This window comes from Pseudomonas sp. FSL R10-0399 (genome assembly GCF_009600165.1).
Classification (GTDB): domain Bacteria; phylum Pseudomonadota; class Gammaproteobacteria; order Pseudomonadales; family Pseudomonadaceae; genus Aquipseudomonas; species Aquipseudomonas helleri.
Window position 1 is genome coordinate 1 of record NZ_WIWK01000018.1, and the last position, 57,671, is coordinate 57,671.

Sequence of the window (57,671 nt, forward strand, 5' to 3'; positions counted from 1 at the left end):
CTGCGTTCGGCCAGCGTGGTTTAACGGGGCCTCTAAGATCAAGATCAAAAGCCAGATCAAGATCAAAAGATCGCGAGACAAGCTCGCTCCTACAGGGTCTTTAGAATCAATAACTTATTTTGTGTTTGATAAGAGGGGCCGCTGGCTGCGATCTTTTGATGTTAAAGGTCAAAAGATCGCAGCCTGCGGCAGCTCCTACAGATCGTATGAAATCGAATTCAGGAGGCGTAGCGCGGCTCAACGCCTAGATACGAATCATGGCCTTGCCCTTTTTGACGTGTTTGTCGCTTTTGGCAAAGGCGGCTTCCAGCGCTTCGTTGATGGTGCGCAACACTTTGACCCGTGCACAGCGTTTGTCATTGGCCGCGACCAGTGTCCATGGCGAAATTTCCGTGCTGGTGCGGTCAACCATGTCGCACACAGCGGTGCGGTACAGGTCCCACTTCTCGCGATTACGCCAGTCTTCTTCAGTAATTTTGAAACGCTTGAACGGGATAGCTTCCCGCTCCTGAAAACGCTCCAGTTGCGTGTCTTTATCGATCGCCAGCCAGAACTTGACGACGATCACCCCCGAATTTTTCAGTTGTTCTTCGAAATCATTGATTTCGCCGTAGGCGCGCATCCAGTCGGCCTGGGTGCAAAAATCCTCGACCCGCTCTACCAGCACCCGCCCATACCACGAGCGGTCAAAGATGGTGAATTTTCCGCGCCCCGGAATCTGTCGCCAAAAGCGCCAGAGGTAAGGTTGTGCGCGCTCGTCCTGCGACGGCGCAGCAATCGGCACGATGTTGTATTGACGCGGGTCGAGTGCCGCCGCAACGCGGCGAATGGCACCGCCCTTGCCCGCTGCATCGTTGCCCTCGAACACCGTAATCAAGGCATGACGGCGCATGCGCTTGTCACGCATCAGGCCCGATAACCGCGCCTGTTCGGTGACCAGTTGCTCTTTATAGTCATCCTTCTCCAGCACCTGGGTCATGTCCAGGCAATCGAGCAGGCTCAACCCATCTCGGCTTTCAGGCAGCAACGGCACGTTGATCGAACGCGGGCGTGCTTTGGGCGCGCTTAACGCGGCTTGCAGCCCTTCAAGTAAAATCTTGCCCACGGTCAGGCCGCGGTAGTGCGGATCGGCACCTTCAACGATGTGCCACGGCGCGTAATCACGACTGGTGCGACGCAGTACACGTTCTCCGTAGCGCACAAACTTGTCGTAGGTTTTGGATTGCTGCCAGTCCAGCGGGCTGATTCGCCAGCTGTGCAGCGGGTCATCCTTCAACGCCTTGAGCCGTGCTTTCATTTGTTTTTTGGACAAGTGAAACCAGAATTTGAAAATGACCGCGCCTTCGTCACAGAGCATGCGCTCCAGGCGCTCGGCCCCGGTGATCGCTTGATCCAGCACCGCGTCCTTGATCACCCCGTGCACCCGGGCCTGGAGCATCTGGCTGTACCAATTGCCGAAAAACACGCCCATGCGCCCCTTGGCCGGCAAATGACGCCAGTACCGCCACGCGGGCGGGCGCGCCAGTTCTTCGTCCGATTGCTGATCAAAGGTGCGCACCTCAATCAGCCGCGGGTCCATCCATTCACTCAGCAGCTTGACTGTTTCACCCTTGCCGGCGCCCTCGATGCCGTTGATCAGCACAATCACCGCTGCGCGCTTTTGCTGGTGCAAGTCGTACTGCGCCTCAAGCAAAGCCTCGCGTAGGGCAGGAACTTCTCTGTCGTAGGTTTCTTTGTCGACGCAATGACCGATTTCTGCAGATTCGAACATGGAAAGCTCCCTGGCAAGATGTCACAAGCCTAGACGATTGATGCCTGTGCGTAACAACAAAACGCATAAAACTGTCATCAATCCGTCGTGCTGTGGCCGATCGGCTAGAATGGCCGCCTTGCCGATGCAGAGCCTCACATGACCATTGAAATGCCCAATGCCCAGCTCGACTGGGATGACCAGGGTCGCCCCCATTCGCGACTGTTTGACGACGTGTATTTTTCAGACAAGTCCGGCCTTGAAGAAACCCGTTACGTCTTTATTGAACAGAATGCCTTGCGCGAGCGCTTCAGCGCCTTGCCTGCCAACGCGCATTTTGTGATTGGTGAAACCGGCTTCGGTACCGGCCTCAACTTTCTCTGTGCGTGGCAACTGTTCGACGAAACGGCGCACCCTGAGGCCCGGCTGCATTTCATCAGTGCCGAAAAATACCCCCTGACCCGCGATGACCTGCACCGCGCCCTCGCCCTCTGGCCGGAGCTGGCGCACTACAGCGAGCAACTGCTGGCCAGCTATTGGGCCATTCATCCGGGGTTTCAAACCCTCAGCCTGGCCAATGGCCGGGTCACGCTCACGCTGCTGATCGGCGATGCGCTGGAGCAACTGCCACAGCTCGATGCACAAGTCGACGCGTGGTTTCTCGACGGCTTCGCGCCCGCGAAAAATCCGGACATGTGGACCCCGGAACTGTTCGCACAATTGGCCCGTTTGGCGGCTCCCGAGTCCACCCTCAGCACCTTTACCAGCACCGGCTGGGTACGCCGCGCGCTGAATGAGGCCGGCTTTAAAATGCGCCGCACGCCGGGTATCGGCCATAAGTGGGAGATCCTGCGCGGGGTCTTTCTCGGCTTGCCGGAAACCGCCTTGCCCGGCGCCACGGTCAAACCCTGGTTCGCTCGCCCACCACAGATCAGCCGCCCGCGCACCGCGCTGGTGATCGGCGGTGGTTTGTCGGGTTGCGCCAGCGCCAACAGCCTGGCCAAGCGCGGCTGGAAGGTGCTGCTGCTGGAGCGTCACGAACGCTTGGCCAAAGAAGCCTCCGGCAACCCGCAAGGGGTGTTGTACCTCAAGCTGTCCGCCCACGGCACGGCACTGTCGCAAATGATCGTCTGTGGCTTTGGCTACACCCGCCGCGTGCTCGAGCACTTGCAGCGCGGACGCGACTGGGATGATTGCGGCGTGTTGCAACTGGGCTTCAATGCCAAAGAGGCCGAGCGTCAGGAGCAACTGGCCGCTGCCTTCCCACCCGCGCTGGTGCACGTGCTGGATCAACCCCAGGCGCAAGCCTTGGCAGGCATAGACCTGGCCCATGGCGGGCTTTTTTACCCGGAAGGCGGCTGGGTGCATCCGCCCGCTTTGTGCCAGTTTCAGACGCTGCACCCCAACGTCAGCGTCTTGACCCACCATGATGTGCTGCAACTCAATAAAGTGCAGGGCCAATGGCAGGCCTGCCAGGGCGAACAGGTACTGGCCAGCGCACCTGTGGTGATTCTGGCCGGGGCAGCCGAGGTCAAACGCTTCCCGGCCAGCAGCGGTTTGCCGCTCAAGCGCATTCGCGGGCAAATCACCCAACTGCTTGAAACCCCGCAAAGCGCGGCGCTTAAAACTGTGGTCTGCGCCGAAGGTTATGTGGCGCCGGGGCGATTGGGCGAGCACACGGTGGGCGCCAGCTTCGATTTTCATAACGAAGACCTGACCACCACACCTGAAGGCCATCAGGGCAATCTGGATTTGCTGGAAGAAATTTCGCCTGACCTGGTACAGCGTCTCGGCGAAGAAAACCTCAACCCGCTGACCTTGCAAGGCTGGGCCGCGTTTCGTTGCACCAGCCCCGACTACCTGCCGATTGTCGGGCCGCTGGCCGATGCCGAAGCATTCAGCCAAGCCTATGCCGTGCTCAGCAAGGACGCCCGGCAGGTGCCCGATACCGAATGCCCGTGGCTTGACGGTTTGTACGTCAACAGCGGCCATGGCTCACGCGGTTTGATCACCGCACCGCTGTCCGGCGAACTGCTTGCCGCCTGGATCAACGACGAACCCCTGCCACTGCCCCGCCCGGTCGCAGAAGCTTGCCACCCCAACCGTTTTGCTGTGCGCGCCTTGGTGCGCAGGCTTTAAAACCGGCCTGCTACCCGGCAGCGCATCCCCCGCGCTGCCGGGGCCAACCGCCCCCTGCGTAGACCCGATCCGCGCCGCGAACAAGCACCGTTGGTAAATTTTATTGAACGATCCAGACCACGATCACTCGATAAAACACGGTCATTCATCGCGGCGCGCGGCATTTTTAACGTCTGTGCGTCGTTTGGGCTGAAGGCATGGCTACCCGCCAAGTCTTCTCTAAACCGTGCCCGCGCTGCCCGCATCCCCTAGGGATGGCGACTGAAGCGGTAGTGACACACATGCCGAAATACCAAGGATTTACACACCATGTGCGGATTAGCTGGCGAGTTACGTTTTGATCATCAACCTGCCGACCTGGCAGCCATCGAACGCATCACCCACCACCTTGCTCCACGTGGCCCCGATGCCTGGGGTTTTCATAGCCAAGGGCCGATAGCCCTGGGCCATCGCCGTCTGAAAATCATGGATTTGTCGGACGGCTCGGCGCAACCCATGATCGACAACCAGTTGGGCCTGTCGCTGGCGTTCAACGGGGCGATCTATAACTTCCCGGAGCTGCGCGCCGAACTCGAAGCGCTCGGCTACGCCTTTTACTCCGGCGGCGACACCGAGGTCTTGCTCAAGGGCTACCACGCCTGGGGCGAAGCCTTACTGCCCAAGCTCAATGGCATGTTCGCTTTTGCCATATGGGAGCGAGATGCAAAACGCTTGTTCATTGCCCGCGACCGCTTGGGCGTGAAACCGCTGTACCTGTCGCGCACCGGCGAACGCCTGCGCTTTGCCTCAACCCTGCCCGCCCTGCTCAAAGGCGGCGATATCAACCCGATGCTCGACCCGGTCGCGCTGAACCACTACCTGAACTTCCACGCCGTGGTCCCGGCCCCGCGCACGTTGATTGCAGGCATTGAAAAACTGCCGCCTGCTACGTGGCTGCGCATTGACGCCGACGGCACCACCGAGAAAAAAACCTGGTGGACACTGCCTTACGGCCCACATGCAGATGAGACCAATCTGACGTTTGAAGACTGGCGCGAACGCGTGCTGGACAGCACCCGTGAAGCCGTCGCCATTCGCCAGCGCGCTGCGGTAGATGTCGGCGTGCTGCTGTCAGGCGGTGTCGACTCCAGCCTGCTGGTCGGTTTGCTGCGGGAAGTCGGCGTACAAGATCTGTCGACTTTTTCCATTGGCTTTGCAGACGCAGGCGGCGAGCGCGGGAATGAATTCGAGTATTCGGATCTGATTGCCGAGCATTACGGCACCCGTCATCACCAGTTACGCATTGGCGAAAACGAAATCATCGAGCAATTGCCGGCGGCCTTCCGGGCCATGAGCGAGCCGATGGTCAGTCACGACTGCATCGCCTTTTACCTGCTGTCGCGCGAAGTCGCCAAACATTGCAAGGTGGTGCAAAGCGGCCAGGGCGCTGATGAATTGTTTGCCGGTTACCACTGGTACCCGCAAGTTGATGGCGCCAGCGATCCTTACGCGGCCTACCGCGAGGCCTTTTTTGATCGCAGCTATGCCGAGTACCAGGCCACGGTGCAGCCACAATGGCTGACCGCCAACGATGCTGCCGGTGACTTTGTGCGCGAGCACTTTGCCCAGCCCGGCGCCGATGCGGGCGTCGACAAGGCGCTGCGTCTGGACAGCACGGTAATGCTGGTGGATGACCCGGTGAAGCGTGTCGATAACATGACCATGGCCTGGGGCCTTGAAGCGCGTACACCGTTTCTGGATTACCGCCTGGCGGAACTGTCGGCGCGCATCCCGGCGCGTTTCAAGCTGCCCAACGGCGGCAAGCATGTGCTCAAGGAAGCCGCGCGCCTGGTGATCCCCAGCGAAGTCATCGACCGCAAAAAAGGCTACTTCCCGGTACCCGGTCTCAAGCATCTGGAAGGCAACACGCGCAATTGGGTACGCGATCTATTGCTGGACCCAAGCCAGGATCGCGGGCTGTTTCAGCCGGCCATGCTGGATAGCTTGCTGAGCCATCCGCAAAGCCAACTGACGCCACTGAACGGTTCCAAACTGTGGCAATTGGCAGCCCTGAATCTGTGGCTGAGCGAACAAGGAATTTGATCAATGAAACCCCTTGCCACCGCCTATAGCCAACGTTTACTACGCGGGCAAACGCCCTCCTACGAGCGACTCCAGGCGCGCTTTGCCGAAGATGGCAGCGCGCTGGATACGCAGCCGGTCGCCGTGCACTGCGGCTGGGGCCGCTTGCTGATCGGGCACACCTTCCCCGACCCGGCACGCCTGGCCAACGAACTGCTGAACGAACAAGCCGGGGAACGCGATATCGCCCTATATGTGGCCGCGCCGCAACAGGTCTTGGCGCAGTCACCGCAACAACTGTTTCTCGACCCTTCGGACACCTTGCGCCTGTGGTTCACCGATTACCGTCCGGCAACCCGGGTGTTTCGTGGTTTCCGCATTCGTCGAGTGCGCAGCGAGGCCGACTGGAGCGCGGTCAATGCCTTGTATCAGGCGCGCAACATGCTGCCGGTCGACCCGGACTTGCTCACCGCACGTCATAACGGTGGCCCGGTGTACTGGCTGGCCGAAGACGAGGACAGCGGCGCGGTAATTGGCAGCGTCATGGGCCTGAACCACCACACGGCATTCCATGACCCGGAAAATGGCAGCAGCCTGTGGTGCCTGGCGGTTGACCCACATTGCTCGCGCCCCGGTGTTGGCGAAGTGCTGGTGCGGCATCTGGTCGAACACTTTATGAGCCGCGGTTTGAGTTATCTCGACCTGTCGGTGCTGCACAACAACCAGCAAGCCAAGAACCTCTACCGCAAACTGGGCTTTCGCACCCTGTCGACATTTGCCATCAAACGTAAAAACGGTATCAACCAACCGTTGTTTCTCGGCCCTGGCCCGGAGGCAGGGCTTAACCCGTATGCGCAGATTTTGGTTGAGGAAGCCTACAAACGCGGCATCGATGTGCACATCGATGACGCCAACGCCGGGCTGTTCACCCTCAGCCATGGCGGACGGCGTATTCGCTGTCGCGAGTCGCTGACCGATCTGACCAGCTCCATCAGCATGAGCCTGTGTCAGGACAAGAGCCTGACCCACAAAGTGCTCAGCGCCGCAGGTTTGAACGTGCCAACCCAACAACGCGCAGGCAATGCCGATGACAACCTCGCGTTTCTCGAAGAACACCTGCGGGTGGTGGTCAAACCGCTGGATGGCGAGCAAGGCAATGGGGTAGCGGTTGATTTGCAAACCATTGAACACGTGCAGGATGCGATCAAGGCGGCGCAGGCCTTTGACAGCCGGGTGTTGCTCGAAAGCTTCCACGAAGGCCATGACCTGCGCATCGTAGTGATTGGTTATGAAGTGGTCGCGGCCGCCATTCGGCGCCCGGCCCAGGTCATCGGCGATGGCCAGCACAACGTCCGTCAACTGATCGAAGCCCAAAGCCGTCGCCGTCAGGCCGCCACCCAAGGCGAAAGCCGCATCCCGCTGGACGCCGAAACCCTGCGTGCCGTGCAAGCGGCTGGTTACGACTACGACAGCATCCTGCCTGCTGGCCAGTTGCTGGCGGTGCGCCGCACGGCCAACTTGCATACCGGCGGCTGCCTGGAAGACGTCACGGCCATCCTTCACCCGGTTCTCGCCGATGCGGCCGTGCGGGCCGCCCGGGCACTGGATATCCCGGTGGTTGGGCTCGACATGATGGTGCCCGGCGCCGACCAGCCCGAGTACGTGTTTATCGAAGCGAACGAGCGCGCCGGGCTGGCCAACCATGAACCGCAGCCCACCGCTGAGCGCTTTATCGACTTGCTGTTTCCGCACAGCCAGCCCGGCCCCTGAACGGTGGGGTCTGTTGACGTTTCTTCGCGCCTGCATTGAAACGTCAACAATCCCTATGTACTGCCTCTCCCGCAAAAGGAGCTTTTATGAGTCATGCCCTGCCAGAACCTGACCTTGAGTACCTGCAACGGGTTCTCCTGGAAATGCTTGCCATCCCCAGCCCGACCGGGTTTACCGACACCATCGTGCGTTACGTCGCTGAGCGGCTTGAAGAATTGGGCATCCCCTTTGAACTGACCCGGCGCGGCACCTTGCGCGCCACGATTAAAGGCCAGCAGAGCGGCCCGGACCGCGCCGTGTCAGCTCACCTGGACACCATTGGCGCCAGCGTTAGGGCCATCAAAGACAACGGCCGTCTGGTGCTGGCCCCGGTTGGTTGCTGGTCCAGCCGCTTTGCCGAAGGCAGCCGGGTCAGCCTGTTTACTGACAACGGCGTGATTCGCGGCAGCGTGTTGCCATTAATGGCGTCCGGCCATGCGTTTAATACCGCCGTGGATGAATTGCCGGTGAGCTGGGACCACATTGAGTTGCGCCTGGACGCCTACTGCGTGACGCGTGCCGACTGCGATTCATTGGGGGTCAATGTTGGGGATTTTGTCGCCTTTGACCCGCTGCCCGAGTTCACCGAAAGCGGCCATATCAGCGCCCGGCACCTGGACGACAAAGCCGGTGTTGCTGCCTTGCTGGCCGCACTCAAGGCCATCGTCGAGAGTGGTGAGCAACCACTGATCGACTGCCATCCGCTGTTCACCATCACCGAAGAAACCGGCAGTGGCGCGGCGGCAGCCTTGCCGTGGGACGTGAGTGAGTTTGTCGGCATTGATATTGCGCCCGTCGCCGAGGGCCAGCACTCCAGTGAACATGCAGTCAGCGTGGCCATGCAGGATTCGGGTGGCCCGTATGACTACCATTTGTCACGGCACCTGTTGGGTTTGGCGACCCACAACGACATACCGGTACGCCGCGATATGTTCCGTTACTACTTCAGTGATGCGCATTCAGCCGTCACGGCGGGGCACGACATTCGCTGTGCCTTGCTGGCATTTGGTTGCGACGCGACCCACGGTTATGAGCGCACGCACATTGATAGTCTGGCGGGGTTGAGCCGCTTATTGAGTGCTTACCTGCTGAGCCCGCCGGTTTTTGCCAGCGACGCCCAACCGGCGCAAGGCTCACTGGACCGTTTTAGTCACCAGTTGGAGCACGATGCCCAGATGGAAAGCGATACCCGCGTGCCGTCGGTCGACAGCCTGGTGGGGGAAAACAGGAGCTGAAAATAATTTGCAGGAGCTAACTTGCCTCGTGATCTTTTAAAGGATCAAAAGATCGCGAGACGAGCTCGCTCCTACAGTGTTTTGCACCGCAGTTAAACCTGCGACTGGGCGCCTTCGAACCACGCCAGCTTCTCACGCAGCAACACCACTTCGCCGACGATCACCAGGGTCGGGGCATGCACTTCGTGCTCTGCGACCAAGGTCGGCAGGTCTTTCAACGTGCCGGTAAACACTCGCTGGTTAGAGGTGGTGCCTTGCTGGATCAATGCAGCCGGGGTGTCCGCCGAGCGACCATGGGCAATCAGTTGCTCGCAGATAATCGGCAAGCCAATCAGGCCCATGTAGAACACCAAGGTTTGCGCCGGAGCGACAAGATCGTTCCATGGCAAGTTGCTGGTGCCGTCCTTTAGGTGGCCTGTCACGAAACGCACGGATTGCGCGTAGTCACGATGGGTCAACGGAATACCGGCATAGGCCGCGCAACCGCTGGCGGCGGTAATGCCCGGCACCACCTGGAAGGGAATCCCGTGGGCTGCCAGCTCTTCGATTTCTTCGCCACCACGGCCAAAGATGAACGGATCACCGCCTTTGAGCCGCACCACGCGCTTGCCTTGCTTGGCCAAGTCCACCAGTTGCTGGTTGATCTGGTCTTGCGGCACTGCGTGATCAGCACGTCGCTTGCCTACGTAGATACGCTCGGCATCGCGGCGGCACAGTTCCAGAATCGCCGGTGCCACCAGACGGTCGTAGAGCACCACGTCCGCCTGTTGCATAAGGCGCAAGGCGCGGAAGGTCAGCAGATCCGGGTCACCCGGCCCGGCGCCCACGAGGTAAACCTCACCCGTGGTCACCGTCGCTTCGCCATTGATCTTGGCCTCTAGCAGACGTTCTGCCTCAGCACCCTGCCCGGCCAACTGACGGTCGGCAATCGGGCCCTGAAACACGTCTTCCCAGAAGCCGCGACGCTGTTGCACATCCGGGAACAGGTTTTTTACCTGACTGCGAAAACGCGCAGCCAAGCCCGCCAGTTGCCCATAGGTCGAGGGGATCCAGGTTTCAATCTTGGCCCGAATCAATCGCGCCAGCACCGGCGCATCGCCGCCACTGGAGATGGCAACGATCAACGGCGAGCGATCAACGATGGCAGGGAAAATCACGCTGCACAGCGCAGGCGCGTCGACCACGTTGACCGGCACGCAACGTCGATGGGCATCAGCGGACACTTGAGCGTTGAGCGGCTCATCGTCGGTGGCGGCGATGACCAGCCCGCACCCGTCAAGGTCGGCCTCGACATAACCGCGCAACACCTGCTCACCGCCGCTACTGTTTACCAACTCGCACAACTGTGGCTCTATCGCGGGCGCAACGACCCGCAACACCGCACCGGCATCGGCCAGCAGGCGAGATTTGCGCAAGGCAATCTCGCCACCGCCGACCACCAGCACACGGCGGCCACGCAGGTTATGAAACAGCGGCAGAAACTCCATTTAGCCGATGACCTCAATACCGCCCATGTAAGGCTTAAGCACTTCTGGCACACGGATCGAGCCGTCGGCCTGCTGGTAGTTTTCCAGCACGGCCACCAGCGTACGACCGACCGCCAGGCCGGAACCGTTGAGGGTGTGAACCAGCTCAGGCTTGCCGGTTTCGGTGTTACGGAAACGCGCCTGCATACGACGGGCCTGGAAATCGCCGCAGTTGGAGCACGACGAGATCTCGCGGTACTTGTCCTGGCTCGGGATCCACACTTCCAGATCGTAGGTCTTGCTTGCGCTGAAGCCCATGTCGCCGGTGCACAGCGCCAAGGTGCGGTATGGCAGTTCGAGCAGTTGCAGAACTTTTTCGGCGTTGCCGACCAGGCCTTCCAGCGCGTCCATCGACGTCGAAGGCTCGACGATCTGCACCATTTCAACCTTGTCGAACTGGTGCTGGCGAATCATGCCGCGCGTGTCGCGGCCCGAAGCACCGGCCTCACTGCGGAAGCATGGCGTGTGCGCCACAAACTTGATCGGCAGCGATTTGTGATCGACGATCTCGCCCGCAACGATGTTGGTCAGCGACACTTCAGCGGTCGGGATCAAGTACAGATCGGCTTCGCCTTCGCGGCTGATCTTGAACAGGTCTTCTTCGAACTTGGGCAACTGGCCAGTGCCCTGCAGCGCAGGTGCCTGAACCAGGTAAGGCGTGTATGCCTCTTCGTAGCCGTGTTCGTTGATGTGCAGGTTGATCATGAACTGCGCCAGGGCGCGGTGCAGGCGAGCGATCGGCCCACGCAGCAAGGCAAAACGGGCGCCGGACAATTTGGCGGCAGTTTCAAAATCCAGCCAGCCGTGTTGCTCGCCCAGGGCGACGTGGTCCTTGATCTCGAAATCAAAGGCTTTTGGCGTGCCCCAGCGGCGAACTTCGACGTTGTCGTCTTCGTCCGCACCCACCGGTACCGATTCATCCGGCAGGTTCGGCAGGCTCAACAGAATCGAGTCCAGTTCGGTCTGGATGGCATCCAGCTCAACCTTGCCGTTGGCCAGATCGCTGCCCATGGTTTCTACACTGGCCATCAGTGGCGCGATGTCTTCGCCGCGCGCCTTGGCCTGGCCAATGCTCTTGGAGATGGCATTGCGCTCAGCCTGCAGACGCTCGGTCAGGGTTTGAACTTCTTTACGCTTGGCTTCCAGCGCGTCGATGCGCGCCACGTCCAGCTTAAAGCCACGGGATGCCAGGCGATCCGCTACGTCCTGCAGGTTCGTACGTAACAGTTTGGAATCGAGCATGTCGGTTTCTCGTTTATCAAAGTTTGGTCAGGGACAGGCCAGCCCAGGTTGCAAGCAGCCCGCCGAATACGCTGATGGCTGCATAGCCCAGTGCCAAAGGCACTTGCCCGCTTTCGAGCAGGCGCACCGTATCCAGTGAAAAGGATGAAAAAGTGGTCAAACCACCCAGGAAACCGACCATTAATCCGGCGCGGACTTCAATCGGTACTTCCGGGCGGATTAAAAAAAGTCCGTAAAGGATGCCAATCAGCAGGCAGCCCACGATATTAACGGCCAATGTCGCGGTATAGAAGTGCTTTGGCCAATTGGCGTTCACCCAATTGCCCGTGGCGAAACGCAACAATGTACCTGCAATACCGCCCACCGTTACCGCAGCGATCAAAGGAATCAAGGTTTTCTCCGCTGTAGAGGGCTGGCCCGATCAAGTGCAGCCAGGTGTTTAAGCTTCTCGCCAATCTTCAATTCGAGCCCGCGCGGGACGGGCTGATACAACGGTAACGGCTCCAGCTCATCCGGGAAGTAGTCTTCACCGGCAGCATAGGCATCAGGCTCATCGTGGGCGTAACGGTATTCGTCGCCATAACCCAATTGCTTCATGAGCTTGGTCGGGGCATTGCGCAAATGCAGCGGGACTTCGAGCGAACCGTATTCGGCGGCGCTGCGCAGCGCGGCCTTGAAGCCCATGTACACCGCGTTGCTTTTCGGCGCACAGGCCAGGTAAGTAATGGCCTGGGCCACGGCCAGCTCGCCTTCGGGGCTGCCGAGACGCTCTTGCACGTCCCAGGCTGACAGGCACAGGCTCAAGGCCCGCGGGTCAGCGTTGCCGATATCTTCACTGGCCATGCGCACCACCCGGCGCGCGATGTACAGCGGGTCACAACCGCCGTCGATCATGCGCGCAAACCAGTACAACGCACCGTCCGGATTGGAGCCACGCACCGATTTGTGCAAGGCCGAGATCTGGTCGTAAAACGCTTCACCGCCTTTGTCGAAGCGCCGCTGGGTATCGCCCAGCAAGTCATGCAACAGGTCGACGCCGATTTCACTGTGGTCTTCGGCCAGGTCAGAGGCGTTTTCCAGCAGGTTGAGCAAACGTCGGCCATCGCCATCAGCGGCCCTGAGCAACGTCTGGAAACCCTCATCGCCCAAGGTCAAGCCGCGTTTGCCCAGGCCTTTGTCTTCGGTCAACGCCCGGTGTACCAACTTGCGCAACGCCGCCTCGTCGAGGCTTTTGAGCACGTAGACCCGCGCCCGTGACAACAGGGCGTTGTTGAGCTCAAAGGAGGGGTTTTCGGTGGTCGCACCGATAAAAATCAGGGTGCCGTCTTCAACGTAGGGCAAGAACGCATCTTGCTGCGACTTGTTGAAGCGGTGCACTTCGTCGACAAACAGAATGGTCCGCCGCCCGTACTGGCCGGCTTGCTGCTTGGCGATTTCCACCGCCTGGCGGATCTCTTTGACCCCGGCCAGGACGGCCGAGACCGTTTCAAAATGAGCATCCGAGACTTCAGCCAGCAGCCGCGCCAGTGTGGTTTTACCCACACCGGGCGGCCCCCAGAAGATCATCGAGTGCAGCGCGCCCTGCTCCAGCGCTTCACGCAGGGGCTTGCCCCGGGCGAGCAGGTGTTGTTGACCGACATACTCATCCAGATTGGTCGCCCGTAGACGGGCGGCCAAGGGCTGGGCAATCGGTGCACTTCGAAACAGATCCATAGCAGCGTTTGAAACCTCGTCCAGGGCTTATTCCTGGATGACATCAGCCCCTTTCGGGATATCGAACTTGAATTTGGACGCCGGGATCGGCTCGTTGGCCTTGACCCCGGTGAACAGCAGATCAGTGCGCTGACCCACGCTATCAACCAGACGCATGTTATTGATCAGGCCACTGCGAAAAGACAGGTTCAGCGAGTCAAACAGGGTGTCTTTGGTTTTGGGCTTGAGCGTGAAGTCGATCACCTCACCCGACTGCCTGGAGGTGATATCAAAGCTTTCGCTGATTTTTGAGACATCACCCGAGAGCAGCAAGGCCGGGGTCTGGGTCAGACGCTGATCAAGCTTCTTGATGGTGACCTGCTCCAGGTCCGGATCCCACAAGGTGACTTTCTGGCCATCAGAAACCATGGTCTGCTCGTTAGGCGCATCGGTGTGCCAGTAGAACAACCCCGGACGCTGCAAGGCCATTTGCCCTTTGGTGTCTTGCAACTGGGTGCCGCTGCCATCGAGGGTCAACTGAGAAAAATTGGCCGTCAACGTTTTCGACCGTTCCAGAAGGTTGGTCAGGCTCTGTACATCCGCCGGAGCGGCACTGGCGGAAAAGGCAGTCAACGCCAAAACCGGTAGCAACAACATGCTGACAAAACGCATGGAAATCCTCATTGATTAGTTAAACCCTGCTTGCAGCTTACCTGCGAGCAGATCAGTCGCGCATTGGAGCCGGCGCTATCACTTCGCGCGAGCCGTTGGTATTCATTGCGGTCACGACCCCGGCCATTTCCATGGACTCGATCATGCGTGCCGCGCGGTTGTAGCCGATCTTCAGTTTGCGTTGAACCGCAGAGATCGAAGCGCGACGGCTTTCGAGCACGAACTGCACAGCCTCGTCGTACAGCGCATCGGTTTCAGCGTCATCGCCGCCTTCACTGCTACCGCCATCAAAGCCGCTACCCGGCTCTTCGACGCCCGCCAGAATGTCATCGTTATAGTCCGGTGTACCACGCTGTTTCCAGGCTTCAACCACACGGTGCACTTCTTCGTCAGACACGAACGCACCGTGTACCCGAATCGGCAAACTTGTGCCTGGCGGCATGTAGAGCATGTCACCGTGGCCCAGCAGTTGTTCGGCGCCACCCTGGTCGATGATGGTACGCGAGTCAATTTTGCTCGATACCTGGAACGCCATACGGGTCGGGATGTTGGCCTTAATCAGACCGGTGATCACGTCTACCGATGGGCGCTGGGTCGCGAGGATCAAGTGAATCCCGGCAGCCCGCGCTTTCTGGGCAATACGGGCAATCAGTTCTTCGACCTTTTTGCCGACGATCATCATCATGTCGGCAAATTCGTCGACCACCACCACGATGGTCGGCAGCTTGGTCAGCAGCGGCGCTTCGTCATGGATGCTTTCGCGCTTGTACAGCGGGTCGCTGATCGGCTCACCCGCCGCTTCGGCATCTTTGATCTTCTGGTTGAAACCGGCCAGGTTACGCACGCCCATCTTGGCCATCAGCTTGTAGCGGCGCTCCATCTCGGCAACGCTCCAGCGCAGGGCGTTGGCCGCGTCTTTCATGTCGGTCACAACCGGGCAGAGCAAGTGCGGAATGCCTTCGTAGATCGACAGCTCAAGCATTTTCGGGTCGATCATGATCAGCTTGGCGTCTTCCGGGCCCGACTTGAACAGGATCGACAGGATCATCGCGTTCACGCCCACCGACTTACCAGAACCGGTGGTACCGGCCACCAACAGGTGCGGCATTTTTGCCAGGTCGGTAATCACCGCCTTGCCGCCAATGTCATGACCCAAGGCCAAGGTAACTGGCGATTTGGCGTCATCGAACTCTGGGGTCGACAGCACTTCGGAGAAGCGCACGATCTGGCGATCTTCGTTGGGGATCTCGATGCCCACCGTGGTTTTACCCGGAATCACCTCAACCACCCGCACGCTGGTCACGGCCAGCGAACGTGCCAGGTCTTTGGCCAGGTTGGCGATACGGCTGACCTTGACCCCGGCCGCTGGCTGGATTTCATAACGGGTAATGACCGGACCCGGATGAATCGAGTCCACCGCCACCTCGACCCCGAATTCCTTGAGCTTGATCTCAAGCAAATGGCCAACAGCCGCGAGGGATTCAGGGGAATAGTTGAGCTGTTTCTTCTCGGCCGGGTCCAGAATCGAGATCGGAGGCAAGGTGCCTTCAACCGCGCTGTCGACAAACAACGGCACTTGTTTCTCTTTTTGCACACGCTTGCTCGGCTCCGGCGCTTTGGCCGGTGCCGGGGTAATTACAGCCGGCACGTGTTTTTCACGCTCGGTCATGTGCTTGGTCAGCGCCTGTTCACGTTCGATCAGGCGTTCTTTGGCCTTGGCCTGCTCACGCTTGTCGGGAACGCTTGGGGCGACCACTTCGTTAACCCGTGTGTCGACTTCACGCAATTGTGCAACCAGTTGCTTGCGCTCATTACGGTCAGACCACCAGCGATTCGCGGCGCCCTGGATCAACTCGAACAGATCAAGGGTGATTTTGCCGGTCACGTCCATGACCTTGAACCACGACAAATCGGTAAAAACAGTCAAACCGAACAGGAACAAGGCAATCAGCAGCAAGGTACTGCCTTGAATGTTAAGCGCGTTCTTCGCCAGATCACCCAGGCTTTCGCCCAGCGCACCACCAGCACCGGCGGGCAAGCCGCTGGCAGAATGGAAGTGAATGTGCGCCAGCGCGGCACCTGAAAGCACCAGAAAAATCAGGCCGACCAGCCGCCACGAAAACAGCAGGCCGCTCCACTGCCACGGCTGATGCCGCTCGCGGAAAATCTGATACGCCTTGATCGCCAGCAGCAGCGGGAAGATGTAGGCAAAATAGCCGAGCACCATGAACAGGATGTCCGCACTGTAGGCGCCCGCAGGCCCGCCAAAGTTCTGCACATCCACCACGCGGCTATTGTGGCTCCAGCCGGGGTCGTCCTTACCGTAGGTCAGCAAGGCCATCATCATGAACAGGCATAGAGCGCCAATAGCGAGCAATGCACCTTCCTTGAGCCGGTAGTGCAATTGCTGACGCCAGAGTGGAACTGTTTTAGGTGCTGCTGTGGATTTCTTCAAAACGCGTCTTTTCCTGCGCCTGTGGCGCGCCCAACAATTGATTGACTGCAAAATACTGCTCAATTCGAGCAGGTGACAAGTTCAGACATGAAACTGGACTAGCCTTGCACACAGCCTTGTAATATGACTCGTCACCCCAAGACCAGCCCGCCAGGGAGTGAGGCGAATGTTGTGCAGTTTAGAACAGCTCAAACAGGCGGGCCATTGTACGGGTTTAAGCCGTGGATGCCACGCTGACGCCAGCGCCGGGCGCGATCATCATGTGCCCGCCCGAGAGCCGCCAATTTGAGCATGCATTGCCTTGTGTGACAAAGACTTATAGCGCTGTCGCGACAGCCACGGATCCGCTCGACTCAGACCGCGGCAACGCGACAGAGTTGCAGCCCCCCTCCCCTCTTCTGTAAGACCGATTGCCATGCTGACCTGGTTAAAACGCGACACCCTGACATTCCCGCCACTGACAACGGCCATGCGCGAACCCAATGGCTTGCTCGCCGCCGGCGGCGATCTGTCCCCTGACCGGCTGATCCAGGCCTATCGCCATGGCTGCTTCCCGTGGTTTTCCGAAGGCCAGCCGATACTCTGGTGGTCGCCAGACCCGCGCACGGTGCTATTCCCGCATGAGCTGCATGTCTCGCGCAGCCTGGCAAAACTATTGCGCCAGCAACGTTACCACGTGACGTTCGACCGCGACTTCGAAGGGGTTATTCGAGCCTGCGCCGAACCGCGAAGCTATGCCGACGGCACGTGGATTACCGAAAAAATGCAAGATGCCTACATCGAGCTTCACGCACGCGGCCACGCGCACTCGGTAGAAGTCTGGGACAACGGCGAACTGGTTGGCGGCTTGTACGGCCTGGCGATGGGCCAATTGTTTTTTGGCGAGTCCATGTTCAGCCGCGCAGACAACGCCTCAAAAGTGGGGTTTGCGACGCTGGTCAGTCACTTGAAGGCCTGGGGCTTTGTGCTGATTGACTGCCAGATGCCGACCAATCACCTCGAAAGCCTGGGCGCCCGCTCAATCCCACGACAACAATTCGCCGATTACCTACACAAACATCTCGATCTACCTACAAACGCAGAGTGGGTTTGATAGGCGAGTTTTGCTGGCTGGCTTACACTTAATTCAAAGATTTCCCTGAGGGCCCATCATGACCGAGCTGGCGCGCTTGAAGTTTTATGCCACTCAACCTCACGTTTGCAGCTACCTGCCCGATGAACAGGCGACCACGCTGTTCCTCGATCCCAGCCAGCCGATGGATGTGCAGGTCTATGCCGACTTGTCCGAAATGGGCTTTCGTCGCAGTGGCGACCACCTTTATCGACCCCATTGCGTGAATTGCGATGCGTGTACACCTGCCCGCATCCCGGTACAGACGTTTATCCCCAATCGCCAGCAAAAGCGTATTTTCAAACGCAATACCGACCTCCAGGTCAAGGCCGCCAAGCCCAGTTTTAGCGATGAGTACTTCGCCCTCTACAAGCGCTACATCGAACTACGGCATGCAGACGGCGACATGTACCCGCCAAGCCGTGAGCAATTTTCGACGTTTTTGGTGCGCGACTTGCCGTTCTCGACGTTTTACGAGTTTCGTCTCGACGGACGGTTACTGGCCGTGGCGGTCACTGACGTGCTGCCCAATGGTTTGTCGGCGGTGTATACCTTCTACGAGCCTGACGAAGAGCGCCGCAGCCTGGGCCGTTACGGGATTCTCTGGCAAATTGCCGAAACCCGCCGCCTAGGGCTGAATGCGCTGTACCTCGGGTACTGGATCAAGAACTGCAAAAAGATGAATTACAAGACTGAATATCGGCCCATTGAGCTGCTGATTAATCAGAGATGGAGCACTCTTTACTGAACCCCTTGGCTTAAACCCTACTTTTCGGGCACAATGCACGCCGCTTTTGCCTGGCGCAGTTGCACCGGGCCATTCACTGGACACCGAGGGCTTTACTGCATGTCGAAAGAAGACAGCTTCGAAATGGAAGGCACTGTCGTCGACACCCTGCCCAACACCATGTTTCGTGTGGAGTTGGAAAATGGGCACGTCGTAACCGCGCATATTTCCGGCAAGATGCGCAAGAACTACATTCGTATTCTTACCGGTGACAAAGTGCGCGTCGAACTGACGCCCTATGACTTGAGCAAAGGGCGCATCACTTACCGCGCTCGTTAATCAAGTCAATACAAGACGCCCGGCTCTGCCGGGCGTTTTTGTTTGCCTGCGATATGACGAACGCCTGGCCTGACTGTAGGAGCGAGCTTGCCTCGCGATCTCTTGATCTAAGCCCCCCTCACCCTAGCCCTCTCCCGCAGGAGAGGGAACCGATTGGGGGATGCTGAAGATACTCGCCGGCCTGCTTGCTACGCGACAGCGCGGCGTCGAAGACGAGGCGGCAGCTCCTACAGGGTTTACCTATAAAAAAAGCGCCTTTCGGCGCTTTTTTTATTTCACGGTCACATCAAGCCATTTCAAGGTCTGTTTCAAACTCGAAGACCAACTCGCCGTCTTTGAGGTCGATGTTAACCACACCGCCGTGATCAGCCAGCTCACCAAAGAGAATCTCTTCAGCCAGTGGGCGCTTGATTTTGTCCTGAATCAGACGCGCCATCGGGCGGGCGCCCATGGTCACGTCGTAGCCGCCAGCCGCCAACCAGCCGCGCGCGGCATCGGTCACCACCAACTGCACGTGCTTGTCTTCCAACTGCACTTGCAACTCGGTGAGGAACTTGTCCACCACGTGTTTGATCACTTCATGGCTGAGGCGACCAAATTGAATGATGGTGTCCAGGCGGTTACGGAACTCAGGGGTGAAGCTCTTCTTGATCACTTCCATTGCATCGGTGGCGTGATCCTGCAAGGTAAAGCCGATCGAGGCCCGTGAAGCCGTCTCTGCACCCGCGTTCGTGGTCATGATGATGATCACGTTACGGAAGTCAGCCTTGCGCCCGTTGTTATCGGTCAGCGTGCCGTGGTCCATGACCTGCAGCAGCAGGTTGAAAACCTCAGGGTGCGCCTTCTCGATTTCATCCAGCAGCAGTACGCAGTGCGGTTGCTTGGTGATGGCTTCGGTGAGCAGGCCGCCCTGATCAAACCCGACATAGCCTGGAGGCGCACCGATCAGACGCGATACGGTGTGGCGCTCCATGTACTCGGACATGTCAAAGCGAATCAGCTCAACACCCAGCGCCTTGGACAACTGGCGCGCAGCTTCGGTTTTACCCACACCGGTCGGGCCTGCGAACAGGAACGAACCGACAGGCTTGTCTGGCGACTTGAGCCCGGCACGCGACAGCTTGATGGCCGTCGACAAGGAATCAATCGCCGCATCCTGACCAAACACCGTCAGCTTGAGGTCGCGCTCAAGGTTACGCAGCAGCTCTTTATCGGAGCTGGAGACGCTCTTAGGCGGAATACGGGCGATTTTCGCCACGATGTCTTCGACCTGTTGCACATCGATACGCAGAGCGCGTTTTTCAACCGGCTGCAGGCGCTGATACGCCCCCGCCTCGTCGATCACGTCAATGGCTTTGTCCGGCATGTGCCGGTCATTGATGTAGCGTGACGCCAGCTCGGCCGCCGCACGCAGGGCCTCATCAGTGTATTCAATACCGTGATGCTGCTCGAAACGCCCTTTAAGGCCACGCAGAATACCGATGGTGTCTTCAACCGAAGGTTCGGACACGTCGACTTTCTGGAAGCGCCGCGCCAGGGCACGGTCTTTTTCAAAGATCCCGCGAAATTCCTGGAACGTAGTCGAACCAATGCAACGGATCTCACCCGAGGACAGCAGGGGCTTGAGCAGGTTGGAAGCGTCCATTACGCCACCGGACGCCGCGCCCGCACCAATAATGGTGTGGATCTCGTCGATGAACAAAATGGCCTGCGGACGCTTTTTCAGCTCGCCGAGCAACGCTTTGAAGCGCTTCTCGAAATCGCCGCGGTACTTGGTGCCGGCCAGCAAGGCACCCAGATCCAGCGAATAGACGATGCTGTTGGCCAGCAGGTCCGGCACCTGGTTATCAACGATGCGCTTGGCCAGGCCTTCGGCAATCGCGGTTTTACCCACGCCTGCCTCGCCCACCAGCAGCGGGTTGTTTTTACGGCGACGCGCCAGAATCTGCGCAACGCGCTCAACTTCGTTTTCACGCCCCACCAGCGGATCAATCCGGCCCTGGCGAGCCAGCTCGTTCAGGTTGCTGGCGTAAGCATCCAGAGGATTGCTTGAAGACGACGACTCACCGCCCTCTTCATCCTGCATTTCGTTCTCGTTTTCAGCGTGATCGCCATGGCCCGGCACTTTGGAAATACCATGCGCGATAAAGTTGACCACATCGATGCGGGCAACGCTCTGCTGCTTGAGAAAGAACACCGCCTGGCTTTCTTGCTCACTGAAAATCGCCACCAGCACATTCGCGCCGGTGACTTCACGTTTGCCGGAGCTTTGTACGTGGAACACAGCGCGCTGCAAGACGCGTTGAAAACCCAGGGTTGGCTGAGTTTCACGGTCTTCGTCGTGGACAGGGATCAGGGGGGTGGTGGAATCAATAAACTCTTGCAGGTCATGCTTGAGTTTGTCGAGGTTTGCGCCACAGGCGCGTAGAACGGTTGCGGCCGCCTCATTATCCAGAAGCGCTAGAAGGAGGTGCTCGACCGTCATGAACTCATGACGCTTTGAGCGTGCTTCCTTGAAGGCCAGATTGAGGGTGACTTCGAGCTCGCGATTTAACATGGCTTCACCTCATACCCAAGTGGTCGGCGTTAACCGTCCTTCTCGATTTCACAGAGTAGCGGATGCTGGCTTTCGCGTGCGTACTGGTTTACCTGCGCCGCCTTGGTCTCGGCGATGTCGCGGGTAAAGATGCCGCACACTGCCCGTCCTTCTGTATGAACGGCCAGCATGACCTTGGTCGCCAATTCGCGATTCAAGTTAAAAAACACCTCAAGCACTTCGACAACGAAATCCATGGGTGTGTAGTCATCGTTGAACAAAACCACCTTGTACATCGGCGGCGCCTGAAGCGCAGGCTTAGCCTCTTGCACAGCCAAGCCAGCGGAATCTTCGTCATCATAATCGGGCTGATCATGATTGGATGTTAGTCGAATCTGGCTGATTGCATGCATGGAAAGAAAGGTTCGTCTTTGATCGATTACAGTGATGGAGGCAGACGTAGCAAATTTCAACTGCGCCGCCGCGTGACCTTGACTATCGGTAAAACGGTGTTACAACCAATAGAACCCACAGTGGGTAATAAAGGTCCGTGCAGTCAACCATATTTCGTGGTTTCTGCGCGAGTGAACTGGATGATACTCCAGTGATGGAGTTGTTTGCAGCAGAGGGAGATGAGTATGCAAGGCAAGGTCAAGTGGTTTAACAACGCCAAAGGCTTCGGCTTTATCAATACGGAAGCCAAGGAAGGCATCGACGAGCATGGACATCCAATCGACTTCTTCGCCCATTTTTCCGCCATTCAGATGGACGGCTACAAAACGCTGAAAGCAGGCCAGCCTGTCAGCTTTGAAATCATTCAAGGGCCCAAAGGCCTGCACGCTGTGGCAATCACCGACGCCAAGGTGCTGACGCCGCAACCCGTGACTGCATCAGGGGCCACCCGCCTGTCGGTCTGAGCCCGCGAGCACAGCCCGTCATGAAGAACGGTCGATTCTCACACACGAATCGGCCGTTTTTTATTGCACTTGCCGCCATGCACGTGCACACCCCACCTTCAAACCCCCAGAAAAACCCCGTAAACACGGGGGTATCAAGTCAAAACCAAGGGCATTTTGCCGCAGGTTCTTAGACCAATTGATGATTTGTGTTAGGCCACCCCCCTCGCAGCAACCTTAGTGACCTATGTATACTGCGCCGGTGACCACGGAGTCACTCAGCAACACCTACTGGAATGAGTCTTTCAGGCCTAGAAAGGCTGAGCCGTTACCCCGGCTCGACCGCTTGACGCTCTACTGATGCATTCACATCACAGCGAAGAACCTCGACTTTCGGCTCATTGTTCACTGTGTACGAAAGCGCCTACCCTGCGCATCTCGAGTATCTGAGCACGCTCAGCAAAGAAGAGAGTTAATCCGAAATGCCCAACCGTTCGAAGATCATCTACACCTTCACCGACGAAGCTCCGGCGCTCGCCACCTATTCACTGCTGCCTATCATCGAGGCTTTCACCGCCAGCGCTGATATTGCCGTTGAGACGCGCGACATCTCTTTGGCAGGCCGCATCCTCGCCAGCTTCCCCGAGCAATTGGGTGACAAGGCCGTAGCAGACCACCTCGCCGAACTGGGCGCCCTGGCTGTTACCCCTGAAGCCAACATCATAAAGCTGCCTAACATCAGCGCCTCGGTTCCTCAGCTGCAAGCTGCCATCAAGGAACTGCAAGCACAGGGCTTCAACATCCCTGACTACCCGGACACCGCGACGACTGACGCCGAGAAAGACATCAAGGCGCGTTACAGCAAAGTCATGGGCAGCGCCGTAAACCCGGTACTGCGCGAAGGCAACTCGGACCGCCGCGCACCACTGTCGGTTAAAAACTACGCTCGCAAGCACCCGCACAAAATGGGCGCCTGGGCTGCAGACTCCAAGTCCCACGTGGCTCACATGAGCGAAGGCGACTTCTACGGCAGCGAAAAAGCGGCCCTGATCGAAGCCCCGGACAGCGTTAAAATCGAACTGATCGCTCAAGACGGCACCACTACCGTCCTGAAGGAAAAAACCGCCGTACAAGCCGGCGAGATCATCGATTGCTCCGTCATGAGCAAAAATGCCCTGCGCAAGTTCGTAGCGGCCGAAATCGAAGACGCCAAGAAACAAGGCGTGCTGTTCTCGGTTCACTTGAAAGCCACCATGATGAAGGTTTCCGACCCGATCATGTTTGGTCAGATCGTGGCTGAGTTCTACAAGGACGCGCTGGCCAAACACGCCGACGTCCTGAAAGAAATCGGTTTCAACCTGAACAACGGTATCGGCGACCTGTACGCCCGTATCAAGGCACTGCCAGCCGAGAAGCAAGCTGAAATCGAAGCTGACATCCAGGCTGTCTACGCCAACCGCCCTGCTCTGGCGATGGTCAACTCTGACAAAGGCATCACCAACCTGCACGTACCAAGCGACGTGATTGTTGACGCCTCGATGCCAGCGATGATTCGTGATTCCGGCAAAATGTGGAACACCGAAGGCCAACTGCAAGACACCAAGGCCATCATCCCGGATCGTTGCTACGCAACTATCTACCAGGCCACGATCGAAGACTGCAAAAAGCACGGTGCTTTCGATCCGACCACCATGGGCAGCGTGCCAAACGTTGGCCTGATGGCGCAAAAAGCCGAAGAGTACGGCTCGCACGACAAAACCTTCCAGATCAAAACCCCTGGCGTTGTTCGGGTAACCGACAGCAACGGCAACGTGCTGATGGAACAAAAGGTTGAGGAAGGCGACATCTGGCGCATGTGCCAGGCCAAAGACGCGCCGATCCGCGACTGGGTCAAACTGGCCGTTAACCGCTCCCGCGCCAGCAACACCCCGGCTGTATTCTGGCTGGACCCTAAGCGTGCTCACGACGCAGAAATGATCAAGAAGGTTGAAACCTACCTGAAAGATCACGACACCAGCGGTCTGGACATTCGCATCATGTCGCCTGTAGACGCCATGAAGTTCACCCTGGAACGCACCCGCGCCGGCCTGGACACCATCTCGGTAACCGGCAACGTACTGCGCGACTACCTGACTGACCTGTTCCCGATCATGGAACTGGGCACCAGCGCCAAAATGCTCTCGATCGTCCCGCTGATGAATGGCGGCGGCCTGTTCGAAACTGGCGCAGGTGGCTCGGCACCCAAGCACGTGCAACAACTGCTGGAAGAAAACTTCCTGCGTTGGGACTCGCTGGGTGAGTTCCTTGCACTGGCTGCTTCCCTGGAGCACCTGGGCACCACCTACAACAACGCAAAAGCGTTGGTGCTGGCCAAAACCCTGGACCAGGCTACCGGTCAGTTCCTGGACAACAACAAATCGCCATCGCGCAAAGTCGGCAACATCGACAACCGCGGTAGCCACTTCTACCTGGCGCTGTACTGGGCACAAGCCCTGGCCGCTCAGACTGAAGACAAAGAGCTGCAAGCCCAATTTGCCCCTGTGGCAAAAGCCATGGCCGAGAATGAGGCAAAAATTGTTGCCGAACTCAACGCCGTGCAGGGCAAGCCTGTCGACATCGGTGGTTACTACCACGCCGACGCCGATAAGGTGAGCACCGTAATGCGCCCTAGCGCCACGCTGAACGAGATCATCGCTTCTCTGGTGTAAGAGCAACAGGCAACAGCACAGACCCCGGCCCACGACGCCGGGGTTTGTGTTTTTACGGGCCATACAAACCCTGTGGGAGCGGGCTTGCTCGCGATAGCATCAGCGCGTAAAAAGCACAGACTGAAGCGCCTGCATCGCGAGCAAGCCCGCTCCCACAGGGGATATGCATCCACCAATAAACCGAGACCCTCACATGGAATGGAAACCCCACATCACCGTCGCGACGGTCGTTGAAGACAATGGCCGTTTTTTGATGGTTGAGGAATACAGCGGAGAGCGCGCCGTGCTTAACCAGCCCGCCGGGCACCTGGACCCGAACGAAACCCTGATTGAAGCAGCGATCCGCGAAACCCTCGAAGAAACCGGTTACGACGTCGAACTGACCGGGGTCATCGGCATTTACTTGTACACCGCCCCAAGCAACGGCGTGACGTATCAGCGCGTATGCTTTGCCGGCAAAGTCGTCAAACATCACCTCGAATACACCCTGGACACCGGCATCATCGGCCCGCAATGGCTGACCCGCGACGAGCTGATAGCGCAACGCCAGCGCTGGCGCAGCGAGCTGAGCTTGCAGTGCATCGACGATTATCTGAGCGGCCAATTGTTCGACCTCACGTTAATCCGCCCTTCGGTTTAGCCTTGAGCGCTCGGGCCTGATAGAATCGCGTCCTTTTTCAAGGCACTCATTGAAACCCTATGCGTGATCCAGCCTTAGTCGCCCCCGAACAACAGCGCGTCATCGTCGGCATGTCCGGCGGTGTAGACTCTTCCGTTTCCGCCGTTCTGCTCATGGAGCAGGGCTATCAGGTGGAAGGCCTGTTCATGAAGAACTGGGAGGAAGACGACGGAACGGATTACTGCACCGCCATGGATGACCTGGCAGACGCCCAGGCCGTGTGCGACAAAATTGGCATCAAGTTGCACACTGCCAACTTTGCCGCCGAATACTGGGACAACGTGTTTGAGCACTTCCTGGCCGAATACAAGGCCGGGCGCACGCCTAACCCGGACATCCTGTGCAACCGCGAAATCAAGTTCAAGGCGTTCCTCGACTACGCCCTGATGCTCGGCGCAGATCTGATCGCTACCGGCCACTACGTGCGCCGTCGTGACATTGACGGCCGCACAGAGCTGCTCAAGGGCCTCGACCCGAACAAGGACCAGAGCTATTTCCTGCACGCCGTCGGTGGTGAGCAGATTGCCAAGACCTTGTTCCCGGTAGGCGAACTGGAAAAACCGGAAGTGCGCCGCATTGCCGAGAAACACGGCCTGGCCACCGCCAAAAAGAAAGACTCCACCGGTATCTGCTTTATTGGCGAGCGCCGCTTCAGCGACTTCCTCAAGCAGTACCTGCCCGCGCAGCCGGGTGAAATCAAAACCACCGAAGGTGAAGTCATCGGCCGCCACCACGGCCTGATGTACCACACCATCGGCCAACGCCAGGGCCTGGGCATCGGCGGCCTCAAAGACGCCAGTGACGAGCCGTGGTACGTGCTGATCAAAGACCTTGAGCACAACGAGCTGATCGTTGGCCAGGGCAATGACCACCCGTGGCTGTTCTCCCGCGCCCTGCTCGCCTCAGAGATCTATTGGGTCAACCCGATCGACCTGAGCAGCCCGCTGCGCCTGACCGCCAAGGTCCGCTATCGCCAGAGCGACCAGCCGTGCACCCTTGAAAAAACCGCTACCGGCTATCGCGCCACCTTCGACGACCCGCAACGCGCGGTCACCCCCGGCCAGTCCGTGGTGTTTTACGACGGTGAAGTGTGCCTGGGCGGCGGCGTGATCGAAGTGGCCGAGCCGTGGACCAGCAAGGGCCACCGCGCATGAACCCGATTCAGGAGCAACTGGTAGCCTTGGGCGGCGTGTTTTTTGCCGCGGTGCTGGTCGACAAGATCGCCAAGACCGGCCAGATCAGCGAAGCCGACCTGGCCTGCATGCTGGGCAGCCTGCTGGTACGCGACCCCAAGGACACCCTTGAGGTCTATGGCGGTGACGACAGCAACCTGCGCGAAGGCTATCGGGCACTGATTGGCGCCCTTGAGCGCGACCCGAGCACCCTGCAGCGCGAGCCGCTGCGCTACGCCCTGTCGATGCTCGGGCTTGAGCGTCAACTGGCCAAGCGCGACGACATGCTTGAGCTGATTGGCAAGCGCCTGCCGCAAATCCAGTCCCAGGTTGAGCATTTCGGCCCCGCCCACGAAAACGTGGTGGCGGCCTGCGGCGGGCTGTATCAGGACACCCTGAGCACCCTGCGTCAGCGCATCCAGGTACATGGCGACATGCGCAACCTGCAACAACCGAACAATGCGGCAAAAATTCGCGCGCTATTGCTGGCCGGTATTCGTTCCGCGCGGCTGTGGCGCCAATTGGGCGGTCATCGCTGGCAGCTGGTTTTCAGCCGCCGCAAGCTGCTCAAAGAGCTTTATCCGATGCTGCGTGGCAACTGAAACACGCCAGTACGAACACGTTGCAACCTCGTTACGCGTAAGACGCCGGTCAGTTGGCAGCGGACCGGCTGTTTTTTTCATGTATGATACGCGCCCCATTTCGTTGCCCGACTGTCCGAGAACACCCCATGCAGCTCTCTTCGCTCACTGCGGTTTCCCCTGTTGACGGCCGCTACGCCGGCAAAACCCAGGCCCTGCGCCCAATTTTCAGCGAGTACGGCCTGATCCGTGCCCGCGTTCTGGTTGAAGTTCGCTGGCTCCAGCGCCTGGCCGCTCACGCTGCCATCCCTGAAGTTCCGGCCTTCTCCGCCGAAGCCAACGCCGTTCTGAACGAACTGGCCGAAAACTTCTCTCTGGAGCACGCCGAGCGCGTCAAAGAGATCGAGCGCACCACCAACCACGACGTTAAAGCCATTGAGTACCTGCTCAAGGAACAGGCCGCCAAGCTGCCTGAGCTGGCCAACGTCAGTGAGTTCATCCACTTTGCCTGCACCAGCGAGGACATCAATAACCTGTCCCACGCCCTGATGCTGCGCGAAGGCCGTGATGACGTGATGCTGCCGCTGATGCGCCAGACCGCTCAAGCCATCCGCGAACTGGCCATCCGTTTCGCTGACGTGCCAATGCTGTCGCGCACCCACGGCCAACCGGCTTCGCCTACCACTCTGGGCAAAGAGCTGGCCAACGTGGTGTACCGTCTGGAGCGTCAAATCGCTCAAGTCGCTGCAGTACCGCTGCTGGGCAAAATCAACGGCGCTGTCGGCAACTACAACGCCCACCTGTCGGCCTACCCGCAGATCGACTGGGAAGCCAACGCCCGCGCCTTCATCGAAGACGAGTTGGGCCTGAGCTTCAACCCGTACACCACGCAAATCGAACCGCACGACTACATTGCCGAGCTGTTTGACGCCATTGCCCGCTTCAACACCATCCTGATCGACTTCGACCGCGATATCTGGGGCTACATCTCCCTGGGCTACTTCAAGCAGCGCACCATCGCAGGCGAAATCGGTTCGTCGACCATGCCGCACAAGGTCAACCCGATCGACTTCGAAAACTCCGAAGGCAACCTGGGTATCGCCAACGCCTTGTTCCAGCACCTGGCCAGCAAACTGCCAATCTCCCGCTGGCAGCGCGACCTGACCGACTCCACCGTACTACGTAACCTCGGTGTCGGCTTCGCCCACAGCGTGATCGCATACGAAGCCAGCCTCAAAGGCATCAGCAAGCTTGAGCTGAACGCTCAAAAAATCGCTGCTGACCTGGACGCGTGCTGGGAAGTATTGGCCGAGCCAATCCAGACTGTGATGCGTCGCTACAACATTGAAAACCCGTACGAAAAGCTCAAAGAGCTGACGCGCGGCAAGGGCATCAGCCCTGAAGCACTGCAAACGTTCATCGACGGCCTTGAAATGCCGGAAGCGGCCAAGGCCGAGCTGAAGCTGCTGACGCCTGCCAACTACATTGGCAACGCGGTCGAGCAAGCCAAGCGTATCTGATCGCTGCAACGACCTATTAACGCCCGGCCGTGCCGGGCGTTTTTATTCCTGATTACAAAGCGCATTTTTTCAATAGGTTACACATGAATCCTGATACTCCTCTTCAACTTCTGGGCGGCATCACGGCGCGCGAGTTCATGCGCGACTACTGGCAGAAAAAACCACTGCTGATCCGCCAGGCAATTCCTGACTTCGAAAGCCCGATCGATGCCGACGAACTGGCCGGTCTGGCGCTGGAAGAAGAAGTCGAATCGCGCCTGATCATCGAGCACGGCGAGCGCCCATGGGAACTGCGCCGCGGCCCGTTCGCAGAAGACGAATTCGGCAAACTGCCAGAGCGCGAGTGGACCTTGCTGGTTCAAGCCGTTGACCAGTTCGTCCCGGAAGTCGGTGAATTGCTGGAAAACTTCCGCTTCCTGCCAAGCTGGCGCATCGACGACGTGATGATCAGCTATGCAGCCCCGGGCGGCAGCGTCGGTCCGCACTTCGATAACTACGACGTATTCCTGCTGCAAGGCCACGGCAAGCGCCACTGGCAGATCGGCCAGATGTGCGACGCCGACAGCAAGCTGCTGGAACATGCCGACCTGCGAATTCTGGCTGAGTTCGAGGCCACCGATGAGTGGACCCTGGAACCCGGCGACATGCTCTACCTGCCGCCACGCTTGGCACATTGCGGCGTTGCCGTGGATGACTGCCTGACCTACTCGGTCGGTTTCCGTGCCCCAAGCGCAGCCGAAGTACTGACCCACTTCACGGACTTCCTGAGCCAGTATCTGCCGGACGAAGACCGCTACACCGACGCCGACGCGCAGCCTGTAAGCGATCCACACCAGATTCAGCACGACGCTCTGGGCCGCCTTAAAAACCTGCTGACCGAGCACATGAGCGACGAGCGCATGCTGCTGACCTGGTTCGGCCAGTTCATGACCGAGCCACGCTACCCGGAACTCGTGGTCGGCCCGGAACTCGAAGAGCCAGAGCTGATCGACAGCCTGGAACAGGGCGCTATTCTGATCCGTAACCCGAGCGCCCGCCTGGCCTGGTCCGAAGTGGACGAAGACCTGCTGTTGTTCGCCAGCGGCCAAAGCCGTCTGTTGCCGGGTAAACTGCGCGAGTTGCTGAAAATGATTTGCGCGGCCGACGCCCTGCACAGTGATAACCTCGGCCCATGGCTGGCCGATGAAGACGCAAGCAACCTGCTCTTCGAGCTGGTTAAACAAGGAAGCTTGGGGTTTGCTGATGAATAAGACTCACGTAAGTGTCGCCGACTGGAAAAAGGACAACTCCGATATTCGACGCATTCGTGAGACGGTGTTTATTGCCGAACAACAAGTCCCGCCCGAACTGGAATGGGACGCAGACGACGCAGATGCCGTGCATTTTCTGGCTTATGAGGGCGATTTCCCGATTGGTACTGCCCGGCTGCTGCCGGACGGCCACATTGGACGAGTGTCTGTACTCAAAGACTGGCGCGGCCTCAAAGTGGGCGACGCCTTGATGCAGGCCGCGATCAGCGAAGCTGAAAAACGCGGCCTTAAAAAGCAGCAGCTCAGCGCGCAAGTGCACGCGACGTCGTTCTATGAGCGCCTGGGTTTCAGAATCGTCAGCGAGGAATTCCTTGAAGCAGGCATTCCGCACGTTGATATGGAACGCGGTAGCTAACTACTAAGCCCACCTTTGTGGGAGCGGGCTTGCTCGCGATACGGATAACGCTGCTTTGCAGAAAGAATGAGTCGTCTGCATCGCGAGCAAGCCCGCTCCCACATGCGTGACAACAAAACGCCCTGCCATCTTCGGATCGCAGGGCGTTTTGCTATCTGCCACACTCCGGGGATACTTTTCACGTATTGCGGAGATAACGGACATGTCCCTACGCGCCTTCATCGCCAGCCTGCTCATGGCCTTCAGCATTAGCGCACTGGCCGATACCAAAGTCATCACCTTACAAAACCGCACCAGCGCCGATCTACTGCCGATTGCGCAGAACTTTATCGGTAAAAACGGCAAAGTCAGCGCCTACGGCAACCAACTGATTGTCGAAGCAGCCCCCTCAAAAATTCAAAATCTGGAAAACCTGCTGGCGCAACTCGACACCCCCGCCAAGCGCTTGCTGATTACGGTCGACACCCGCGACAACAGCCTGCCCGAATCCAATTCAGACACCCGCGTGATCAGCACCGCCAGCCGTGAAGGTGGCATTCAGCAAATCGAGGCCACTGAAGGTGTGCCCGCGCAAATCCAGATCGGCCAGAGCGTGCCCCTCACCAGCACCCAGACAGACGCCTATGGCCGACTGCTCACACAGACCGAATACCGCGATGTCACCCAGGGTTTTTTCGTCACTGCCACCGTCACAGGTGAAACGGTACACCTCGCGATCAGCACGCATCTGGACAGCATGAGCCAGGAGCGTCCCGATGTAGTGAACATGCAAAATGCCAACACACAGATCAGCGGACCCCTCGGCCAGTGGATCACCGTGGCAGGCAGCAGCAACCAGAGCCAGACTCAAAATAACGCTACAACCCTTACGTACTCTACTCAAGGGCGCAACGACATGACGGTACGGGTCAAAGTCAACACTCTCGACCAGAGGACCCAAAACTGACTGACGGGTCGTATTAGACTAAATATGTAGTGCCGTGAAAAAAGCACTACAAAGTGTTTGACGACACAAAAATGCAAAGGCATGATGGCCCCGCTCCCGCCAATCAGAGCCCCGGAAAAGGGCCCTGGATGACTCTTGGCGAGCAGCCATTCACGCACTTACACAAACACAATTGCTGTGTGCTGGCGGAGCAAATTTTTCAACCCAGACCTATGCGACGAGGTTTATCTCCATGGCACTGACACGCGAACAGCAAATTGCAGCCCTTGAAAAAGACTGGGCCGAAAACCCACGCTGGAAAGGCGTGAAACGCGATTATTCCGCTGCTGACGTGGTCCGCCTGCGTGGTTCGGTTCAACCCGAGCACACCTTTGCAAAATTGGGCGCTGACAAGCTGTGGAAACTGGTGACACAGGGCGCACACCCGTCCTTCCGTCCTGAGAAAGATTTCGTCAACTGCATGGGCGCCCTGACCGGGGGCCAGGCAGTTCAACAGGTTAAAGCCGGCATCCAGGCTATCTACCTGTCGGGTTGGCAAGTGGCAGCAGACAACAACTCTGCTGAATCCATGTACCCCGATCAGTCGCTGTACCCGGTGGACTCGGTTCCAACCGTGGTCAAGCGCATCAACAACTCGTTCCGTCGTGCCGACCAGATCCAGTGGAAAGCCGGCAAAAACCCGGGCGACGCAGGCTACATCGACTACTTCGCTCCTATCGTGGCAGACGCTGAAGCCGGTTTCGGCGGCGTACTGAACGCTTACGAACTGATGAAGAACATGATCGAAGCAGGCGCCGCCGGCGTGCACTTCGAAGACCAACTGGCATCGGTGAAAAAATGCGGCCACATGGGCGGCAAAGTACTGGTACCTACCCAGGAAGCCGTACAAAAGCTGACTGCAGCGCGTCTGGCTGCTGACGTGGCTGGCGTACCGACCATCATCCTGGCCCGTACCGACGCTAACGCCGCAGACCTGCTGACTTCTGACTGCGACCCGTACGACCAGCCGTTCGTATCTGGCGAGCGCACCAAAGAAGGTTTCTACAAAGTACGTGCAGGCCTGGACCAAGCCATTGCCCGCGGCCTGGCCTACGCCCCTTACGCCGATCTGATCTGGTGTGAAACCGCCAAACCGGACCTGGACGAAGCACGCCGCTTTGCCGAAGCGATCAAAAAGGAATACCCGGACCAACTGCTGTCGTACAACTGCTCGCCTTCCTTCAACTGGAAGAAAAACCTGGACGACGCGACCATCGCCAAGTTCCAGCGCGAATTGTCAGCCATGGGCTACAAGCACCAGTTCATCACCCTGGCCGGCATTCACAACATGTGGCACAGCATGTTCAACCTGGCGCACGACTACGCCCGCAACGACATGACCGCCTACGTGAAACTGCAAGAGCAGGAATTCGCTGACGCAGAAAAAGGCTACACCTTCGTGGCGCACCAACAAGAAGTGGGCACCGGCTACTTCGACGACATGACCACCGTTATTCAAGGTGGCTCTTCATCGGTAACCGCCCTGACCGGCTCGACCGAAGAAGAACAGTTCCACTGATAGCTGCTCCTCAGTGATTGGCGCCCCGACTGGTTCGGGGCGTTTTTTTGTGTGCCCGAACAACCCTGTAGGAGCGAGCTTGTCTCGCGATCTTTTGATCTTTTAAAAGATCGCGAGGCAAGCTCGCTCCTACAGCGGGGTGAGCATTCACGAAAACCCTGACCCAGATCCATAAACTGAAACGTGAAACAGGTTACAAAGCCAAGTTCAAAACTTGCCAAGTGCGTCTATATAAGCCAAGTTCAACGGGTTAACCGTACTGCGTCACAACATCGCAGCCCTTAAACGATATTAATTATCATTTAGAGTTGCTTTTGTTGATTACCTGCGCCGTAAAACATAATCCTTGAAACACGCTGCAATCCACGGAACACAAGGCCTGCGCAGACTTTGAGGAGTGCTATACCACTAAAGGATTGAATTAATTCATCTTAGAAAATTTACTTGCTGGGTGTTTAGCCATAAAATCCCGGCAATCAATAGCGCTGCGACATATCGTCACTGCTTTATTACCTTTTTAAGCTCAGAGACCTTTGCTCTCTGTTAAGGATTTCCAGCATGCCCGAAGCGACAGGACTCATAGCCCACAACTGGGGCTTTGCCATTTTCCTTCTCGGCGTTGTCGGCCTCTGTGCCTTCATGCTCGGCGTCTCCAGCCTCCTTGGGTCAAAAGCCTGGGGCCGCAGCAAAAACGAACCGTTCGAGTCCGGCATGCTGCCTACCGGTGGCGCCCGCTTGCGGCTCTCTGCAAAATTCTATCTGGTCGCGATGCTGTTCGTGATCTTCGATATCGAAGCCCTCTTTCTCTTTGCATGGTCTGTGTCTGTTCGCGAAAGCGGCTGGACCGGATTCGTCGAAGCTCTCGTTTTCATAGCAATTCTGTTGGCAGGCCTTGTCTACCTATTTCGGGTGGGTGCTCTTGATTGGGCACCGGAAGCTCGTCGTAAGCGGCAGGCCAAGCTGAAACAATGAGGCTTTGGCAATGCAATACGAACTCACCAGGATCGACCCGGATGCTCCTAACGAGCAATACCCGATCGGCAATCGGGAAACCGTTGCCGATCCGTTAGAAGATCAAGTCCACAAAAACATTTTCATGGGCAAGCTGGAAGACGTGCTGAACGGCACGGTCAACTGGGGGCGTAAAAACTCCTTGTGGCCGTACAACTTCGGCTTGTCGTGCTGCTACGTGGAAATGACCACCGCCTTCACGGCGCCCCACGACATCGCGCGCTTTGGCGCCGAAGTGATCCGGGCATCGCCGCGTCAGGCGGATTTCATGGTTATTGCCGGTACCTGCTTCATCAAGATGGCGCCGATCATTCAGCGTCTCTATGAGCAAATGCTTGAGCCTAAGTGGGTTATCTCCATGGGTTCTTGCGCCAACTCCGGTGGCATGTACGACATCTACTCCGTGGTTCAAGGGGTCGACAAGTTCCTGCCCGTGGACGTTTACGTGCCAGGCTGCCCACCCCGCCCAGAGGCTTTCCTGCAAGGCTTGATGCTCTTGCAAGAGTCGATTGGCCAGGAGCGTCGCCCACTTTCCTGGGTTGTCGGTGAACAAGGCGTGTACCGCGCCGAGATGCCGTCCCAAAAGGAACAGCGCCGCGAACAGCGTATTCAGGTCACTAACCTGCGCAGCCCCGACGAAGTCTGATCCAGCGCCGCTTCTATAAATAGAACGAAACACTGGCTTCATTCTTTACGTTGAACGAAAGCGATAAAAAAACCATGACTACAGGCTCCGCTCTGTACATCCCGCCTTACAAGGCTGACGACCAGGATGTGGTTGTCGAACTCAATACCCGTTTTGGCCCTGAAGCGTTCACCGCACAGGCCACACGCACCGGCATGCCGGTGCTTTGGGTTACCCGCGCAAAACTGGTTGAAGTACTGACCTTCCTGCGCAACCTGCCAAAACCTTACGTCATGCTCTATGACTTGCACGGTGTGGACGAACGTCTGCGCACCAAGCGTCAGGGCTTGCCATCGGGTGCAGACTTCACGGTCTTCTACCACCTGATGTCGCTTGAGCGTAATAGTGACGTAATGATCAAGGTTGCCTTGTCCGAGAGCGACCTCAGCCTGCCGACCATCACCGGTATCTGGCCAAACGCCAACTGGTATGAGCGTGAAGTCTGGGACATGTTCGGTATCGACTTTAAAGGTCACCCGCACCTGTCGCGCATCATGATGCCGCCGACCTGGGAAGGTCACCCGCTGCGCAAGGACTTCCCGGCGCGTGCGACCGAGTTCGATCCGTACAGCCTGACCCTGGCCAAAGTGCAACTGGAAGAAGAAGCTGCGCGCTTCCGTCCTGAAGACTGGGGCATGAAGCGTTCCGGCGAAAACGAGGACTACATGTTCCTCAACCTGGGCCCGAACCACCCTTCGGCTCACGGTGCCTTCCGTATCATCCTGCAACTGGACGGCGAAGAGATCGTCGACTGCGTGCCAGACATCGGCTACCACCACCGTGGTGCCGAGAAGATGGCCGAGCGCCAGTCCTGGCACAGTTTCATCCCGTACACCGACCGTATCGACTACCTCGGCGGCGTGATGAACAACCTGCCGTACGTGCTCTCGGTAGAGAAGCTCGCCGGGATCAAGGTGCCGGACCGGGTCGACACCATCCGCATCATGATGGCGGAGTTCTTCCGTATCACCAGCCACCTGCTGTTCCTGGGTACCTACATCCAGGACGTGGGCGCCATGACCCCGGTGTTCTTCACCTTCACCGACCGTCAGCGCGCTTACAAAGTGATCGAAGCCATCACCGGTTTCCGTCTGCACCCGGCCTGGTATCGCATCGGTGGCGTTGCCCACGACCTGCCAAATGGCTGGGAGCGTCTGGTCAAGGAATTCGTCGAGTGGATGCCAAAGCGTCTGGACGAATACCAAAAAGCCGCGCTGGACAACAGCATTCTGCGTGGCCGAACCATCGGCGTCGCCCAGTACAACACCAAAGAGGCCCTGGAATGGGGCGTCACCGGTGCTGGCCTGCGTTCCACCGGCTGCGACTTCGACGTACGTAAAGCGCGTCCGTACTCCGGTTACGAAAACTTCGAATTCGAAGTCCCGCTGGCAGCCAATGGCGATGCCTACGACCGCTGCATCGTGCGCGTCGAAGAAATGCGTCAGAGCCTGAAAATCATCGAGCAGTGCATGCGCAACATGCCGGCCGGCCCGTACAAGGCGGATCACCCGCTGACCACGCCGCCGCCTAAAGAGCGCACGCTGCAGCACATCGAGACCTTGATCACGCACTTCCTGCAAGTTTCGTGGGGCCCGGTCATGCCGGCCAACGAATCCTTCCAGATGATCGAAGCGACCAAGGGCATCAACAGTTACTACCTGACGAGCGATGGCGGCACCATGAGCTACCGCACCCGGATTCGCACCCCAAGCTTCGCCCATTTGCAGCAGATCCCTTCGGTGATCAAAGGCGAAATGGTCGCAGACTTGATTGCGTACCTGGGGAGTATCGATTTCGTTATGGCCGACGTGGACCGCTAAGCATGAACAGCACGCTTATCCAGACAGACCGTTTCGCCCTGAGCGAAACCGAGCGCTCGGCCATCGAGCACGAGATGCATCACTACGAAGATCCGCGCGCAGCGTCGATCGAAGCCCTGAAGATCGTTCAGAAGGAACGCGGCTGGGTGCCGGATGGCGCGGTATACGCCATCGGCGAACTGCTGGGCATCCCGGCCAGTGACGTTGAAGGCGTGGCCACGTTCTACAGCCAGATCTTCCGTCAGCCGGTCGGCCGCCACATCATTCGCGTGTGCGACAGCATGGTGTGCTACATCGGTGGCCACGAGTCCGTGGTCGGCGAAATTCAGAGCAAGCTGGGCATCGGCCTGGGCCAGACCACCCCGGACGGCCGCTTCACGCTGCTGCCGGTGTGCTGCCTGGGCAACTGCGACAAGGCGCCGGCGTTGATGATCGACGACGACACATTCGGTGACGTGCAGCCTGCTGGCGTCGCTACGTTGTTGGAGGGCTACCCATGACCCTGACTTCTTTCGGCCCTGCCAACCGCATTGCGCGCTCGGCAGAAACCCACCCGCTGACCTGGCGCCTGCGTGACGACGGCGAGCCCGTATGGCTCGACGAGTACCAGGCCAAAGACGGCTACGCGGCGGCGCGCAAAGCGTTCGCGGACATGGCGCAGGACGATATCGTCCAGACCGTGAAAGACGCGGGCCTCAAGGGTCGTGGTGGTGCGGGCTTCCCCACGGGTGTGAAGTGGGGGCTGATGCCTAAAGACGAATCCATGAACATCCGTTACCTGCTGTGTAACGCCGATGAAATGGAACCCAACACCTGGAAAGACCGCATGCTGATGGAGCAACTGCCCCATCTGCTGATCGAAGGCATGCTGATCAGTGCCCGCGCGCTCAAAACCTACCGTGGCTACATCTTCCTGCGCGGTGAATACACCACCGCCGCCGTGCACCTGCGTCGTGCGGTCGAAGAAGCCAAGGCAGCCGGCCTGCTGGGCAAGAACATCCTCGGTTCGGGCTTTGACTTCGAACTGTTCGTGCACACCGGTGCCGGGCGTTACATCTGCGGCGAAGAAACCGCACTGATCAACTCCCTCGAAGGCCGTCGCGCCAACCCGCGCTCCAAGCCGCCCTTCCCGGCCGCTGTGGGCGTGTGGGGCAAGCCGACTTGCGTGAACAACGTAGAAACCCTGTGCAACGTACCGGCCATCATTGGCAACGGCGTTGACTGGTACAAATCCCTCGCCCGCGAAGGCAGCGAAGACCACGGCACCAAGCTGATGGGCTTCTCCGGCAAAGTGAAGAACCCTGGCCTGTGGGAACTGCCGTTCGGCGTCACCGCACGCGAGCTGTTCGAAGACTACGCCGGTGGCATGCGCGACGGCTTCAAGCTCAAGTGCTGGCAGCCAGGCGGCGCCGGTACCGGCTTCCTGCTGCCAGAGCACCTGGACGCACAAATGTACGCCGGCGGCATCGGCAAAGTCGGTACCCGTATGGGTACGGGCCTGGCGATGGCGGTGGACGACAGCGTCAACATGGTCTCCCTGCTGCGCAACATGGAACAGTTCTTTGCCCGTGAATCGTGCGGTTTCTGCACCCCTTGCCGTGATGGTTTGCCATGGAGCGTCAAGCTCTTGATGGCACTCGAGAAAGGCGAAGGTCAGCCCGGCGATATCGAGACCCTGCTGGGTCTGGTCGGTTTCCTCGGCCCAGGCAAGACCTTCTGTGCTCACGCACCGGGCGCCGTGGAGCCATTGGGCAGCGCGATCAAGTACTTCCGTCCAGAGTTCGAAGCCGGTATTGCGCAAGCAAAACCTGGCGCCGTACCGCTGGCTCGCCCGATTGTAATCGGCGCGTAACGCTTTGACTGAGGGTGGTCCGTGCCACCCTTCGATCGTTCGATGACGCCGTAAAGGCTGTGTTGATTCGAACGCATAACAAGATTCCATTAGCCACGCCCGCTGACACCGGGCCAACGAAGAACTTTGAACCATGGCCACTATCCACGTAGACGGCAAAGAGCTCGAAGTCGATGGGGCAGACAACCTGTTACAGGCCTGTTTGTCGCTAGGACTCGATATTCCGTATTTCTGCTGGCACCCTGCCCTGGGCAGCGTCGGCGCCTGCCGCCAGTGCGCAGTCAAGCAGTACACCGACGAGAACGACACCCGTGGTCGTATCGTCATGTCCTGCATGACCCCGGCCACTGACGGAAGCTGGATTTCCATCGAAGACGAAGAAGCGAAAGTGTTTCGCGCCAGCGTCGTCGAATGGCTGATGACCAACCACCCGCACGACTGCCCTGTGTGCGAAGAAGGCGGTCACTGCCACCTGCAAGACATGACGGTGATGACCGGCCACAACGAGCGCCGTTATCGCTTCACCAAGCGTACCCACCAGAACCAGGAACTCGGCCCGTTCATCGCTCACGAGATGAACCGCTGCATCGCCTGCTATCGCTGCGTGCGCTACTACAAAGACTACGCAGGCGGCACCGACCTGGGTGTGTTCGGCGCTCACGACAACGTGTACTTCGGTCGCGTTGAAGACGGCGTGCTCGAAAGCGAGTTCTCCGGCAACCTCACCGAGGTCTGCCCGACCGGTGTGTTCACCGACAAGACTCACTCCGAGCGCTACAACCGTAAGTGGGACATGCAGTTCGCGCCAAGCATCTGCCACGGTTGCTCCAGCGGCTGCAACATCAGCCCGGGCGAGCGTTATGGCGAACTGCGCCGCATCGAAAACCGTTTCAACGGTTCGGTGAACCAGTACTTCCTGTGTGACCGTGGCCGTTTCGGCTATGGCTACGTCAACCGCACCGACCGCCCACGTCAGCCGCTGCTGGCCGACGGCACCAAGCTGGGCCTGGACGCGGCGCTGGACAAAGCGGCCGAACTGCTGCGCGGTCGCAATATCGTCGGCATCGGTTCGCCACGTGCCAGCCTCGAAAGCAACTACGCGTTGCTTGAACTGGTCGGCGCCGAGCACTTCTACTCCGGCATCGAAGCCGCTGAGCTGGAGCGCATCCGCCTGGTGCTGCAAGTACTCAAAGACAGCCCGCTGCCAGTGCCTAACCTGCGCGAGATCGAAGATCACGACGCCGTGTTCGTGCTGGGTGAAGACCTGACCCAGACCGCCGCCCGTATGGCGCTGTCGCTGCGTCAATCGGTCAAGGGCAAAGCTGAAGACATGGCCGACGCCATGCGCGTTCAGCCTTGGCTCGACGCCGCGGTGAAAAATATCGGCCAGCACGCGCTGAACCCGCTGTTTATCGCCAGCCTGGCTGAAACCAAGCTCGATGACGTGGCTGAAGAATGTGTACACGCCGCCCCGGAAGACCTGGCGCGCATCGGTTTTGCCGTGGCTCACGCCATTGACGCCAGCGCTCCGGCCGTACCTGGCCTGGACGCAGAAGCTCTTGAGCTGGCCCAGCGCATCGCTGACGCCCTGCTCGCGGCCAAACGCCCACTGATCGTGGCCGGTACTTCGCTGGGCTCCAAGGCCCTGATCGAAGCCGCAGGCAACATCGCCAAGGCCCTGCACCTGCGTGAAAAAGCCGGCTCCATCAGCCTGGTGGTGCCAGAGGCCAACAGCCTCGGCCTGGCCATGCTCGGCGGTGATTCGGTTGATGCGGCGCTGCAAGCCGTTATCGACGGCAAAGCCGATGCCATCGTGGTGCTGGAAAACGACCTGTTCACCCGTGTTGACGCGATCAAGGTCAATGCAGCACTGGACGCAGCCAAAGTCGTCATCGTTGCCGATCATCAAAAGACCGCGACCACAGACCGCGCTGACCTGGTTCTGCCAGCCGCCAGCTTCGCCGAAGGCGACGGTACCCTGGTCAGCCAGGAAGGCCGCGCCCAGCGCTTCTTCCAGGTCTACGAACCGCGCTACCTGGATTCGAGCATTTTGATCCACGAAGGCTGGCGCTGGTTGCACGCGCTGCGCAGCACCCTGCTGAACAAGCCGGTTGACTGGACTCTGCTCGACCACGTGACTCAAGCCACCGCCGCCAGCACCCCAGAACTGGCCCAGATCGTTGATGCTGCGCCGTCCGCTGCGTTCCGTATCAAAGGTTTGAAACTGGCTCGTGAACCGCTGCGTTACAGCGGCCGCACGGCCATGCGCGCCAACATCAGCGTGCACGAGCCACGTATTCCACAAGACCCGGACACCGCGTTCGCGTTCTCGATGGAAGGTTACTCGGGCTCGGTAGAACCGCGTAAACAAGTGCCGTTCGCCTGGTCGCCGGGCTGGAACTCGCCACAAGCGTGGAACAAGTTCCAGGACGAAGTCGGTGGTCACATCCGCGCTGGCGACCCGGGCACCCGCCTGATCGAAAGCAAAGGTGATGCACTGAGCTGGTCCGCCAACATTCCGGGCGCGTTCAACCCGGCACGTGGCACCTGGCAAGTGGTGCCGTTCTATCACCTGCTGGGCAGCGAAGAGAACTCTTCGAAAGCCGCGCCGGTACAAGAGCGTATCCCTGCCGCTTACGTGGCCCTGGCCAAGTCCGAAGCCGACCGTCTGGGTGTCAACGACGGCGCGCTGCTGAGCTTGAACGTGGCGGGCCTGACCCTGCGTCTGCCGCTGCGTATCAACGAAGAGCTGGGTGCAGGTCTGGTGGCATTGCCAGCCGGTCTGCCAGGTATTCCACCCGCTATCTTTGGCCTTACCGTTGACGGTTTGCAGGAGGCAGCCCAATGAGCTGGTTTACGCCTGAAGTGATCGACGTGATCATCACGGTGGTGCAGGCCATCGTGATCCTGCTCGCCGTGGTGGTGTGCGGCGCGCTGCTAAGCTGGGTCGAGCGTCGTTTGCTCGCCCTCTGGCAAGACCGTTACGGCCCGAACCGCGTAGGCCCGTTCGGCGCGTTTCAGATCGCCGCCGACATGATCAAGATGTTCTTCAAGGAAGACTGGACCCCTCCGTTTGCCGACAAGATGATCTTCACCCTGGCACCGGTTGTGGCCATGAGCGCTTTGCTCATCGCCTTTGCGATTATCCCGATCACCCCGACCTGGGGCGTGGCGGATCTGAACATCGGTATCCTGTTCTTCTTCGCCATGGCCGGTCTGTCGGTGTACGCGGTGTTGTTCGCTGGCTGGTCCAGTAACAACAAGTTCGCCCTGCTCGGCAGCTTGCGTGCTTCGGCTCAGACTGTTTCGTACGAAGTGTTCATGGGCCTGTCGCTGATGGGCATCGTGGTGCAGGTTGGCTCGTTCAACATGCGCGACATCGTTGAATACCAAGCGCAGAACCTGTGGTTCATCATTCCGCAGATCTTCGGTTTCCTGACCTTCTTCATCGCTGGCGTCGCTGTGACTCACCGTCACCCCTTCGACCAGCCGGAAGCAGAACAGGAACTGGCCGATGGTTACCACATTGAATATGCCGGCATGAAATGGGGCATGTTCTTCGTCGGTGAGTACATCGGGATCGTGTTGATCTCGGCGTTGCTGGTGACTTTGTTCTTCGGTGGCTGGCACGGGCCTTTCGGCATCCTGCCGCAGATCCCGTTTATCTGGTTCGCCCTGAAGACCGCGTTTTTCATCATGATCTTCATCCTGCTGCGCGCTTCTATTCCGCGTCCACGGTATGACCAAGTGATGGATTTCAGCTGGAAGTTCTGCCTGCCGCTGACCCTGATCAATTTGCTGGTAACCGCTGCAATCGTGTTGATGAACACGCCTGCAGTCGCGGTTCAGTGAGGATAGAGACCCATGTTCAAGTACCTGTTTGACATCGTGCATGGCACCTACACCCAGCTTCGCAGCTTGGTGATGGTGTTTGGCCATGCCTTCCGCAAGCGTGACACGCTGCAATACCCGGAAGAACCGGTCTATCTGCCACCGCGTTACCGTGGCCGAATCGTCCTGACCCGCGACCCGGACGGCGAAGAGCGTTGTGTAGCCTGTAACCTGTGCGCCGTAGCGTGCCCGGTGGGCTGCATCTCGCTGCAAAAAGCCGAAACCGAAGATGGCCGTTGGTACCCCGAGTTCTTCCGCATCAACTTCTCACGCTGCATTTTCTGCGGTCTGTGTGAGGAAGCCTGCCCGACCACCGCGATCCAGCTGACACCGGATTTCGAAATGGCCGAGTTCAAACGTCAGGATCTGGTCTACGAGAAGGAAGATCTGCTGATCTCCGGCCCGGGCAAGAACCCTGATTACAACTTCTATCGTGTTGCGGGTATGGCCGTAGAAGGCAAGCCGAAAGGCGCTGCCCAGAACGAAGCCGAGCCGATCAACGTGAAGAGCTTGCTGCCTTAAGGAAGAACGATGGAATTCGCTTTCTATTTCGCATCGGGTGTCGCTGTCGTGTCCACGCTACGCGTGATCACCAACACCAACCCTGTGCATGCCCTGCTCTACCTGATTATTTCGCTGATTGCCGTGGCGATGACCTTTTTCAGCCTCGGCGCACCGTTTGCCGGTGTGCTCGAAGTGATCGCCTACGCCGGTGCCATCATGGTGCTGTTTGTGTTCGTGGTGATGATGCTCAACCAGGGCCCGGCCTCGGTGACGCAAGAACGCCACTGGCTCAAGCCCGGCATATGGGTTGGCCCGAGCATTCTGTCGGCCTTGCTGCTGGCTGAACTGCTGTATGTGCTGTTCGCTCACCAGAGCGGCGCGGCTATCGGTCAAACCACCATTGATGCAAAAGCCGTGGGCATCAGCCTGTTCGGCCCGTATCTGCTGGTGGTCGAACTCGCCTCGATGCTGCTGCTGGCTGCAGCGGTGACGGCGTTCCACTTGGGCCGCACTGAGGCGAAGGAGCAATAAGATGCCTGGAATACCTTTGGAACACGGGCTTGCGGTAGCAGGCGTACTGTTCTGCCTCGGTCTGGTTGGACTGATGGTTCGCCGTAACATTCTCTTCGTATTGATGAGTCTGGAAATCATGATGAACGCCGCTGCACTGGCGTTCATTGTGGCCGGTGCACGTTGGGCGCAGCCGGATGGACAAGTGATGTTCATCCTGGTGATCACCCTGGCAGCTGCCGAGGCCAGTATTGGCCTGGCGATCTTGCTGCAACTGTATCGCCGCTTCCACACGCTTGATATCGATGCTGCCAGTGAGATGCGCGGATGAACCTTCTCTTTCTGACTTTCGTATTCCCCCTGATCGGCTTTTTGCTGCTGTCGTTCTCCCGTGGACGCTTCAGCGAAAACCTCTCGGCACTGATCGGCGTCGGCTCCATTGGCCTGTCAGCCATCGTTGCCGCGTACGTGATCTGGCAATTCAACGTTGCGCCACCTGAAGGCGGCCACTACAGCCAAGTGCTGTGGCAGTGGATGTCGGTAGGCGACTTCAAGCCTAGCTTCACCCTGTACCTCGACGGCCTGGCAGTGACCATGCTCGGCGTTGTTGTCGGTGTGGGCTTCCTGATCCACGTATTTGCCTCCTGGTACATGCGCGGTGAAGACGGCTACTCGCGCTTCTTCTCCTACACCAACCTGTTTATCGCCAGCATGCTGTTCCTGATCCTGGCCGATAACCTGCTGTTCGTGTACTTCGGCTGGGAAGGCGTGGGCCTGTGCTCTTACCTGTTGATCGGTTTCTACTACAGCAACCGCAACAACGGTAACGCCGCACTCAAAGCCTTTATCGTGACCCGTATCGGTGACGTGTTCCTGGCCATCGGCCTGTTCATCCTGTTCCAACAGTTGGGCACGCTGAACATTCAGGAACTGCTGGTGCTGGCGCCGCAAAAATTCCAGGCCGGCGACTTCTGGATCGTTCTGGCGACCCTGATGCTGCTGGGCGGTGCGGTCGGTAAGTCGGCGCAATTGCCCCTGCAAACCTGGTTGGCAGATGCGATGGCGGGCCCGACACCTGTTTCGGCACTGATCCACGCCGCAACCATGGTGACCGCCGGTGTTTACCTGATCGCGCGGACCCACGGTCTGTTCACCCTGGCCCCTGAAGTGCTGCACCTGGTCGGCATCGTCGGCGGTGTGACACTGGTGCTCGCAGGTTTCGCAGCGCTGGTGCAAACCGACATCAAACGTATCCTCGCCTACTCGACCATGAGCCAGATCGGCTACATGTTCCTGGCGCTGGGCGTTGGCGCCTGGGACGGGGCGATTTTCCACCTGATGACCCACGCCTTCTTCAAGGCCCTGCTGTTCCTTGCATCGGGTGCGGTGATTGTTGCCTGCCACCACGAGCAGAACATCTTCAAGATGGGCGGCCTGTGGAAAAAACTGCCACTGGCTTACGCCAGCTTCATCGTCGGCGGCGCGGCCTTGTCGGCCTTGCCATTGCTGACAGCAGGCTTCTACTCCAAGGACGAAATTCTTTGGGAAGCCTTCGCCAGCGGTCACAGCGGTCTGCTGTATGCCGGTCTGGCGGGTGCGTTCATGACCTCTCTGTACACCTTCCGTCTGATCTTCGTCACCTTCCACGGTGAAGCCAAGACTGAAGCTCATGCAGGCCACGGCGTAACCTACTGGCTGCCACTGAGCATCCTGATTGTGCTGTCGACCTTCATCGGCGCCCTGATCACGCCTCCGTTGGCTGGCGTACTGCCACAAAGCGTTGGCCATGCTGGCGGCGAAGCCAAACACAGCCTGGAAATCGCCTCGGGTGCCATTGCCCTGGCCGGTATCCTGCTCGCTGCCCTGCTGTACCTGGGCAAACGTCGTTTCGTTACCGCTGTTGCCAATAGCGGCATCGGTCGCTTCCTCTCGGCCTGGTGGTTCGCTGCCTGGGGCTTCGACTGGCTGTACGACAAACTGTTCGTCAAACCGTACCTGTTGATCTGCCGCGTGCTGCGCAAAGATCCGCTGGACCAGACCATTGGTTTGATCCCGCAGATGGCCAAGGCCGGGCATAACGCCCTGAGCCGCAGCGAAACCGGTCAACTGCGTTGGTACGCTGCTTCCATGGCCGCCGGTGCTGTACTGGTCATGGGCGCCATCGTACTGGTAGCGGTCTGATATGAACCTTCGACATTGCGAAAGGAATTGAGCCCGTCATGATTCTGCCTTGGCTAATCCTGATCCCCTTTATCGGCGGCCTGCTGTGCTGGCTGGGTGAGCGCTTCGGCCCTACCCTGCCACGCTGGATTGCGTTGCTGACCATGTCCCTCGAACTTGCCCTCGGCCTTTGGCTGTGGGCGCACGGGGACTACCATCTGGCACCGAACCCGGGCGCTGCCCCGGCGTGGGCGCTTGAGTTCCAGCACACCTGGATCGAGCGCTTCGGCATCAGCGTGCACCTGGCGCTGGACGGCCTGTCGCTGCTGATGATCCTGCTGACCGGCCTGTTGGGCGTGTTGTCGGTACTGTGTTCCTGGAAAGAAATTCAGCGTCACGTGGGCTTCTTCCACCTGAACCTGATGTGGATCCTGGGCGGCGTAGTTGGCGTGTTCCTCGCCATCGACCTGTTCATGTTCTTCTTCTTCTGGGAAATGATGCTGGTGCCGATGTACTTCCTCATCGCGCTCTGGGGTCACAGCTCGTCCGACGGCAAGAAAACCCGTATCTACGCCGCGACCAAGTTTTTCATCTTCACTCAGGCTTCCGGCCTGATCATGCTGGTGGCGATCCTGGGCCTGGTGCTGGTCAACTACAATGAAACCGGTGTGCTGACCTTCAGCTACGCCGAGCTGCTGAAAACCAAGATGTCGCTCACCACCGAGTACATCCTGATGCTTGGCTTCTTCATTGCGTTTGCGGTGAAACTGCCGGTTGTACCGTTCCACTCCTGGTTGCCGGACGCTCACGCCCAGGCACCTACCGCAGGTTCGGTCGACTTGGCCGGTATCCTGCTCAAGACCGCTGCTTATGGTCTGCTGCGTTTCGCCTTGCCGCTGTTCCCGAATGCTTCGGCCGAGTTTGCGCCGATTGCCATGACCCTGGGTCTGATCGGGATTTTCTACGGTGCTTTCCTGGCCTTCGCACAAACCGATATCAAGCGTCTGATCGCGTTCTCCAGCGTTTCGCACATGGGCTTCGTTCTGATCGGCATCTACTCCGGCAGCCTGCTGGCGTTGCAAGGTGCAGTGATCCAGATGCTCGCGCACGGTGTTTCGGCAGCGGCGCTGTTTATCCTCAGCGGCCAGCTGTACGAGCGCCTGCACACCCGTGACATGCGTGAAATGGGTGGCTTGTGGTCGAAGATCGCTTACCTGCCGGCCATCAGCCTGTTCTTCGCTGCCGCGTCGCTGGGCTTGCCAGGCACCGGTAACTTCGTGGGTGAGTTCCTGATTCTGATGGGCTCGTTCGCCAGCTTCCCTTGGGTCACGGCCATTGCAACAACCGGTCTGGTGTTTGGTTCGGTTTACTCGCTGATCATGATTCACCGCGCCTACTTCGGCCCGTCCAAATCGGACGCGGTACTGGCCGGCATGGATGCTCGTGAACTGATCATGGTGCTCGGTCTGGCGGTACTGCTGATTTTCATCGGCGTGTACCCGCAACCGTTCCTCGATACCTCTGCTGCGACCATGCATGGCGTGCAGCAATGGCTCGGCACCGCCTTCACTCAACTCGCTTCGGCCCGGTAAGAGCGCTATGGAATTCACGATCCAACACTTTATCGCGCTTGCTCCACTGCTGATTACCAGCCTCACCGTTGTGGTGGTGATGCTGGCAATCGCGTGGCGCCGCAATCACTCACAGACCTTCCTGCTTTCGGTGGCGGGTCTTAACCTGGCACTGCTGTCGATTTTCCCGGCATTAAAAGTGGCACCGCTGGCTGTCACCCCGCTGTTGATGATGGACAACTTCGCCTATCTGTACACCGGGCTGATCCTGGTCTCGACGCTGGCCTGCGTCACCCTCGCCCATGCTTACCTGGGCGAAGGCGGCACCGGCTACCCGGGCAACCGCGAAGAGCTTTACCTGCTGATCCTGCTGGCTGCGGCTGGCGGTATCGTGCTGGTGAGCGCGCAACACCTGGCGGGTTTGTTCATCGGCCTGGAGTTGCTCTCGGTTCCGGTCTACGGCTTGGTGGCTTACGCCTTCTTCAACAAGCGTTCGCTGGAAGCCGGCATCAAGTACATGGTGCTGTCGGCTGCAGGTTCTGCGTTCCTGCTGTTCGGTATGGCCCTGCTGTACGCCGAAGCCGGCAGCCTGAGCTTCAGCGGTATCGGCCACGCCTTGGCGTCGACTGGCGCGCCAAGCGCCATCGCACAGCTGGGTCTGGGCATGATGCTGGTGGGTCTGGCCTTTAAACTGTCGCTGGTACCGTTCCACCTCTGGACCCCAGACGTGTACGAAGGTGCTCCGGCGCCTGTGGCGGCTTTCTTGGCCACCGCTTCGAAAGTTGCCGTGTTTGCCGTCATCGTGCGTCTGTTCCAGATCTCCCCGGCCGCGACTACCGGTGTGATGAGCGACGTACTGACCGTGATCGCGATTGCTTCGATCCTGTTCGGTAACCTGCTGGCCCTGACCCAAAACAACCTCAAGCGTCTGCTGGGTTTCTCGTCCATCGCCCACTTTGGCTACCTGCTGATCGCCCTGATTGCGAGCAAAGGCATGGCCGTTGAAGCGATCGGCGTGTACCTGATCACCTACGTGCTCACCAGCCTCGGTGCGTTCGGCGTCATTACCATGATGTCGTCGCCGTACAAAGGCCGTGACGCAGACGCACTGTACGAGTACCGCGGCCTGTTCTGGCGCCGTCCGTACATGACCGCCGTACTGACCGTGATGATGCTGTCCTTGGCCGGTATCCCGCTGACCGCTGGCTTTATCGGCAAGTTCTACATCATTGCGACCGGCGTTGAAGCTCACCAATGGTGGCTGGTCGGTTCCCTGATCCTGGGTAGCGCCATCGGCGTGTTCTACTACCTGCGTGTGATGGTGACCCTGTACCTGGTCGAGCCGAAACTGCATCGCCACGATGCTCCGCTGAACTGGGAGCAGAAAGCAGGTGGCGTGATGCTGCTGGCGGTTTCGATTCTGGTGTTCGTACTGGGCGTGTACCCACAACCGATGCTGGAACTGGTGCAACACGCAACGCTGTACCTGCACGGTTAAGCGTTAAACGGTTGTCCCGATACCCCGTGAAGGCCCGGCCTTCACGGGGTATTTTTTTTGATCCTGCCAGCCCCTTTAGGAGCGAGCTTGCCTCGCGATCTTTTAAAGATCAAAAGATCGCGAGGCAAGCTCGCTCCTACAGTTAGGTGGGGCTGTGATTGTCTGACAGTTGCGAGTGATTACGGGCTTGTATAGGCTGGCGCGCCGCCCGCCCATCGTCCTGGAATGCCTGTTAATGCGATCTGCCTTGTCTTCGTTTCTGCCTTTGGCGCTTGTCTGCGCTGCGCCCGCTTATGCTAACCCGCTGGAGTTGGGTGAGGTTCAGGTTCGCAGTGAGGAAAGCAGCGACCTGCAAGCCGCACAGGAGGCGCTCAAGCAGGTGCCCGGCGCCAGCAATGTGATCGACATGAACGCGGTCGAACAGGGCCGCGTCGCGACCAACAGTGATGTGCTGGCGTATCAACCCGGTGTGTATGCGCAATCTGGCGGTAATGAGGGCACCAAGGTCTCGGTGCGCGGTTCGGGCATCAACCGCGCCCCCGGCGCCCACGGCTCGGGCCTGTATGTGATGTTTGATGGCCTGCCGCTGACCGGCCCCGGCGGTACGCCCTATGAGCTGTTCGAGCCGTTGTGGCTGAGCCGCGCTGAGGTGTTGCGCGGTGCCAATGGTTTTGATGTCGGCGCGCTGGCCTTGGGTGGCTCGATCAATTACGTCACCCACACCGGCTATGACGCCGCGCCCCTGCAAGTGCGCTATGAAACGGGCAGTTATGGCTACCAGAAACGCCAAATCAGTTCCGGGCAAGTGTTGGGGGATCTGGACTACTACGTGTCGCTGAACGACGCTGAGACCAACGGCTATCAAGACCACACGTCAGGCAACAGCAAAGGCATCGCTGCCAATATTGGCTATCGTTTCAGCCCGCAACTGGAAACGCGCTTTTATCTGCGTTATCGCGAAACCGATAACGAACTCGCAGGCCGGGTCACCAAAGAGCAAATCAAGCATCACCCACGCGCTGCCAATCCGGCGTATGTGAGCGGCGACTACACCCGCCCGCAACCCGGCAGCACCTGGTTGGGCAACAAAACCACGCTGTACCTGGACGATGATTCGCAACTGGAAGTCGGGCTGGTTTACCACGATTACCCCATGGATCTGCGCGAAGGGCCTAACCGGCTGAAGGTGGCCTACACCGATGTCAGCGGCACCTTGAACTACAAGCGCCGCGACACCCTGTTTGGTCTTGAAAGCAAAACCACGGTGGGTCTGCGCAGCAGCAAGCATTTGCCCAACAGCGGCGCATCGGAATACGTGCGCATCCCGCGCGGCAATACCGCCAGCTATGCGCCGGGCACCAAAATGCGCGACTTCAGTTATCAGGGTTCGGACAGCGTGCTGCACGCCAGCAATGATCTGGAGCTGATGCCCGATCTGTGGCTGACCACCGGCATGGCGCTGATCTATACCCGCCGCGAAAGTGAAGTGAGCTACCCCGAAAGCGGCGGCAAAGTCAGCCGCCATGATTGGGATTACGCGCCGCGCCTGGGCTTGCGCTATGAGTTCAACCCGCACTTGCAGGTGTACGGCAACCTCAGTCGCTCGGTTGAGCCGCCGCACCCGTGGTCGATGATTTGGAGTTCGCCGTACGTATTCCCGGTGGGCAGCGGCCCGGCCACCGGGCGCCAAAGCACCCCGATTGCCATGCAGAACCAGACCGCGACCACCCTTGAGCTGGGCACGCGGGGCGACTCGGGGATCGGCCAATGGGATCTGGCCTGGTACTACTCGGCCGTGCGCCATGAACTGCTGACGGTTGAGCTGCAAGCTGCCACGGCGGACCTGGCACCGATTGTCGGCGAGTCCAACGCCAGCTCGACCGTGCACCAAGGCATTGAAGCCGGGCTCAATAGCCGCTTGTGGCAGCGCGATAGCGTGGGCAGCGTGTCGCTGCGTCAGGCCTACACCTTCAGCGACTTCCATTACCGCGATGACTCGCGCTTTGGTGACAACCGTTTGCCGGGCATCCCACAGCACTACTACCAGGCTGAAGTGCGTTATGAGCACCCGCAAGGCTTCTACGCGGGGGTCAACACCCAAGTGGCTTCACGTATGGCGGTGGACTATGCCAACACCTACTACACATCCTCTTACATGCTGTGGGGCGCGACGCTGGGCTACGCCTCCCCCAAGCGCGACTGGCAGACCTGGATCGACCTGCGCAACCTTACAGGCGAGCGCTACGCCGCCACGGTGACGCCGGGCTACGACGACAAAGGCCAGGACGCCGCCCGCTCCACCCCCGGCGAAGGCCGGGGCGCCTACGTCGGGGTTTCGTACAGCTTTCGTTAGTCGAGCGTGATTTTGTCAGCGGGCAAACGGACCTTGCGCCGCGTGCCGCTGAACAATCCCCAGCTCGACAGGAACAGGGCGGCGATCAATGGCCCGATGACAAAGCCATTGAGGCCGAAAATCGCCATGCCGCCCAAGGTCGAAATCAGGATCAGGAAGTCCGGCATTTTCGTGTCTTTGCCCACCAGGATCGGGCGTAATACGTTGTCGACCATACCGATGACGAAGACGCCGAACAGCGCCAGCACCACGCCTTGCCAGATCATCCCGGTGGTCAGGAAGTAAATCGCCACCGGCGCCCAGACGATGCCCGCCCCGACGGCAGGCAACAACGACAGAAACATCATCAGCACCGCCCAAAACAGCGAGCTCTGAATGCCCAGAATCCAGAAGATCACCCCGCCCAGCGCACCTTGTACAACGGCCACCGCCAAATTGCCTTTGACTGAAGCCCTGACCACACGACGCAATTTGATTTGCAGCAGGCGCTTGTGCTGTTCAGCCATGGGCACCGCATTGCGGATCAAACGCACCATGGCCTGACCGTCACGAATAAAGAAATACAACAGGTAGAGCATGATGAAAAAGCTCACCACCAGCTCAAAAGTGCTCTGGCCAAAGTTGAACACTTGGGTGGCAAAGAACTGGCTGCCTTCAAGCGCGCCCTTGGAGATTTTATCGCTGACGCCTTCAATGCTTCTCAAGCCCAAGCGGTCGAGCCATTCCGTGACCTGATGGGGCAAGCTGCTCTGCAGTTGGGCGATGTAGCCGGCGACGTTGATCTTGCCGCTTTGCACATCGCTATAAAGGGTGGCCACTTCTTGCACCAGCAGGATCGTGGTGAAAATCACCGGCAGAATCGCGATCAGGGTGCAGGCTGTGAGCGTGACAAAGGTGGCCAGGTTACGCCGACCTTTGAATTTGAGGAGCAACTTGCGCTGCAAGGGCGCGAACAGAATACCCAGCGCCACCGCCCAAAAAATCGCCCCATAGAACGGTAGCAAAATCCAGATAAAGGCAACGGTGACGAAGGCCAGAAGCAGGAGCAGGGTTTTACGTTGCAGACTTGTTTCGTTCATACACCTTCCATGTCTTAAGTAGACCTGTAGTCGCTGCCGAAGGCTGCGATAAGGACCGCAGGACCTTCGCTGTTGACTTCAACGGTGAGGGCCGTTGCGCAGCCCATCGCCGCCCATCGCAGCCTTCGGCAGCGACTACAAGTGCAGTTCTTTAGCCCTGCGCCTCTGCCTCTTCATGCGCATGGCGCAGGCGTTCGCGGCTGTTGGTCAGGTGTAAACGCATGGCCGCACGGGCGGCGTCGGAGTCCTGGCGGGCAATGGCGGCGTAGATTTCTTCGTGTTCACGGCCCAGGCGGCTCATGTACTGCCCCTGATCATCATGGGCCAGGCTCGCCGAGTTGAGGCGGGTGCGCGGGATGATACTGGTGCCCAGGTGGTTCATGATGTCGGTGAAATAGCGGTTGCCGGTGGCCAGCGCAATCTGCAGGTGGAATTGAAAATCCGACGCCACGGCATCGCCGTTACGGGCAGTGTTTTCGTTAAGGGCATCCAGGGCGGCACGCATGGCGGCCAACTGTTCCGGGTTACGACGCTGCGCGGCCAACCCGGCCGACTCAACCTCCAGGCTGATACGCAACTCCAGAATCGCCAGCACGTCGCGCAATGTCACCACGGTGGCCGGGTCGATACGAAAGCCGCTCGGGCTCGGCGTGTCCAGCACGAACGTGCCGATGCCATGCCGCGTCTCGACTTGCCCTGCCGCCTGCAAACGGGAGATTGCCTCGCGCACCACAGTGCGGCTGACGCCATGGGCTTCCATGATCGCGGACTCGGTGGGCAGCTTGTCGCCGCGCTTGAGCAAGCCGTCGCGAATTTGCTCGGACAGCACCGTCACCAATTCCTGCGCGAGGCTACGGCGTTTGCGAGGAAGGCGTGGAACGTCAGTGGGGTTTTCCATGGTCAACATTTATCTCGGGGTCTAAGTGCGAACTGCAAGTTATCGCATGATAGCTCATGGCGGTTGTACGATCACCCTTCGCCAGTGAGTTCAACCACCCCCTGCCCCGATGAAACCCTGATTTGTTTGCTTGACCCTGCATTGACAAAGGCCTCCGAAGGTGCAAATAATCCGCCAAAGTTGTACGACAACGGATAACACAACAATAATAATCAGGGAATTCCGTATGACCGCACTCTCTCGCATTACGCCCCTCGCACACCCCGGTCGAGCCCGATTGCACACGGGCCGATTGCCTGCCGCTTTTGCTGAACGTCTGTCTGCAGCAAAAGACTCTGCCGTCACAACGGTTTGAGTCAGCGCCCTGACACCAGGGCAACACACACCGCCTTCACATTGCAGGCCGCTTCTGTCGGTCACGTGAGGACGGCTTTGTCAAAAATGGGAGCACAACAATAATGAGATCTCACAACACCCGTTCATTGATTCTTATGGGGCTGGGCAGCATGTCGTTTACGCTGCCGCTGACAGGCATGGCAGAAGGGTTTATCGACGACACCAAAGCGACCCTTACCCTGCGTAACGCGTACATCAACCGCAACTACACCAACCCGGACTACCCCAACAGCCGCGCCCCGCAAAGCAAGGCCGAAGAATGGACGCAAAACTTCATTCTTGACGTCAAATCCGGCTTTACCCAAGGCACCGTCGGTTTCGGGGTGGACGTGCTGGGGATGTACTCGCAAAAACTTGATGGCGGCAAAGGCACGGCGGGCACGCAGTTGCTGCCGACCGGCAGTGATGGCGAACCGGCCAAGAATTTCGGGCGCCTGGGTGTCGCCGCCAAAGCCAAGTTCTCGAACACTGAACTGAAAGTCGGCGAGTGGATGCCGGTGCTGCCAATTTTGCGTTCAGATGACGGTCGCTCGCTGCCTCAGACCTTTCGCGGTGCACAGATCACCTCTAAAGAAATCACCAACCTGAACCTTTACGGCGGGCAGTTCCGCGCCAACAGCCCACGCAATGACGCGAGCATGGAAGACATGTCGCTCAACGGCAAAGGCGCCTTCACATCAGACCGCTTCAATTTTGCCGGCGGTGATTACACCTTCAACGAAAAGCGCACCCAGGTCGGCGCCTGGTATGCCGAACTGGAAAACATCTACCAGCAGCAATTCCTCAACCTGATCCACAGCCAGCCGGTGGGCGATGTCACCCTGGGCGCGAACCTCGGTTACTTCTGGGGCAAGGAAGACGGCAGCAAACGTGCCGGTGAACTGGACAACAAAACCGCATCTGCCCTGCTCTCGGCCAAATACAAAGGCAACACCCTGTATGTCGGCCTGCAAAGAGTGTACGGCGACGACGGCTGGTTCCGCGTCAACGGCACCAGCGGCGGCACCCTGGCCAACGACAGTTACAACTCCAGCTATGACCTGGCCAAGGAACGCTCCTGGCAACTGCGTCATGACCTTGATTTCGCCGTACTTGGGGTCCCGGGTCTGACCATGATGAACCGCTATATCAGCGGCAGTAACATCCACACCGCCACCACCACTGACGGCAAAGAGTGGGGCCGCGAATCGGAACTGGCCTACACCGTGCAAAGCGGCACCCTCAAGGACCTGACAGTGCGCTGGCGTAACGCGAGCATCCGTCGCGACTACAGCGCCCATGAGTTTGACGAGAACCGCATCTTTATCAGCTACCCGCTGTCGTTGTTGTAACCCGCCCGCTTGTCTCGTGATCGGTTTAAAGATCGCGAGGCAAGCTCGCGCCTGCAAAGGGTTGAGGCGCAATGATGGCACTTGGCAAAATCGCGCATTGACAACACCGCCCAGGGCTGTGAATAATCCGAACCAAGTCATACGACAACAGATGACATTAATAAGAAATGCAGGGGTCCTTGATGACTAACACTCGTACTGTCCAAACTCCCTTCAATCGCCTTCTTCTCACCGGTGCTGCGGGTGGTTTGGGGAAGGTGCTGCGCGAAACCCTCAAGCCTTATGCCAAGGTGCTGCGACTGTCTGATATTGCGCCAATGGCCTGCGCAGCCGACAGCCATGAAGAAACCATCGTGTGTGACCTCGCCGACAAACAGGCCGTGCACCAGTTGGTCAAAGGCGTGGACGCCATCCTGCATTTTGGCGGTGTGTCAGTTGAACGCCCCTTTGAAGAAATCCTCGGCCCCAACATCAGCGGCGTGTTTCATATTTACGAAGCGGCGCGCCGACACGGGGTCAAGCGTGTTGTATTTGCCAGCTCTAACCATGTGATCGGTTTTTACCAGCAAGACCAGACACTCGATGCCCGCTCCCCTCGCCGCCCCGACGGTTACTACGGGCTGTCGAAGTCGTATGGCGAAGACATGGCGACCTTTTATTTCGACCGTTATGGCATCGAAACCGTCAGCATCCGCATCGGCTCTTCCTTCCCCGAACCGCAAAACCGCCGAATGATGCACACCTGGCTGAGCTATGCCGACCTCACGCAGTTGCTCGAACGCGCGCTCTACACGCCGAATGTCGGGCATACCGTGGTCTATGGCGCCTCGAACAATTTGAACGTGTGGTGGGACAACCGCTATGCGGCGCACTTGGGTTTCGCCCCCAAGGACAACTCAGAGATCTTCCGCGACAAGGTTGAAGCTCAACCCATGCCGCCTGCCGGTGACCCCAGCAGAATTTATCAAGGCGGTGCCTTTGTGGCAGCCGGCCCTTTTGGCGACGAATAAGAACAACAACGCAGGGATCAAGCCGCATGACTGCCGAACTGATTCTAGACGCACGCAATGCCACGGGTGAAAGCCCGGTCTGGAGTGTTGCCGAACAAGCGCTGTACTGGGTTGATATCCCGGCCCGGCGTCTGCACCGCTGGCAGGCCGCCGATGGCTTCAGCCAAAGCTGGGAAGCCCCGCAAATGCTTGCGTGTATCGCCAGAGGCCATGATGGCCACTGGATTGGCGCAATGGAAAGCGGCGTTTTCACCCTCACGCCCCAGACCGATGGGCGCCTGAATACCCGCCTGTTAAGCAGCGTGAACCATGCCCAAGCGGGCATGCGTTTCAATGATGGTCGCTGTGATCGCCAGGGCCGCTTCTGGGCCGGCACCATGCTGCTGGACATGGCCGCAGGGGTGCCCGCCGGTGCGATGTATCGCTATGAAGCCGGGCAACACGAACCTCTGAAACCGCAGTTGACCGGGTTTATCGTGCCTAACGGCCTGGCGTTCAGCCCCGACGGCCTGACCCTGTACCTCTCGGACTCGCACCCGGACGTGCAAAAGATCTGGGCCTTCGATTACGACATCGACACGGCCACCCCACACAACCGCCGCCTGTTTGTCGACATGACACAACATCCGGGCCGCCCTGACGGCGCCGCTGTCGACGCCGACGGCTGCTACTGGATTTGCGGCAACGATGCCGGGTTGATTCACCGGTTTACCCCCGAAGGCACACTTGACCGCTCGCTGGCCGTCCCGGTCAAGAAGCCTGCGATGTGCGCCTTTGGCGGTGCGAATCTGGACACCCTGTTCGTCACCTCGATTCGCCCCGCAGGCGACCTCAGTGACCAACCTTTGGCGGGCGGCGTGTTTGCCCTTAACCCTGGTGTTAAAGGGCTGGCGGAGCCCGCGTACACAAGCTGACTGTTTAATCCTGCTGATCCAGAACCTTTAAATAACAAAAACAATATGTGGAGTGACCCATGGATTTCAAACGCACCTTACTCATCGCTGCATTGCCGCTTGCCTTCTGCCTGTCGGGCGTAGCCCAGGCCGAAATCAAGATCAAATTCGCTGAAGTTCACCCGGTCGGCTATCCGCCGGTAGTGGCTGAACAAGAGATGGGCAAAAAGCTGGCGGCGCAAAGCAACGGCGACATTTCGTTCAAGATGTTTGCCGGTGGCGTGCTCGGCTCCGAGAAAGAAGTGGTTGAACAGTTGCAGTCTGGCGCCGTGCAAATGACCCGTGTCAGCCTCGGCATCCTGGGCCCGGTGGTGCCGGAAACCAATGCCTTCAACCTGCCTTTCGTGTTCCGCGATCAAGCGCACATGCGCAAAATCATCGACGGCGAAATCGGCCAGGAGATGCTCGACAAAATCACCAACTCCGACTTCAACATGGTCGCTCTGGCGTGGATGGACGGCGGTACCCGCAACCTCTACACCAAAAAACCCGTGCGCGAGATAGCCGACCTCAAAGGCATGAAGATCCGCGTGCAAGGCAACCCGGTGTTTATCGACACCATCAATGACATGGGCGGTAACGGCATTGCCATGGCCACCGGCGAGATCTTCAGCGCCTTGCAGACGGGCGTGATTGATGGCGCCGAAAACAACCCCCCGACGTTCCTTGAACACAACCACTACCAGAACGCCAAGTACTTCACCTGGACTGACCATTTGATCCTGCCGGAACCCATCGTGATTGCCAAAACCACGTGGAACAAGCTCAACCCTGAGCAACAGGCACTGGTGCAGAAACTGGCCCGCGAAGCGCAGATGGAAGAGCGCGTGATCTGGGATAAAAAATCGGCCGAGAGTGAAGCCAAACTCAAAACCGCCGGTGTGGAGTTCATCACCCTCACCCCGGACCAGAAAAAAGCCTTCTACGACGCCACCCAACCGGTTCGTGACAAATACGGCGCCAACTACAAAGAGCTGATCTCGCGTATCGAAGCTGTTCAGTAAGCCTGTCCGATAACGCCGCGGTGACGGGCGCCAGCCCGTTCACCGCCACAGGGGTGAGCCTCCATGAAAAATGCCGTGCTGCGTTTTAACGACTTTCTGTACAGGGTCTGTATTGCGATCGCCGGG

The 57,671-nt window shown here is 58.8% G+C and carries 47 protein-coding genes (1 of these 47 running past the window's edge); 36 read left to right on the plus strand and 11 right to left on the minus strand.

Annotated elements, in window-relative coordinates; genetic code table 11:
* Nucleotides 1-244: 244 nt before the first annotated feature.
* Nucleotides 245-1,771 carry a polyphosphate:AMP phosphotransferase gene (gene pap / locus GHO41_RS07685; protein WP_153433323.1) on the minus strand — a complete coding sequence of 509 codons (1,527 nt, stop codon included), beginning with the start codon at nucleotides 1,769-1,771 and terminating at the stop codon, nucleotides 245-247.
* A 138-nt stretch (nucleotides 1,772-1,909) separates the two neighbouring features.
* Between pap and mnmC the strand changes: the two genes are divergently transcribed.
* The 4 genes from mnmC to GHO41_RS07705 all read left to right on the plus strand — a co-directional run bounded on the left by mnmC (nucleotide 1,910) and on the right by GHO41_RS07705 (nucleotide 8,994).
* Entirely contained in the window at nucleotides 1,910-3,889 is a 1,980-nt protein-coding gene (gene mnmC / locus GHO41_RS07690; protein WP_153433324.1) for a bifunctional tRNA (5-methylaminomethyl-2-thiouridine)(34)-methyltransferase MnmD/FAD-dependent 5-carboxymethylaminomethyl-2-thiouridine(34) oxidoreductase MnmC, read from the plus strand.
* Nucleotides 3,890-4,198: 309 nt separating this feature from the next.
* Nucleotides 4,199-5,971, plus strand: coding sequence for an N-acetylglutaminylglutamine amidotransferase (locus GHO41_RS07695; RefSeq protein ID WP_153427833.1), 1,773 nt, complete (start codon nucleotides 4,199-4,201; stop codon nucleotides 5,969-5,971).
* A 3-nt stretch (nucleotides 5,972-5,974) separates the two neighbouring features.
* Nucleotides 5,975-7,720: an N-acetylglutaminylglutamine synthetase gene (ngg, locus tag GHO41_RS07700; RefSeq protein ID WP_153433325.1), complete on the plus strand. Its 1,746-nt coding sequence runs from the start codon at nucleotides 5,975-5,977 to the stop codon at nucleotides 7,718-7,720.
* Nucleotides 7,721-7,806: 86 nt separating this feature from the next.
* On the plus strand, nucleotides 7,807-8,994 hold the full coding sequence (locus GHO41_RS07705) for an osmoprotectant NAGGN system M42 family peptidase (protein WP_048368529.1): 1,188 nt from the start codon (nucleotides 7,807-7,809) through the stop codon (nucleotides 8,992-8,994).
* 92 nt (nucleotides 8,995-9,086) lie between these two features.
* Here GHO41_RS07705 and cysG read toward each other — a convergent pair whose 3' ends face one another.
* Genes cysG through GHO41_RS07735 form a run of 6 tightly spaced genes read right to left on the minus strand, consistent with a single transcriptional unit; the run spans nucleotide 9,087 to nucleotide 16,623 of the window.
* On the minus strand, nucleotides 9,087-10,481 hold the full coding sequence (gene cysG, locus GHO41_RS07710; protein WP_048368530.1) for a siroheme synthase CysG: 1,395 nt from the start codon (nucleotides 10,479-10,481) through the stop codon (nucleotides 9,087-9,089).
* On the minus strand, nucleotides 10,482-11,762 hold the full coding sequence (gene serS / locus GHO41_RS07715; RefSeq protein ID WP_048368531.1) for a serine--tRNA ligase: 1,281 nt from the start codon (nucleotides 11,760-11,762) through the stop codon (nucleotides 10,482-10,484).
* A gap of 16 nt (nucleotides 11,763-11,778) precedes the next feature.
* Nucleotides 11,779-12,153, minus strand: a complete 375-nt coding sequence (gene crcB / locus GHO41_RS07720; protein WP_048368532.1) for a fluoride efflux transporter CrcB — start codon at nucleotides 12,151-12,153, stop codon at nucleotides 11,779-11,781.
* Nucleotides 12,150-13,475 (minus strand): replication-associated recombination protein A, encoded by a 1,326-nt coding sequence (locus GHO41_RS07725; protein ID WP_048368533.1) that lies wholly within the window; start codon nucleotides 13,473-13,475, stop codon nucleotides 12,150-12,152. Before GHO41_RS07725 ends, crcB begins: the two co-directional genes overlap by 4 nt.
* Before the next feature lie 27 nt (nucleotides 13,476-13,502).
* Nucleotides 13,503-14,126, minus strand: a complete 624-nt coding sequence (gene lolA, locus GHO41_RS07730) for an outer membrane lipoprotein chaperone LolA (RefSeq protein ID WP_153331500.1) — start codon at nucleotides 14,124-14,126, stop codon at nucleotides 13,503-13,505.
* Nucleotides 14,127-14,178: 52 nt separating this feature from the next.
* Nucleotides 14,179-16,623 (minus strand): DNA translocase FtsK, encoded by a 2,445-nt coding sequence (locus GHO41_RS07735; RefSeq protein WP_371928870.1) that lies wholly within the window; start codon nucleotides 16,621-16,623, stop codon nucleotides 14,179-14,181.
* Nucleotides 16,624-16,996: 373 nt separating this feature from the next.
* Here GHO41_RS07735 and aat point away from each other — a divergent pair, with 373 nt between their 5' ends.
* The 3 genes from aat (at nucleotide 16,997) to infA (ending at nucleotide 18,758) form a co-directional block, all read left to right on the plus strand.
* Nucleotides 16,997-17,674, plus strand: coding sequence for a leucyl/phenylalanyl-tRNA--protein transferase (aat, locus tag GHO41_RS07740; RefSeq protein WP_123750417.1), 678 nt, complete (start codon nucleotides 16,997-16,999; stop codon nucleotides 17,672-17,674).
* Nucleotides 17,675-17,732: 58 nt separating this feature from the next.
* Complete coding sequence (locus GHO41_RS07745) at nucleotides 17,733-18,440, plus strand: arginyltransferase (RefSeq protein ID WP_048368537.1); 708 nt, start codon at nucleotides 17,733-17,735, stop codon at nucleotides 18,438-18,440.
* Between the two features lie 99 nt (nucleotides 18,441-18,539).
* Nucleotides 18,540-18,758 (plus strand): translation initiation factor IF-1, encoded by a 219-nt coding sequence (gene infA / locus GHO41_RS07750; RefSeq protein WP_002553999.1) that lies wholly within the window; start codon nucleotides 18,540-18,542, stop codon nucleotides 18,756-18,758.
* Between the two features lie 286 nt (nucleotides 18,759-19,044).
* On the opposite strand, the gene clpA is transcribed toward infA, so the two are convergent.
* Nucleotides 19,045-21,315 (minus strand): ATP-dependent Clp protease ATP-binding subunit ClpA, encoded by a 2,271-nt coding sequence (gene clpA, locus GHO41_RS07755; protein ID WP_153433326.1) that lies wholly within the window; start codon nucleotides 21,313-21,315, stop codon nucleotides 19,045-19,047.
* A gap of 29 nt (nucleotides 21,316-21,344) precedes the next feature.
* The gene (gene clpS, locus GHO41_RS07760; RefSeq protein ID WP_048368539.1) at nucleotides 21,345-21,707 is read right to left on the minus strand and encodes an ATP-dependent Clp protease adapter ClpS; all 363 of its coding nucleotides are present in this window, start codon (nucleotides 21,705-21,707) and stop codon (nucleotides 21,345-21,347) included.
* A 225-nt stretch (nucleotides 21,708-21,932) separates the two neighbouring features.
* Here clpS and GHO41_RS07765 point away from each other — a divergent pair, with 225 nt between their 5' ends.
* The 24 genes from GHO41_RS07765 to GHO41_RS07880 all read left to right on the plus strand — a co-directional run bounded on the left by GHO41_RS07765 (nucleotide 21,933) and on the right by GHO41_RS07880 (nucleotide 50,874).
* Nucleotides 21,933-22,211, plus strand: coding sequence for a cold shock domain-containing protein (locus tag GHO41_RS07765; protein ID WP_048368540.1), 279 nt, complete (start codon nucleotides 21,933-21,935; stop codon nucleotides 22,209-22,211).
* 461 nt (nucleotides 22,212-22,672) lie between these two features.
* Nucleotides 22,673-24,898, plus strand: a complete 2,226-nt coding sequence (locus tag GHO41_RS07770) for an NADP-dependent isocitrate dehydrogenase (protein WP_153433327.1) — start codon at nucleotides 22,673-22,675, stop codon at nucleotides 24,896-24,898.
* A 193-nt stretch (nucleotides 24,899-25,091) separates the two neighbouring features.
* Nucleotides 25,092-25,538: an NUDIX hydrolase gene (locus tag GHO41_RS07775; protein WP_153433328.1), complete on the plus strand. Its 447-nt coding sequence runs from the start codon at nucleotides 25,092-25,094 to the stop codon at nucleotides 25,536-25,538.
* A 59-nt stretch (nucleotides 25,539-25,597) separates the two neighbouring features.
* Nucleotides 25,598-26,731: a tRNA 2-thiouridine(34) synthase MnmA gene (mnmA, locus tag GHO41_RS07780; protein WP_048368543.1), complete on the plus strand. Its 1,134-nt coding sequence runs from the start codon at nucleotides 25,598-25,600 to the stop codon at nucleotides 26,729-26,731.
* Nucleotides 26,728-27,351, plus strand: coding sequence for a high frequency lysogenization protein HflD (gene hflD / locus GHO41_RS07785; protein ID WP_153433329.1), 624 nt, complete (start codon nucleotides 26,728-26,730; stop codon nucleotides 27,349-27,351). The genes mnmA and hflD overlap by 4 nt, the downstream gene beginning before the upstream one ends.
* A 128-nt stretch (nucleotides 27,352-27,479) precedes the next feature.
* Nucleotides 27,480-28,850 (plus strand): adenylosuccinate lyase, encoded by a 1,371-nt coding sequence (gene purB, locus GHO41_RS07790; protein WP_153433330.1) that lies wholly within the window; start codon nucleotides 27,480-27,482, stop codon nucleotides 28,848-28,850.
* 83 nt (nucleotides 28,851-28,933) lie between these two features.
* On the plus strand, nucleotides 28,934-30,100 hold the full coding sequence (locus tag GHO41_RS07795; RefSeq protein ID WP_048368546.1) for a cupin domain-containing protein: 1,167 nt from the start codon (nucleotides 28,934-28,936) through the stop codon (nucleotides 30,098-30,100).
* The gene (locus GHO41_RS07800; RefSeq protein ID WP_153433331.1) at nucleotides 30,093-30,515 is read left to right on the plus strand and encodes a GNAT family N-acetyltransferase; all 423 of its coding nucleotides are present in this window, start codon (nucleotides 30,093-30,095) and stop codon (nucleotides 30,513-30,515) included. The genes GHO41_RS07795 and GHO41_RS07800 overlap by 8 nt, the downstream gene beginning before the upstream one ends.
* A gap of 202 nt (nucleotides 30,516-30,717) precedes the next feature.
* Nucleotides 30,718-31,461, plus strand: a complete 744-nt coding sequence (locus tag GHO41_RS07805; RefSeq protein ID WP_153433332.1) for a secretin N-terminal domain-containing protein — start codon at nucleotides 30,718-30,720, stop codon at nucleotides 31,459-31,461.
* Between the two features lie 232 nt (nucleotides 31,462-31,693).
* Nucleotides 31,694-33,019 carry an isocitrate lyase gene (gene aceA / locus GHO41_RS07810; protein ID WP_048387738.1) on the plus strand — a complete coding sequence of 442 codons (1,326 nt, stop codon included), beginning with the start codon at nucleotides 31,694-31,696 and terminating at the stop codon, nucleotides 33,017-33,019.
* A gap of 558 nt (nucleotides 33,020-33,577) precedes the next feature.
* A complete protein-coding gene (locus GHO41_RS07815) occupies nucleotides 33,578-33,991 on the plus strand; it encodes an NADH-quinone oxidoreductase subunit A (RefSeq protein ID WP_003446990.1) in 414 nt (137 codons plus the stop codon).
* A gap of 10 nt (nucleotides 33,992-34,001) precedes the next feature.
* Entirely contained in the window at nucleotides 34,002-34,676 is a 675-nt protein-coding gene (locus GHO41_RS07820; RefSeq protein ID WP_048368550.1) for an NADH-quinone oxidoreductase subunit B family protein, read from the plus strand.
* 74 nt (nucleotides 34,677-34,750) lie between these two features.
* Nucleotides 34,751-36,535, plus strand: coding sequence for an NADH-quinone oxidoreductase subunit C/D (gene nuoC, locus GHO41_RS07825; RefSeq protein ID WP_048368795.1), 1,785 nt, complete (start codon nucleotides 34,751-34,753; stop codon nucleotides 36,533-36,535).
* Nucleotides 36,536-36,537: 2 nt separating this feature from the next.
* A complete protein-coding gene (gene nuoE, locus GHO41_RS07830) occupies nucleotides 36,538-37,035 on the plus strand; it encodes an NADH-quinone oxidoreductase subunit NuoE (protein ID WP_048368551.1) in 498 nt (165 codons plus the stop codon).
* Nucleotides 37,032-38,387 carry an NADH-quinone oxidoreductase subunit NuoF gene (gene nuoF, locus GHO41_RS07835; RefSeq protein WP_048387736.1) on the plus strand — a complete coding sequence of 452 codons (1,356 nt, stop codon included), beginning with the start codon at nucleotides 37,032-37,034 and terminating at the stop codon, nucleotides 38,385-38,387. The genes nuoE and nuoF overlap by 4 nt, the downstream gene beginning before the upstream one ends.
* A 133-nt stretch (nucleotides 38,388-38,520) precedes the next feature.
* A complete protein-coding gene (nuoG, locus tag GHO41_RS07840) occupies nucleotides 38,521-41,235 on the plus strand; it encodes an NADH-quinone oxidoreductase subunit NuoG (RefSeq protein ID WP_048368553.1) in 2,715 nt (904 codons plus the stop codon).
* Nucleotides 41,232-42,239: an NADH-quinone oxidoreductase subunit NuoH gene (gene nuoH, locus GHO41_RS07845; RefSeq protein ID WP_048368554.1), complete on the plus strand. Its 1,008-nt coding sequence runs from the start codon at nucleotides 41,232-41,234 to the stop codon at nucleotides 42,237-42,239. The genes nuoG and nuoH overlap by 4 nt, the downstream gene beginning before the upstream one ends.
* A gap of 12 nt (nucleotides 42,240-42,251) precedes the next feature.
* Entirely contained in the window at nucleotides 42,252-42,800 is a 549-nt protein-coding gene (gene nuoI, locus GHO41_RS07850) for an NADH-quinone oxidoreductase subunit NuoI (RefSeq protein ID WP_016780194.1), read from the plus strand.
* Between the two features lie 9 nt (nucleotides 42,801-42,809).
* Complete coding sequence (gene nuoJ / locus GHO41_RS07855; RefSeq protein ID WP_048368555.1) at nucleotides 42,810-43,313, plus strand: NADH-quinone oxidoreductase subunit J; 504 nt, start codon at nucleotides 42,810-42,812, stop codon at nucleotides 43,311-43,313.
* Between the two features lies 1 nt (nucleotide 43,314).
* Complete coding sequence (gene nuoK / locus GHO41_RS07860) at nucleotides 43,315-43,623, plus strand: NADH-quinone oxidoreductase subunit NuoK (RefSeq protein WP_003446970.1); 309 nt, start codon at nucleotides 43,315-43,317, stop codon at nucleotides 43,621-43,623.
* Nucleotides 43,620-45,473: an NADH-quinone oxidoreductase subunit L gene (nuoL, locus tag GHO41_RS07865; protein WP_048368556.1), complete on the plus strand. Its 1,854-nt coding sequence runs from the start codon at nucleotides 43,620-43,622 to the stop codon at nucleotides 45,471-45,473. The genes nuoK and nuoL overlap by 4 nt, the downstream gene beginning before the upstream one ends.
* Before the next feature lie 38 nt (nucleotides 45,474-45,511).
* Entirely contained in the window at nucleotides 45,512-47,044 is a 1,533-nt protein-coding gene (gene nuoM / locus GHO41_RS07870) for an NADH-quinone oxidoreductase subunit M (RefSeq protein WP_048387732.1), read from the plus strand.
* A gap of 7 nt (nucleotides 47,045-47,051) precedes the next feature.
* Nucleotides 47,052-48,521: an NADH-quinone oxidoreductase subunit NuoN gene (gene nuoN / locus GHO41_RS07875; RefSeq protein WP_048368558.1), complete on the plus strand. Its 1,470-nt coding sequence runs from the start codon at nucleotides 47,052-47,054 to the stop codon at nucleotides 48,519-48,521.
* A 235-nt stretch (nucleotides 48,522-48,756) separates the two neighbouring features.
* Nucleotides 48,757-50,874: a TonB-dependent receptor domain-containing protein gene (locus GHO41_RS07880; RefSeq protein ID WP_153433333.1), complete on the plus strand. Its 2,118-nt coding sequence runs from the start codon at nucleotides 48,757-48,759 to the stop codon at nucleotides 50,872-50,874.
* Here GHO41_RS07880 and GHO41_RS07885 read toward each other — a convergent pair.
* A complete protein-coding gene (locus GHO41_RS07885; RefSeq protein ID WP_123750405.1) occupies nucleotides 50,871-51,953 on the minus strand; it encodes an AI-2E family transporter in 1,083 nt (360 codons plus the stop codon). The genes GHO41_RS07880 and GHO41_RS07885 overlap by 4 nt on opposite strands.
* A gap of 151 nt (nucleotides 51,954-52,104) precedes the next feature.
* A complete protein-coding gene (locus tag GHO41_RS07890) occupies nucleotides 52,105-52,851 on the minus strand; it encodes a FadR/GntR family transcriptional regulator (RefSeq protein WP_123750549.1) in 747 nt (248 codons plus the stop codon).
* A gap of 458 nt (nucleotides 52,852-53,309) precedes the next feature.
* Between GHO41_RS07890 and GHO41_RS07895 the strand changes: the two genes are divergently transcribed.
* The 5 genes from GHO41_RS07895 to GHO41_RS07915 form a co-directional block, all read left to right on the plus strand.
* Nucleotides 53,310-54,578: an OprD family porin gene (locus GHO41_RS07895; RefSeq protein ID WP_048368561.1), complete on the plus strand. Its 1,269-nt coding sequence runs from the start codon at nucleotides 53,310-53,312 to the stop codon at nucleotides 54,576-54,578.
* A 182-nt stretch (nucleotides 54,579-54,760) separates the two neighbouring features.
* Nucleotides 54,761-55,588, plus strand: coding sequence for an NAD(P)-dependent oxidoreductase (locus tag GHO41_RS07900; RefSeq protein WP_153433334.1), 828 nt, complete (start codon nucleotides 54,761-54,763; stop codon nucleotides 55,586-55,588).
* A gap of 26 nt (nucleotides 55,589-55,614) precedes the next feature.
* Nucleotides 55,615-56,502, plus strand: coding sequence for an SMP-30/gluconolactonase/LRE family protein (locus GHO41_RS07905; protein ID WP_048368563.1), 888 nt, complete (start codon nucleotides 55,615-55,617; stop codon nucleotides 56,500-56,502).
* Nucleotides 56,503-56,561: 59 nt separating this feature from the next.
* The gene (locus GHO41_RS07910; RefSeq protein ID WP_048368564.1) at nucleotides 56,562-57,545 is read left to right on the plus strand and encodes a TRAP transporter substrate-binding protein; all 984 of its coding nucleotides are present in this window, start codon (nucleotides 56,562-56,564) and stop codon (nucleotides 57,543-57,545) included.
* A 63-nt stretch (nucleotides 57,546-57,608) separates the two neighbouring features.
* Nucleotides 57,609-57,671: the start of a TRAP transporter small permease gene (locus GHO41_RS07915; protein ID WP_048387721.1), read on the plus strand. 465 nt of this gene lie beyond the right edge of the window; 63 of the gene's 528 nt are visible here — the first part of the coding sequence; the start codon lies at nucleotides 57,609-57,611; its stop codon lies off the right edge, out of view.

Coding starts and splice junctions, on each gene's coding strand:
- pap (WP_153433323.1), bottom strand. CDS start 1,771: ATGTTCGAATCTGCAGAAATCGGTCATTGCGTCGACAAAGAAACCTAC.
- mnmC (WP_153433324.1), top strand. CDS start 1,910: ATGACCATTGAAATGCCCAATGCCCAGCTCGACTGGGATGACCAGGGT.
- GHO41_RS07695 (WP_153427833.1), top strand. CDS start 4,199: ATGTGCGGATTAGCTGGCGAGTTACGTTTTGATCATCAACCTGCCGAC.
- ngg (WP_153433325.1), top strand. CDS start 5,975: ATGAAACCCCTTGCCACCGCCTATAGCCAACGTTTACTACGCGGGCAA.
- GHO41_RS07705 (WP_048368529.1), top strand. CDS start 7,807: ATGAGTCATGCCCTGCCAGAACCTGACCTTGAGTACCTGCAACGGGTT.
- cysG (WP_048368530.1), bottom strand. CDS start 10,481: ATGGAGTTTCTGCCGCTGTTTCATAACCTGCGTGGCCGCCGTGTGCTG.
- serS (WP_048368531.1), bottom strand. CDS start 11,762: ATGCTCGATTCCAAACTGTTACGTACGAACCTGCAGGACGTAGCGGAT.
- GHO41_RS07725 (WP_048368533.1), bottom strand. CDS start 13,475: ATGGATCTGTTTCGAAGTGCACCGATTGCCCAGCCCTTGGCCGCCCGT.
- lolA (WP_153331500.1), bottom strand. CDS start 14,126: ATGCGTTTTGTCAGCATGTTGTTGCTACCGGTTTTGGCGTTGACTGCC.
- aat (WP_123750417.1), top strand. CDS start 16,997: ATGCTGACCTGGTTAAAACGCGACACCCTGACATTCCCGCCACTGACA.
- GHO41_RS07745 (WP_048368537.1), top strand. CDS start 17,733: ATGACCGAGCTGGCGCGCTTGAAGTTTTATGCCACTCAACCTCACGTT.
- infA (WP_002553999.1), top strand. CDS start 18,540: ATGTCGAAAGAAGACAGCTTCGAAATGGAAGGCACTGTCGTCGACACC.
- clpA (WP_153433326.1), bottom strand. CDS start 21,315: ATGTTAAATCGCGAGCTCGAAGTCACCCTCAATCTGGCCTTCAAGGAA.
- clpS (WP_048368539.1), bottom strand. CDS start 21,707: ATGCATGCAATCAGCCAGATTCGACTAACATCCAATCATGATCAGCCC.
- GHO41_RS07765 (WP_048368540.1), top strand. CDS start 21,933: ATGCAAGGCAAGGTCAAGTGGTTTAACAACGCCAAAGGCTTCGGCTTT.
- GHO41_RS07770 (WP_153433327.1), top strand. CDS start 22,673: ATGCCCAACCGTTCGAAGATCATCTACACCTTCACCGACGAAGCTCCG.
- GHO41_RS07775 (WP_153433328.1), top strand. CDS start 25,092: ATGGAATGGAAACCCCACATCACCGTCGCGACGGTCGTTGAAGACAAT.
- mnmA (WP_048368543.1), top strand. CDS start 25,598: ATGCGTGATCCAGCCTTAGTCGCCCCCGAACAACAGCGCGTCATCGTC.
- hflD (WP_153433329.1), top strand. CDS start 26,728: ATGAACCCGATTCAGGAGCAACTGGTAGCCTTGGGCGGCGTGTTTTTT.
- purB (WP_153433330.1), top strand. CDS start 27,480: ATGCAGCTCTCTTCGCTCACTGCGGTTTCCCCTGTTGACGGCCGCTAC.
- GHO41_RS07795 (WP_048368546.1), top strand. CDS start 28,934: ATGAATCCTGATACTCCTCTTCAACTTCTGGGCGGCATCACGGCGCGC.
- GHO41_RS07800 (WP_153433331.1), top strand. CDS start 30,093: ATGAATAAGACTCACGTAAGTGTCGCCGACTGGAAAAAGGACAACTCC.
- GHO41_RS07805 (WP_153433332.1), top strand. CDS start 30,718: ATGTCCCTACGCGCCTTCATCGCCAGCCTGCTCATGGCCTTCAGCATT.
- aceA (WP_048387738.1), top strand. CDS start 31,694: ATGGCACTGACACGCGAACAGCAAATTGCAGCCCTTGAAAAAGACTGG.
- GHO41_RS07815 (WP_003446990.1), top strand. CDS start 33,578: ATGCCCGAAGCGACAGGACTCATAGCCCACAACTGGGGCTTTGCCATT.
- GHO41_RS07820 (WP_048368550.1), top strand. CDS start 34,002: ATGCAATACGAACTCACCAGGATCGACCCGGATGCTCCTAACGAGCAA.
- nuoC (WP_048368795.1), top strand. CDS start 34,751: ATGACTACAGGCTCCGCTCTGTACATCCCGCCTTACAAGGCTGACGAC.
- nuoE (WP_048368551.1), top strand. CDS start 36,538: ATGAACAGCACGCTTATCCAGACAGACCGTTTCGCCCTGAGCGAAACC.
- nuoF (WP_048387736.1), top strand. CDS start 37,032: ATGACCCTGACTTCTTTCGGCCCTGCCAACCGCATTGCGCGCTCGGCA.
- nuoG (WP_048368553.1), top strand. CDS start 38,521: ATGGCCACTATCCACGTAGACGGCAAAGAGCTCGAAGTCGATGGGGCA.
- nuoH (WP_048368554.1), top strand. CDS start 41,232: ATGAGCTGGTTTACGCCTGAAGTGATCGACGTGATCATCACGGTGGTG.
- nuoI (WP_016780194.1), top strand. CDS start 42,252: ATGTTCAAGTACCTGTTTGACATCGTGCATGGCACCTACACCCAGCTT.
- nuoJ (WP_048368555.1), top strand. CDS start 42,810: ATGGAATTCGCTTTCTATTTCGCATCGGGTGTCGCTGTCGTGTCCACG.
- nuoK (WP_003446970.1), top strand. CDS start 43,315: ATGCCTGGAATACCTTTGGAACACGGGCTTGCGGTAGCAGGCGTACTG.
- nuoL (WP_048368556.1), top strand. CDS start 43,620: ATGAACCTTCTCTTTCTGACTTTCGTATTCCCCCTGATCGGCTTTTTG.
- nuoM (WP_048387732.1), top strand. CDS start 45,512: ATGATTCTGCCTTGGCTAATCCTGATCCCCTTTATCGGCGGCCTGCTG.
- nuoN (WP_048368558.1), top strand. CDS start 47,052: ATGGAATTCACGATCCAACACTTTATCGCGCTTGCTCCACTGCTGATT.
- GHO41_RS07880 (WP_153433333.1), top strand. CDS start 48,757: ATGCGATCTGCCTTGTCTTCGTTTCTGCCTTTGGCGCTTGTCTGCGCT.
- GHO41_RS07885 (WP_123750405.1), bottom strand. CDS start 51,953: ATGAACGAAACAAGTCTGCAACGTAAAACCCTGCTCCTGCTTCTGGCC.
- GHO41_RS07890 (WP_123750549.1), bottom strand. CDS start 52,851: ATGGAAAACCCCACTGACGTTCCACGCCTTCCTCGCAAACGCCGTAGC.
- GHO41_RS07895 (WP_048368561.1), top strand. CDS start 53,310: ATGAGATCTCACAACACCCGTTCATTGATTCTTATGGGGCTGGGCAGC.
- GHO41_RS07900 (WP_153433334.1), top strand. CDS start 54,761: ATGACTAACACTCGTACTGTCCAAACTCCCTTCAATCGCCTTCTTCTC.
- GHO41_RS07905 (WP_048368563.1), top strand. CDS start 55,615: ATGACTGCCGAACTGATTCTAGACGCACGCAATGCCACGGGTGAAAGC.
- GHO41_RS07910 (WP_048368564.1), top strand. CDS start 56,562: ATGGATTTCAAACGCACCTTACTCATCGCTGCATTGCCGCTTGCCTTC.